Source organism: Pseudomonas sp. 910_21 (assembly GCF_052850735.1).
Genome location: NZ_VXCY01000002.1, coordinates 743,297 through 800,119, shown reverse-complemented (window position 1 = coordinate 800,119; position 56,823 = coordinate 743,297). Strand labels below are relative to the sequence as shown.

The window sequence follows — 56,823 nt, the reverse complement described above, 5'->3', positions numbered from 1 at the left end:
CCATCATCGGCACCATCATGGTGGGCAACGTGTTCCGCATCATCATGCCGGCCCAGCGCGCACTGGTGGCGGCGATCGCGGAAAACCGCACACCGGACCCAACCCTGCCGGCCAAGGGTCTGCTGCGTTCGCGTCACAACAACTACTTCACCCTGCCTGTGCTGTTCATCATGATCAGCAACCACTTCCCGAGCACCTACGGCAGCCAGTACAACTGGTTGATCCTGGCCGGGATCGCGGTCCTGGCGGTGTTGGTCCGTCACTACTTCAACACCCGGCATGACAGCCACAAGTTCGCCTGGACCCTGCCCGTTGCTGCATTGGGCATGATCTGCCTGGCCTACGTGACCGGCCCGACGCCAGCCCCCAGTGCCCCTGAAGTAGCCAAGGCCGCCGGCCAGATCGAGTACCAGCCTCTGCCGGAAACCGCCCTGGGCGGTGGCGCCAAACCTGCGGCGCCAGCCAGCGCAGAAGCCCCGGCGGCTCCAGCGGCTCCAGCGGCAAGTCCGGCACAAGCATCCAGCGCCGGTCCGGCCTTTGACAAGGTGCACAGTGTGATCCAGGAGCGCTGCGCGGTTTGCCATTCGGCCAAGCCCACCAGCCCCCTGTTCAGTGCCGCACCAGCCGGGGTGATGTTCGATACCCCTGAACAGATCCGCCTGCAAGCCGCACGTATCCAGGCCCAGGCAGTCACCAGTCAGATCATGCCTTTGGGCAACATCACGCAGATGACCCAACAGGAACGTGAACTGATCGGTGCCTGGATTGCCCAGGGGGCCCAGACCAACTGATCAGCGCCTGTCGCCAGGCCGATTCGCGAGCAAGCTCGCCCCTACAGAACCGGACTCATCTGTAGAGGCGGGCTTGCTTGCCATCAGCCGATCAAGATTTGCCTGCTACAGACACGTTGCGCACCAAGATGCAGCGGTTAAATCACAAGAATAAAAAAGACCCGAGGTATTGCATGTCCGATTCATCCGAACAGTGCGTCCCCGATGCGCCCGCCATTGCGCGCTTGCCTTTCCTGCAACTGATCCTGGTAGGACTGCAACACGTTCTGCTGATGTATGGCGGTGCAATTGCGGTACCGCTGATCATCGGACAGGCCGCGGGCCTGAGTCGTGAAGAAATCGCCTTCCTGATCAACGCCGACCTGCTGGTAGCGGGGATCGCCACCATCGTCCAGTCCTTCGGTATCGGCCCCATGGGCATTCGCATGCCAGTGATGATGGGGGCCAGCTTCGCCGCCGTGGGCAGCATGGTGGCCATGGCCGAGATGCCTGGCATCGGCCTGCAGGGGATCTTCGGCGCCACCATTGCCGCAGGGTTCTTCGGCATGCTGATTGCGCCCTTCATGTCCAAGGTGGTGCGCTTCTTCCCGCCTCTGGTCACTGGGACGGTCATCACCTCGATCGGTCTGTCACTGTTTCCAGTGGCGGTGAACTGGGCCGGCGGCGGCAGCGCTGCCGCGCAATTCGGGTCCCCCATCTATCTGGCTATCGCCGCGCTGGTGCTGGGCACTATCTTGCTGATCCATCGCTTCATGCGGGGCTTCTGGGTCAATATTTCCGTGCTGATCGGCATGGGGCTGGGCTACGTACTCTGCGGTCTGATCGGCATGGTGGACCTCAGCGGCATGGCCCAGGCACCCTGGCTGCAGATCGTCACCCCGCTGCACTTCGGCATGCCCGAGTTCCATCTTGCCCCCATCCTGTCCATGTGCCTGGTGGTGGTGATCATCTTCGTCGAGTCCACCGGGATGTTCCTGGCCCTGGGCAAGATCACCGGCCAGGACGTCACTCCGCGCATGCTGCGTCGCGGTCTGCTCTGTGATGCCGGTGCGTCCTTCTTCGCCGGCTTCCTCAATACCTTTACCCACTCCTCCTTCGCCCAGAACATCGGCCTGGTGCAAATGACCGGAGTTCGCTGCCGTTCCGTGACCATCGTGGCCGGAGGCCTGCTGATCGTCCTCAGCCTGCTGCCCAAGGCGGCCTTCCTGGTGGCTTCGATTCCTCCGGCGGTGCTGGGCGGCGCAGCGATTGCGATGTTCGGCATGGTGGCGGCTACCGGAATCAAGATTCTCCAGGAGGCCGATATCGCCGACCGGCGCAATCAGTTGCTGGTGGCCGTGAGCATCGGCATGGGCCTGATCCCCGTGGTGCGTCCCGAATTCTTTGCCCACCTGCCCCTTTGGATGAGCCCCATCACCCACAGTGGCATCGCCATGGCGACCTTGAGCGCCTTGCTGTTGAACCTGCTGTTCAACATCCTCGGTGGCACCGAACGGGCCGCCGGCAATGCCCGGGAAGCGCATCAGCACTGAGTGGCAACCGGGGCGTCAAATTGGCGCCCCGAGCCTGGTTTTACCGTTCATGCTTGACTGCAGCGACTGCCCGGACCATGGCCGCCCCTGCCCAAAACACGCTGCGCCTTGAAAATAAAAACAAACAGGGAGCAACCATCATGCAGCCTGCACAGGCTAACCCCACCCTGACCGCTGGACGGTCATTGGCGCCCCGAAATGCCTCGAGTTGCCGGCGGCCTTCGCTCTGCTATTGCCTGCCGTCGCCGAGGCCTTGCTGAAATGATCGGCAAGCCTGCCCCAAAGTGGCTGCAAGTGCTCTGTTGCGGAGCACTTGAGCCCTGCCGTGGGAGCCAGTATTCTCCGCGGCCACGCAAATTCGGTCTAAAAAAAAGCCCGGATGAAAAACCTGACCTGAAGGCCAACTTATCCCGGTCCAGACAGGTAACAAGGCGCACGAAATCAATGTTGGAAATACTCTCGGACGACTGTATCTATACAGCCGGACGGGAGTTTTTTGCTTTTTTTCGGCCTTGGCTCAGCTCTTGCTAACAGCAACAAAGCTGACCGATCGGATGGTTTTTTACAGCAAAGAAAAAAGGCGCCAAACCAGAGCGCCGAGCCAAAAAAAACGTGGAACTACCTACTTTGGGAGCAACCGAATGAAACCGATGTGCACACGCCTGATGCTGGCTGCCGGCCTGCTGGCCGGGGGGCAGGCCATGGCTGGCGACCTGCTGCAATGGCAGAACAACAGCCTGACTTACTTGTACGGCAAGAACTTCGAGGTCAACCCGCAGATTCAACAGACGGTGACGTTCGAGCACGCCGACGCCTGGAAGTACGGGGACAACTTCTTTTTCCTCGACCGGATCTTCTACAACGGCAAGAAAGACGGCAACGTCGGCCCGGACACTTATTACGGCGAGTTCAGCCCACGCCTGTCGTTCGGCAAGATCTTTGACCAGAAGTTTGAGTTCGGTCCGATCAAGGATGTGCTGCTGGCCTTCACTTACGAATTCGGCGAAGGCGATAACGAGTCCTACCTGATAGGTCCGGGTTTCGATCTGGCAGTGCCGGGCTTCGACTACTTCCAGCTGAACTTCTACCAGCGCCACACCGAGGGCAGCCGCCCGGGTGACAACGTCTGGCAGATCACCCCAGTGTGGTCCTACACCATTCCCGTGGGCCGCTCGGACATCCTGATCGACGGTTTCATGGACTGGGTGGTGGACAACGACCAGAACGCCAAGGGCACCTACCACGCCAACCTACACTTCAACCCACAGGTCAAATACGACCTGGGCAAGGCACTGAACTGGGGCGCCAAGCAACTGTACGTCGGTTTCGAGTACGACTACTGGAAGAACAAGTACGGCATCGAGGATTCGCGCAACTTCGAGACCAACCAGGACACCGCCAGCCTGTTGGTCAAGTACCACTTCTGATACTCCGTGAGACGGCCGGCCCTCATGTTTCGATGAGCGCCGGCCACTCAGGCTGATGGGACAGCGCGATGCTACCTATCAGGCAAGACGTGATCCGGAGTCCCGCCAGAATGCCGGATCGGCACTCTTGAGCCGTTCCACCGCATTGTGGATATGGCTCAGCGCTGCCTGCCGCGCCCCTTCGACATCACGAGCGGCAATGGCCCCATAGACCGCGAAATGCTCATCGCGCACCGAATGCGCCAGATCCCGGCGCCGCTCCTCGTTGGAACGGGTAATGCGGATCGCCTCCTTGATGAACTGGGCAATGAACTCATGCAATGAGGGATACAGCGGATTGCCGGTGGCCTGGGAAATCGACAAGTGAAAGGCCAGGTCCTGCTCCACGCCGTCCTGGCCGGCCTGCTCGGCCACATCGATGGCCAGCAGCGCCTGGTGGATCGCCTGCAGTTGCTCGGGGGTGTGCCGCTGCGCCGCCAGCGCCGCCGCCTCGCCCTCGATACCACGTCGCAACTCAGTGACTCGGAGCACGGCCTCAATCGACCCGCGTACATCCAGATCGATAGTGAAGGCCTTGATATGCGCGCCCTCACTGACCACGGTGCCGCTACCTTGGCGCACCTCCACCAGCCCGGCCGACTTCAAGCGCGAAATCGCCTCGCGGATGACTGTGCGACTGACACCGAAGCGCTCGCACATGACCGGCTCGGTGGGCAGCCGCGAACCGGGCAGGGCCTCGCCACTGGCGATATGTGACTTGAGTGCCGCGGTCACTTGATCCGCCAGGGTGCCCTTGGCCGCATCCTTGAGCGTCGCCATGGAATCGACGGCGAGGGAAGAGTTGTCAGGCTTGGACATGGGTATCTCTGTATTCAAAGTGACTAACGGTACTGCATTTCATGCACGCCGTCCCGCTCGGTGTCGGGCTATTGAATTCGTATGATGTATTATGATATCTAAGACAGCTCAGCAAGTCCGATAAAAACAAAATCACCCAAATACAAGAAACAAGGATGGGTAAAGACATGACTGAATCACTGTCGCAAACTGCCGCCCGCTCCCCCACCGCCTCGTTTGAAGACCTGGCCTATCGCAAAGTCGCCTGGCGCATCCTGCCGTTGCTGTTGCTGTGCTACCTGGTGGCCTATCTGGATCGGGTCAACGTCGGCTTCGCCAAGTTGCAGATGTCCGAAGACCTGCAATTTTCCGAAGCGGTCTACGGCCTGGGCGCGGGGATCTTCTTCATCGCCTACTTTCTGGTGGAAATTCCCAGCAACCTGATCCTGCATCGGGTCGGTGCGCGCCTGTGGATCGCTCGCATCATGATCAGCTGGGGCATCATTTCCTCGTGCATGGCGTTCGTCAGCACCCCCACCTCCTTCTATGTCATGCGCTTTCTGCTGGGCATCGCCGAAGCCGGGTTCTATCCCGGTGTCATCCTGTATCTGTCCTATTGGTTCCCCTCCAACCGCCGCGGCAAGATGTACGCACTGTTCGCCACCGCAGTACCACTTTCGGGCTTGATTGGTGCACCTCTATCCGGTTGGATCATGAGCGCCCTCAATGGCCACCAGGGCTTCGCGGGGTGGCAATGGATGTTCTTCCTCGAAGGCCTGCCTTCGATTCTGGTGGGCGGCCTGGTGATCTATTGCCTCAGCGACCGTATCGCCGACGCCGGCTGGCTGACCCGCGAAGAAAAAAGCCTGCTGCAGACCCGGATCGAGGCCGAGACCGACGGCCACCAGGTTCACAGCGTCAGGCAAGTGTTCGGGCAACCCCGGATCTGGCTGCTGACCGCCATCTACTTCTGCATGATCGCCGGCTTCTACACCGTTGGTTTCTGGCTGCCCTCGCTGATTCGCCAGGCCGGGGTCAGCGACGTGTTCGAGGTCGGCATGCTCACGGCGATCCCCTATGCCGCTGCAGCGCTGACCATGGTGCTGATCTCCCGCAGCGCCGACCGCTTGCGCGAACGCCGCTGGCATTTGGCGCTGACCGCCGTACTTGGCGGTATCGGCTTGATGATTTCCGCCACCTGGAGCGACAACTTCACGGTATCGATGATCGGCCTGACCCTGGGTGCCATGGGCGCTTTCAGCACCCTGCCGCTGTTCTGGAGCCTGCCCACGGCCTTTCTCGGCGGCACGGCGGCCGCCGCCGGCATTGCCCTGATCAACTCCTGGGGCAACCTCGCCGGTTTCGTCTCGCCCTACCTGATGGGTTTTCTCAAGGACCTGACCCAAAGCACCACCATCGGCATGTACGTCATGGCCAGCGCGTTGTTCATCGGCGCCCTGCTGGTCTTCAAGATCCCCGGAAAACTCGTCAATCGCTGAACAGTTGGAGCCACTCATGAATATTCTTGTTACCGGCGCGGCCGGCTTTCTCGGACGGCGGCTGATCGAAGCCTTGCTGCAACGGGGCACACTCACCGACCGTCACGGCCAATTGCAACCCATCAAGCGCATTACCGCATTCGACCGGGAACCCCTGCAGGGCCTCGATGACCCACGGGTGCAGGTCAAAGGCGGAGACATTACCGATGAACAGGTGCTGGCCAAACTGATCGACGCCGACACCGATAGCATCTTTCATCTGGCCGCCGTGGTCTCCAGCCAGGCGGAAGGCGATTTCGAACTGGGCATGCGGGTCAACTTCAGCGCCACCCAAGGTCTGCTGGAACGGGCGCGCCAGCTGGGCTCCTGCCCAAAGTGGGTGATGACCAGTTCTGTGGCCGTCTTCGGTGGGCAACTGCCGGATAACGTAGACGATGATCAGGTCTGGGCTCCGCAAAGCTCCTATGGAACCCAGAAAGCCATGAATGACCTGCTGCTCGCCGATTACAGCCGACGCGGCTTCGTCGATGGCCGCAGCCTGCGCATGCCAACCATCGTGGTGCGGCCAGGCAAACCGAACCTGGCGGCGTCCAGCTTCGCCAGCGGTATCATCCGAGAACCCCTCAGCGGCCAGGCCAGCGTCTGCCCGGTGCCCCTGGATACCCGACTCTGGTTGATGTCTCCCGCCCAGGCCATTGCCAACATGATCCATGGCCATGAACTGGCCGCGCAGCACTTGAGTCAGGGCCGAGTGATCAACATGCCCGGCCTGTCGCTGACCGTGGCGCAGATGATCGACGCGCTGCGGGAAGTGGCGGGCGACGAGGTTGCCCAGCGTATTCAGCTACGCCCGGATGCCAACATCGAACGCATCGTCGGCTCCTGGCCGGGAGCGTTCAGTGCCGGATATGCCCGCGAACTGGGCTTCACCGCGGACGAGGATTTTGTCGGTGTGATCCGCCAGTTCATCCAGGATTACCTGCCTGACTGACCTCAAGCTGCGAAGGCCCCGGGCTCATCGGCTGGGTCCGGGCCTCAACCCTTCAGGCCCAGAAACCGCGCCAACTCCTCGCCCTTGGCCAGGGCGTCGCTGCGCCCCAGTTCGATCAGCTCGCTGCAATACGCCGCCTCGAACAGCAAATAGCTCAGGACCCCGGCACCACTGGTCCGAGTGGCCCCCGGCCCCCGCAGGAACAAGCGCAATGCTGCTGGCAACTCCTGCCGATGCCTTGCCGCGATCTCGTCGATCGGCTGACTCGGGGCGATCACCAGCACTTCCACCGGAGCAATACCCAAGCCACGATCCGCCGAACTTCCGGGTAACAGCCGACTGAAATGATTGAGCCGTTCCAGCAGTTCGATATCGCTTTCCAGGCTGTCAATGAAGGTGCTGTTGAGCATATGGCCACCGATCTGCGCCAGAGTCGGCTGCTGCCCGGTATAAGCACGCTGCAGGGTGGCGTCCGGATCGTTGCCCCGCGGGTTGCCACTGACCCCCACTACCAGCACGCGGCTGGCGCCCAGATGCAACGCCGGGCTGATGGGCGCCGACTGGCGCACAGCACCGTCGCCGAAATACTCCTGGTCGAGCTTCACTGGCGCGAACAGCAAGGGGATCGCCGCACTGGCCAGCAGGTGGTCCACCGTCAGATGCGTGGGAACGCCGATGCGCCGATGACGCAGCCAGGGATCGATCACCCCGCCACCTTGATAAAAAGTCACCGCCTGTCCGGATTCGTAGCCGAAGGCCGTCACCGCTACCGCATGTAACTGCCCTTGGGAAATGGCCTGATTGATGCCCGAAAGATGCATGTGCTGATTAAGCAGCTCGCGCAGCGGCGAGTTGTTGATCAGCGCCACTGGCACCTGTGCACCAAGCCCCAACAGACTGTGGCCGACAAAACGACTGGCCTGGCGAATCACTCCCGGCCAATCGCTGCGCATCACCTGATCGCTGCGGAAGCTGCGCCAGAATGCCGTGAGACGCTCGATGGCGGCGGGAAAGTCCGTGGCCCCACTGGCCAGACTGACCGCATTGATGGCCCCGGCAGAAGTGCCGACGATCACCGGGAACGGATTGCGCGCGCCGGGCCCCAGCAGCTCGGCAATCGCCGCCAGCACGCCCACCTGATAGGCGGCACGGGCACCGCCGCCGGAAAGAATCAAACCTGTGATCGGTTGCGCAACACTCATCAACTCACTCCATCCGTGGCGCACAAGATCCGGCAATCAATGCCAGGCGGTCAACCGCGCTTCTTGTAGAGCTTGGGCTCGCCCGGCGGCCGACTCTTGAAGCGTCGATGGGCCCAGAGGTACTGCTCGGGACAGGCGCGCAACGCACTTTCCACCCACTGGTTGATCCGCAGGCAATCCTCTTCTTCAGTGGCACCGGGAAAATCTGTCAGGGGTGCATGAATCACCAGGCGATAGCCACTGCCATCGGCCAGGCGCTCCTGGGTGAAAGGCACGACCAGTGCCTTGCCCAGGCGGGCGAACTTGCTGGTGGCGGTCACGGTAGCCGCCTGGATGCCGAACAGCGGCACGAACAGGCTCTGCTTGGCGCCGTAGTCCTGGTCCGGTGCATACCAGATGGCCCGACCGGAGCGCAGCAGCTTGAGCATGCCGCGCACGTCCTCTCGCTCCACGGCCAGGGAATCCAGGTTGTGCCGCTCGCGGCCACGACGCTGAATGAAATCGAACAGCGGGTTCTTGTGTTCGCGGTACATGCCGTCGATGGTGTGCAGCTGACCCAGCAGCGCCGCGCCAATTTCCAGGGTGGTGAAGTGCAGGGCCATGAGAATCACCCCATGACCTTCGCGTTGGGCCTGTTTGAGGTGCTCCAGCCCTTCGACATGGGCCAGGCGCGCCAGGCGCTGCCTGGACCACCACCAACTCATGGCCATTTCGAAGAAGGCGATCCCGGTGGAGGCGAAGTTCTCCTTGAGCAGGCGCTTGCGCTCCGCGGCGGATTTTTCCGGGAAACACAGCTCCAGATTGCGTCGGGCGATAGACCGTCGATCGCCGGCCACTCGATACATCAGCGCCCCCAGGGCACGGCCGATTTGCAGGAGCGCAGGATAGGGCAGCTGGACGATCAGCCATAACACGCCAAGCCCCAGCCACAGCGGCCAGAAACGTGGAGACAAGAATGCAGCTCGAAAACGCGGGCGATCCATTACAGATTCCGGGACAGACAACAAGGTCGCGCATTCTACATCGGTTCGACCTGGCTTGCGGGGCGCGGGCGATCTCGTTATAAGTCTCGGCACTTTTAGTGACAAGCCGCCTTCTGCAGACCATGAGCCAAACCGAATCGCTAGACCAAGATCCTGTGTTCCAGTTAAAGGGCAGCATGCTCGCCATCACGGTGCTGGAACTGGCCCGCAACGACCTTGAAGGCCTCGATCGCCAACTGGCCGCGAAGGTCGCCCAGGCGCCGAACTTCTTCAGCAACGCTCCACTGGTACTGGCGCTGGACAAGCTGCCTGCTGCCGAGGGTTCGGTGGATCTGCCAGGGCTGATGCGTGTCTGCCGCCAGCACGGTCTGCGCACCCTGGCGATTCGCGCCAGTCGGATTGAAGACATTGCAGCGGCCATTGCCGTCGATCTGCCAGTGCTGCCACCTTCCGGTGCCCGGGAGCGCCCTCTCGACCCACCGGAAAGCGAGGTCAAGAAAGTACCGGAAAAGCCGCCTGAACCGACCGTCAAGCCGACCCGCATCATCACTTCGCCAGTACGCGGCGGACAGCAGATTTATGCCCAGGGTGGCGATCTGGTAGTGGTGTCCTCGGTCAGCCCCGGCGCGGAACTTCTCGCCGATGGCAATATCCATGTATACGGCCCAATGCGTGGTCGGGCCCTGGCTGGCGTCAAAGGTGACACCAAGGCTCGGATTTTCTGTCAGCAATTGAGCGCTGAACTGATCTCCATCGCTGGTCAGTACAAGGTTTCCGAAGACCTGCGGCGCGACCCCTTGTGGGGCTCTGGAGTCCAGGTCAGCCTGTCGGGTGACGTGTTGAACATCACACGTCTTTAACGGATACTGCCGCATTTTCCAAACATCTCTAAAACGTAGCGATTACGGCTCAAACGAAGTAGGAAATTGGCAATCAGCAGTGTTTATCGACGATAAATGCTGCCGCTGACCGAGCTCCAGCCAAGGCTGTCCGACTGCAGTAGTTTTCAAGAGATGTTTTTCAGGGGCTAAAAGTCCTTTTTCCTTAGGGGTGAAACACCTTGGCCAAGATTCTCGTGGTTACATCCGGCAAGGGTGGTGTGGGTAAAACCACCACCAGCGCCGCTATCGGTACCGGCCTCGCTCTGCGCGGTCACAAAACAGTCATCGTCGACTTCGACGTCGGCCTGCGTAACCTCGACCTGATCATGGGTTGCGAGCGTCGCGTGGTGTATGACTTCGTCAACGTGGTGAATGGCGAAGCCAACCTGCAGCAAGCCCTGATCAAAGACAAGCGCCTGGAAAACCTCTACGTGCTGGCCGCCAGCCAGACCCGCGACAAAGACGCACTGACCCTGGAAGGCGTAGAAAAAGTCCTGATGGAACTCAAGGAAACCTTCGAGTTCGTGGTCTGCGACTCCCCTGCCGGTATCGAGAAAGGCGCGCACCTGGCGATGTACTTCGCTGATGAAGCGATTGTCGTGACCAACCCTGAAGTGTCTTCGGTCCGTGACTCCGACCGTATGCTCGGCCTGCTGGCCAGCAAGTCCCGTCGCGCCGAAAAGGGCGAAGACGCGATCAAGGAACACCTGCTGCTGACCCGTTACAACCCGGAGCGCGTCAGCAACGGCGAAATGCTCGGTGTTGAAGACGTCAAAGAAATTCTCGCAGTGACCCTGCTGGGCGTGATTCCGGAATCCCAGGCCGTGCTCAAGGCTTCCAACCAGGGCGTGCCGGTGATTCTCGACGACCAGAGCGATGCGGGCCAGGCCTACAGCGACGCAGTCGACCGTTTGCTGGGCAAAACCGTGGAACACCGGTTCCTTGATGTCGAGAAGAAGGGATTCTTCGAGCGCCTGTTTGGAGGTAGATAATGAATCTTTTTGACTTCTTTCGTGCCAGCAAAAAGGTCAGCACCGCGTCGGTAGCGAAAGAGCGTCTACAGATCATCGTGGCGCATGAACGCGGCCAGCGCAGCACCCCTGATTACTTGCCCGCCTTGCAGAAGGAACTGGTGGAAGTGATCCGCAAGTACGTCAATATCGGGTCCGACGACGTGCACGTCGCTCTGGAAAACCAGGGCAGTTGCTCGATCCTGGAACTCAATATCACCCTGCCTGATCGCTGATTGATCCGACGGGAGCCACGGCGGCTCGCTGGCCTCATGCATTGCATGGAGGTTGGCGAGCCGCCGTTGGCGTTTGTTACGAGGCTGTTTTAATGCCGTTGTCGAATATCCACATCCTGCATCAGGACCCCGCGGTTCTGGTGGTGAACAAACCCACCCTGCTGCTTTCAGTCCCCGGTCGCGCCGACGACAACAAGGACTGCCTGATCACTCGCCTGCAGGAAAACGGCTACCCCGAAGCCCGTATCGTCCACCGGCTGGATTGGGAAACCTCGGGCATCATTCTCCTGGCCCGGGACGCTGATACCCATCGCGAACTGTCGCGACAGTTTCATGACCGCGAAACCGAAAAAGCCTACACCGCCCTGTGCTGGGGCCAGCCGGAACTGGACAGCGGCAGCATCGATCTGCCCTTGCGTTATGACCCGCCAACCAAACCCCGGCATGTGGTGGACCACGAATTCGGCAAGCACGCCCTGACCTTCTGGCGAGTGCTGGAGCGCTGCGGCGACTGGTGCCGGGTCGAGTTGACCCCCATCACCGGCCGCTCTCATCAGTTGCGGGTACACATGCTGTCCATCGGCCATCCGCTGCTGGGTGACGGCCTTTATGCCCACCCACAGGCACTGGCGGCCTGGCCCCGCCTATGTCTGCACGCCAGCATGCTCAGCTTCACTCACCCGCAGACTGGCGAGCGCCTGCGCTTCGAGTGCCCCGCGCCGTTCTGACACTCCCCACTGTAGGAGCCGGCTTGCCGGTGATGTCGCCCCGGCGCCTGTTCTTCGCCGGCAAGCCGGCTCCTACAAGGCCCGCCTATACGTTAAACTCGCGCCACTGCTGTCTGGAGCTACTTATGCGCGAAGAGTTGAACCAAGGCCTGATCGACTTCCTCAAGGCCTCCCCTACCCCTTTCCATGCCACTGCCAGCCTTGTTCAACGCCTGGAAGCGGCGGGTTACCAGCGCCTAGACGAGCGCGAGCCGTGGACCACCGAAGCCAACGGCCGCTATTACGTCACCCGCAATGACTCCTCCATCGTCGCCTTCAAGCTGGGCCGGCATTCGCCACTGCAAGGTGGCATCCGCCTGGTGGGCGCCCACACCGACAGTCCCTGCCTGAGGGTCAAGCCCCAGCCTGAACTGCAGCGCCAGGGTTTCTGGCAGCTGGGTGTGGAAGTCTATGGCGGCGCACTGCTGGCCCCCTGGTTCGACCGTGACCTGTCGCTGGCCGGCCGCGTGACCTTCCGCCGCGATGGCAAGGTGGAAAGCCAACTGATCGACTTCAAGGCGCCGATCGCGATCATTCCCAACCTGGCCATCCACCTCAACCGTGAAGCCAATCAGGGCTGGGCGATCAACGCGCAGAACGAACTGCCGCCGATCCTGGCCCAGTTCGCCGGCGATGAGCGGGTGGATTTCCGCGCGGTCCTGACCGACCAACTGGCCCGCGAACACGGCCTGAACGCCGATGTGGTGCTGGACTACGAGCTGAGTTTCTACGACACCCAGAGCGCCGCGGTGATCGGCCTGCACGGTGACTTCATTGCCGGTGCTCGCCTGGACAACCTGCTGTCCTGCTACGCCGGGCTGCAGGCCCTGTTGACGGCCGACAGCGAAGAAACCTGCGTACTGGTGTGCAACGACCATGAAGAAGTCGGCTCCTGCTCGGCTTGCGGCGCTGATGGTCCGATGCTCGAACAGACCCTGCGCCGCCTGCTGCCCGAAGGCGACGAGTTCGTCCGCACCATCCAGAAGTCGCTGCTGATTTCCGCAGACAATGCCCACGGCGTACACCCCAACTACGCCGACAAGCACGACGCCAATCACGGCCCGAAACTCAATGCCGGCCCGGTGATCAAGGTCAACAGCAACCAACGCTACGCCACCAACAGCGAAACTGCCGGTTTCTTCCGCCATCTGTGCATGGCCGAGGAAGTCCCGGTGCAGAGTTTCGTGGTGCGCAGCGACATGGGTTGCGGCTCGACCATCGGCCCGATCACCGCCAGCCACCTGGGAGTGCGCACCGTGGACATCGGCCTGCCTACCTTCGCCATGCACTCCATCCGTGAACTCTGTGGCAGCCACGATCTGGCCCACCTGGTAAAGGTTCTGAGCGCCTTCTACGCCAGCCACGAACTGCCCTGAGTTGTAACCGCGGGCCCCTCAGGGGGCCCCGCCGGTTTCTGATACACATCAACCCGGGTCGCGACAAAGCGACCTAGACTTATGAGTACTCTTCCTGACAAGGCCGTCGCCATGATCTCGATGTCTTCGTTCCACTCCATGCTCATCCCGATTCTCACGGGCATGATTCTCCTGGCCATCGGCTTCAACTTCCGGGACAAGAACCTCGGCGTGTTCAGCATGTGGATCGGCATGCTGCTGATTCTCGGCACCGTGGTTTACAAAATCCTCGCCAAACTGGCGGAATAAATGCAGCGCTCGCCCTCGCATTGAATTTGGCGGCCTCGTACACTCGGTCGATCCGACTTTCTCCGAGGTTGACCGCCCAGTGTTCGCTCGTCTTTTCGCCCTGCCCTGCTATGTGCTTGTCTGCCTGCTGACCTTCCTGCCCCTGAGCAGTGCGCAGGCGGTTGGCCTGCCGGGCCTGCTGGGCAACCAGAGCAAACCGCAACCACAAGCAGAAGAGCCGCTGGGGCAGTCTTTGGACGAGGTGATCAAGTCCCTGGAGAACGACCAGCAACGAGCCAAGCTGCTGGCTGATCTGAAAAAGCTCCGGGATGCCACGAAAAAAGCCCAGCCCGCCACTGAAGAAGGCGTGCTCGGCCTGATTGGCGGCACCCTGTCGAGCCTGGAGAAACAGTTCTCCGGCGCTGATAGCCCCTTGACCCGCTGGACCGACGAGTTCGATCAAGCCCAGGAAGAACTGTCGGCACTGATGCTGCCAGCCAGCCAATGGTTGCCGATCATCTTTGCCTTTGCCCTGATCCTCATGGTCTGGAGCCTGCTGGCCGCCGCGCTGATCTGGCTCAGCCATCGGGTACGCCTGCGTTTCGGTCTCACCGATGAACTGCCCCAGCACCCCAAGACCTGGGACTTGCTGCGTTTCGCCCTGCGCAAGCTCGGCCCCTGGCTGATCGCTCTGCTGATCACCGTCTACATGACCTACTCCCTGCCCTCGTCATTGGGCAAGGACCTGGCCATGGTTCTCGCCTACGCCCTGGTGGTGGGCACCTGTTTTTCGGCGATCTGCGTGGTGGCGTTTTCCGTGCTCGATGGTCCGCACCGTCATCGTGCCCTGTATATCCTGCGCCGCCAGGCGTTCCGGCCGCTGTGGTGGATCGGCAGCTTCGCCGCGTTCGGCGAGGCCCTGAGCGACCCACGGATGGTGGCCAGCCTTGGCCAGCACCTGGCCCACACAGCAGCGACTTTCGCCAATGTCATGGCGGCGCTGTCCACCGGGGTGTTCATCCTGCGCTTCCGCCGGCCGATCGCGCACCTGATCCGCAATCAGCCGCTGTCCCGACGCCTGACCCGCCGCGCCTTGAGCGACACCATCGAAATCATCGGCACTTTCTGGTATCTCCCCGCGCTGGTGCTGGTGGGCATTTCGCTGTTCGCCACCTTCGTTTCCGCCGGCGACACCAGCACGGCCCTTCGCCAGTCACTGTTGTGCACGGTGCTGCTGGTGCTGTGCATGGTGATCAACGGCCTGGTTCGGCGCCACGCCCTCAAGCCCCAGCGTGGGCACAAACGCCATGCGCTGTATTCCGAACGGCTGAAAAGCTTCTTCTATACCCTGGCCCACCTGGCGGTTTGGCTGGCATTCATCGAGCTGGGCCTGCGGGTCTGGGGCATGTCGCTGATCCGCTTCACCGAAGGCGACGGCCATGAAGTCAGCGTCAAGCTGTTCAGCCTCGGCGGCACCCTGATCTTTGCCTGGCTGATCTGGATTCTCAGCGACACCGCGGTGCATCACGCACTGACCCGCTCGCGCAAGGGCCTGGCCAACGCCCGCGCACAGACCATGATGCCGCTGATCCGCAACGTGCTGTTCGTGACGATTTTCATCATCGCCACCATCGTCGCCCTGGCCAACATGGGCATGAACGTCACGCCGCTGCTGGCCGGTGCCGGTGTCATCGGTCTGGCCATCGGCTTTGGCGCCCAGTCCCTGGTGGCAGACTTGATTACCGGTCTGTTCATCATCATCGAGGACTCCCTGGCCATCGATGACTACGTGGATGTCGGCGGTCACCTGGGCACCGTCGAGGGCCTGACCATACGCACCGTGCGCCTGCGGGACATCGACGGCATCGTGCACACCATCCCGTTCAGCGAAATCAAGAGCATCAAGAACTACTCCCGAGAGTTCGGCTACGCGATCTTTCGCGTGGCGATTCCCTACAACATGGAGATCGACGACGCGATCAAGCTGATGCGCGATGTTGGCCAGAAGATGCGTACCGATCCCTTGCAACGACGCAACATCTGGTCGCCGCTGGAGATCCAGGGAGTAGAGAGTTTCGAGTCCGGCAGCGCCATTCTCCGAGCCCGCTTCAAGACGGCTCCGATCAAGCAATGGGAAGTGTCACGGGCGTTCAACCTGTCCCTCAAGCGTCACCTGGACGAAGCCGGACTGGACCTGGCCACCCCGCGCATGAGCATCCAGGTGATTACCCCCGGAGGCACGCCGGAAACACAATGATTTGTGTAGGAGCCGGCTTGCCGGCGAACGGCACTGGCGTCTAAAGAACGTCAACGCCAACATGAATCGCGTCATGCCGCCAGAACTCCAGATCGCAATCGATCAGCCGCTCATGCTGGTCATAGTTGACCCGGGCGATGCGCAGCCCGGGGCTGCCCACCGAGACCTTCAAGGCCGCCGCCGCTTCCGGCTGCAATGACGTGGGCACGATCTCGAAGCGCACCCGTCCGTAATGCAGGTCGTAATGCCGGGCATAGAGCTCGGTGATCGACTGGTTCAGGTCCAGCTCAAGAATCTTCGGAAAGTACTTGGGGTTCAGGTAGTGCTCGACATACAGCACCAGGCGCTCATCGATGCGCCGCGCCCGGCAGATCTGGATCACGCTGGACAGCGCCGGTAATTGCAGCCAGGCACAGACTGCCGCCGAAGCCGGTTGCAGGCGCGCCGAGATCACCTCAGTGGAAGGCACTCGTCCCTGGGCACTGACCATGGCGTGGAAATGACTACGCTGCATCAGGTTGTAGGCCAGGCGCGGCGGCGAAACAAACCAGCCACGGCGCTCCTCACGGTAGATCTGCCCCTGGGCCTCCAGTTGCAGCAAGGCCTCGCGCACAGTGATGCGGGTAGTGGCGAACAACTCGCTGAGCTTGCGCTCGGCCGGCAGCTTGCTACCGGGTGCCAACAGACCATGGGCGATCTGCTCCTGCAGGACCTGGCCGATGGCTGTCACCGCTTTGGTTGCATCAATACGCATCAACGTTACCTATCTGGACTAGACCAGCACTGTTTCAGGGCAGCGCAGGGGCCGGGGCAGTGCTCTGCATCCGTGTCGAAAGCCTAGGCAATGCATATGACTGATAGATGACAAAGCCACTGAGCAGGTCTCTGACAAACTTGCAAATTACCCGCCAGAACCTTGCAGAACGGGTGTTTTGGCATGGTCTACGCTTATTTCGCAGCCCCGGACCTGCACACGAATCCAGGTGCCGACCGCAGGCACCGACATCAAAGTGTCATCCAACACGCCTAAATTGGCTCAGGTATTGCTGACCTAGACCAACCCATCGCAAGACTGTCGATAACAACGCAGCGTTGAACACACCCAAAGGAGCTTCGGATGAAACAGCTTTTCCTGGCATCACTGTTAGGCTCGACCATTGCCCTGTGCACCGCCGCCATGGCCGCTGATAACGACCTGAAAACCCTTGAAGCCGCTGCCAAAGCGGAAGGCGCCGTGAACAGCGTCGGCATGCCCGACGACTGGGCCAACTGGAAAGGCACCTGGGAGGACCTGGCGAAAACCTACGGCCTCAAGCACATCGACACCGACATGAGTTCGGCCCAGGAAATCGCCAAGTTCGCCGCGGAGAAAGACAACGCCAGCGCCGACATCGGCGACGTTGGCGCCGCCTTCGGCCCGATCGCAGTCAAACAGGGCGTAGCCCAACCTTACAAGCCGAGCACCTGGGCTCAGGTCCCGGATTGGGCCAAGGACAAGGACGGCAACTGGGCGCTGGCCTACACCGGCACCATCGCCTTCATCGTCAATAAAAAGCTGCTGCACGGCTCTGATGCACCGAAGAGCTGGGCCGACCTGGAAAAAGGCAAGTACAAGGTTTCCATCGGTGACGTGAGCACCGCCGCACAAGCCGCCAACGGCGTGCTGGCTGCCGCCATTGCCAAGGGCGGTGACGAGAAGAACATCCAGCCAGCGCTGCTGATGTTCGCCGAAATTGCCAAGCAAGGCCGCCTGTCCCTGGCCAACCCGACCATCGCCACCATGGAGAAAGGTGAGGTGGAAGTGGGCGTGGTCTGGGACTTCAACGGCCTCAGCTACCGCAACAAGATGGTCAACAAGGATGACTACGAAGTGCTGATCCCATCCGATGGCTCGGTCATCTCCGGCTACACCACCATCATCAACAAATACGCCAAGCATCCCAATGCCGCCAAACTGGCTCGCGAGTACATCTTCAGCGATGCCGGTCAGACCAACCTGGCACGCGGCAATGCGCGCCCGATCCGTGCCGAGCACCTGACCCTGCCGGCGGACGTCCAGGCCAACCTGCTGCCCAACGAACAGTACAAGCACGTGACCCCGATCAAGGACGCCGACGCCTGGGAGAAAACCTCCAAGTCCCTGCCGCAGAAGTGGCAGGAAGAAGTGATCATCAACATGCCGTAATGCTGCATCAGTCGTAGGAGCCGGCTTGCCGGCGAAGGCCTGTACGAGCGTGCAGATGCCTTCGCCGGCAAGCGCAACGCCGCCCGGCCACTCCTACAGGTTCCATGCGTTGCCTGATCCCGGAGTTCTCCCGCTCATGAAGCACAACGTCATCCTTGTGGTGCTCGACGGCCTCAACCACGAAGTTGCCCGACACGCCATGGGCCACCTGCAAGCCTACGTCGGCGCAGGCCGCGCCGCCCTGTACAAGCTGCAATGCGAATTACCGGCCCTGTCCCGCCCCCTGTACGAATGTATCCTCACCGGTGTCACGCCGATCGACAGCGGTATCGTCCACAACCAGGTCTCGCGCCTGTCCAACCAGCGCAGCATTTTCCACTATGCTCGCGACGCCGGCCGCTCCACTGCCGCCGCGGCCTATCACTGGGTCAGCGAGCTGTACAACCGCAGCCCGTTCAATGCACCACAGGACCGGCACACCGCCAACCCCGATCTGCCGATCCAGTACGGCCACTTCTACTGGAGCGATCACTACCCCGACGCCCACCTGTTCGCCGATGCGGAGAGCCTGCGCCTGCGGTACCAACCGGACTTTCTCCTGGTACACCCGATGAACATCGACGACGCCGGGCACAAGCACGGCCTCGACAGCACCCAGTACCGCAACAGCGCGCGTTCGGCTGACATCATTCTCGCCGACTACCTGCAAGGCTGGCTCGATGCCGGCTACCAGGTTTTGGTGACTGCCGACCACGGCATGAACAACGACCGCTCCCACAACGGCCTGCTGGCCGAGGAGCGGGAAGTCCCGCTGTTCGTTCTCGGCAATGCCTTCAGTCTCGATGCCAACGCCACGCCGAAACAGACCGAACTGTGCGGCACGATCTGCCAGTTGCTCGGCGTGCCCCATGACAAACCCTTCTGCCGGGAGCTGTTGCAGTGAATTCAGTCACCCGTGGCAAATGGCTGGCGGCCCTCTGTCTAGTGCCCTTTGCCCTGTTTTTCATCGTGTTCCAGATCGCCCCGCTGGTGTGGGTACTGATCAACAGCCTGCAGTCGGAAGAGTTCGGCTGGGGCCTGGCCAACTTCAGCAAGATCTTCAGCTCGAAGTTCTACCTGCAGGCGATCCAGTACAGCCTGGAGATCAGTTTCTGGTCCAGCGTGTTCGGCATCATCATCGCGGTACTGGGCAGCTACTCGCTGCGCCGGGTCGACTCCAGACTGCGCAACTTCGTCAACGCCTTCGCCAACATGACCAGCAACTTCGCCGGTGTGCCCCTGGCCTTCGCCTTCATCATCCTCCTGGGGTTCAACGGCACCATCACCATCATGCTCAAGCAGTCGGGGATCATTCAGGACTTCAACCTGTACTCCAAGACCGGGCTGATCATTCTCTACACCTACTTTCAGATTCCCCTGGGTGTGCTGCTGCTGTACCCGGCCTTCGACGCCCTGCGCGAAGACTGGCGTGAATCCGCCGCGTTGCTGGGGGCCAACGGCTGGCAGTTCTGGCGCCACATCGGTCTGCCCGTGCTGACCCCGGCATTGCTGGGCACCTTCGTGATCCTGCTGGCCAACGCCCTGGGCGCCTATGCCACGGTCTACGCCCTGACCACCGGCAACTTCAACGTGCTGCCGATCCGCATTGCCGCCATGGTTTCCGGGGATATCTCCCTGGACCCGAACATGGCCAGCGCCCTGGCGGTGGTGCTGGTGGCCCTGATGACCCTGGTAACCATCGTCCATCAGTTGCTGTTGAAGAGGAGCTACCATGTCTCGCGCTGAACCCGGCTCCGCCGCTCTGTACCACCGGGTGGTGGTCTACCTGCTGTTCGCCATCCTGTTGCTGCCACTGCTGGGGACCTTTGTCTACTCCATCGCCAGCAGTTGGTCAGCCACCATCCTGCCCAGCGGCTTGACCTTCAAGTGGTACCTGCAACTGTGGAGCGACCCGCGCTTCCTCAATGCCTTCGGCCAGTCGCTGCTGGTTTGCGTTGGGGCGCTGGTGCTTTCAGTGGTGCTGATCCTGCCGCTGCTGTTTGTGGTGCACTACCACTTTCCCAAGCTCGACGCGCTGATGAACATCCTGATCCTGCTGCCCTTCGCGGTGCCGCCCGTGGTGTCTTCAGTGGGCCTGCTGCAACTCTATGGCTCAGGCCCCTTCGCCATGGTTGGCACGCCTTGGATTCTCATCGGCTGTTATTTCACTGTCGCCCTGCCATTCATGTACCGGGCCATCACCAACAACCTGCAAGCGATCAACCTGCGGGACCTGATGGACGCCGCCCAACTGCTGGGCGCCAGTACCTGGCAGGCGGCCTTTCTGGTGGTGCTGCCAAACCTGCGCAAAGGTCTGATGGTGGCGCTGCTGCTGTCCTTCTCCTTCCTGTTCGGCGAATTCGTGTTTGCCAACATCCTGGTGGGCACCCGCTATGAAACCCTGCAGGTCTACCTGAACAACATGCGCAACAGCAGCGGCCACTTCACCAGCGCCCTGGTGATCTCCTACTTCTTCTTTGTGCTGGTTCTGACCTGGGCCGCCAACATCTTGAACAAGGACAAAAGCCAATGAGCTTCGTCAGCGTCCAACACCTGCAAAAGAACTACGCAGGCACCACGGTGTTCAGCGATATCAATTGCGAGATCCAGAAAGGTGAGTTCGTCACCCTGCTGGGCCCGTCCGGCTGCGGCAAGTCCACCCTGCTGCGCTGCATCGCCGGGCTGACCCCGGTGGACGGCGGCAAGATCTTTCTCGATGGCCAGGACATAGTGCCCTTGAGCCCGCAGAAACGCGGGATCGGCATGGTGTTTCAGAGCTACGCGCTGTTCCCCAACATGACCGTGGAACAGAACGTCGCCTTCGGCCTGCGCATGCAGAAGGTCAACGCCGATGACAGTCGCAAGCGGGTCCTTGAAGCCTTGCAACTGGTGGAGCTCAACGACTTCGCCAATCGTTATCCACATCAACTGTCCGGTGGCCAGTGCCAGCGGGTGGCCCTGGCCCGCTCACTGGTGACCCGGCCGCGCTTGCTGTTGCTGGACGAACCGCTGTCAGCCCTGGATGCGCGTATTCGCAAGCACCTGCGTGAACAGATCCGCAACATCCAGCGGGAACTGGGGCTGACCACGATTTTTGTCACCCATGATCAAGAGGAGGCCCTGACCATGTCCGATCGGATCTTCCTGATGAACCAGGGCAGGATTGTCCAGAGCGGCGATGCCGAGACGCTCTACACAGCGCCCGTGGATGTATTCGCAGCAGGTTTTATTGGCAACTACAACCTGCTGGACGCCGAAAGTGCCAGCAAGCTGCTGCAGCGCCCGGTCAGCGGGCGTATCGCCATTCGCCCGGAAGCCATCGAACTTGGCAGGGAGGGCCAGCTCGATGCACTGGTTCGCAGCCACAGCCTGCTGGGCAATGTGATTCGCTACCGGGTCGAGGCTCGCGGCGTGGAGCTGGTGGTGGATGTTCTCAACCGTTCGGCCGATGACCTGCACGCTGACGGCCAACGTCTGGCACTGACCATCGATCCTGCCGCCCTGTGTGAGGTAGCCTGACGGCTTTCACGCAATTGATCCTGAAGAGAGAGCTGCACTGATGGCCTTGGCAATTTTTGATCTGGACGAAACCCTGATTCACGGCGACTGCGCCACCCTCTGGAGCGCACAGATGGGCCGCCTTGGCTGGGTCGACAGCGAGTCGTTCATGCGTCGCAACAACGAACTGATGGACGCCTACAGTCATGGCAAGTTGGCCATGGAGGAGTTCATGAGCTTCAGCCTGGAACCCATGGCGGGACGCACCCCGGAAGAGGTAGCGCACCTGGTGGAGCCTTGGGTGGAAGAGGTGATCGAGCCGATCATTTTCAGTGAGGCGTGCACCACCATTGCGGCCCACCGCAAGGCCGGCGACCGGATTCTGGTGATTTCCGCCTCGGGCACCCATCTGGTGAAGCCGATTGCCGCTCGCCTGGGCATCGACGAAGTGCTGGGGATTGAGCTGGAAGTGCTGCACGGCGTGTACAGCGGTCACACCCTTGGCACCCTGACCTACCGCGAAGGCAAGATCACCCGCTTGCTGGAATGGCTGGACGCCGAAGAAGAAAACCTGGAAGGCGCAACGTTCTACTCCGATTCGCGCAATGACCTGCCGCTGCTGCTGCGGGTCGACCATCCCCAGGTAGTGAACCCCGACCCGGTACTACGCGAGCACGCACAAAAGGCCGGCTGGCCGATCCATCACTGGAAATAATCCCCCTCCCGAAATTCGTTGGCTGCCAGCTTGTGTAGGAGCTGGCTTGCCAGCGAACAGCCCCAAAAGCCTGGAGCAAGGTTCGCCAGCAAGCCGGCCCCTACCACAGCAATCACCTCAGGCTGGAGTCGATCACCAGCACCAGCTTGCCCGAGACCTGATTGGTCGCCAGCTCGGCAAAAGCCGCTTCCGCATCCTGAATCGGGAAGGTCTTGGCCAATTGCGGGCTCAGACGCCCTTCGCTGAACAGCGGCCAGACATTCTGCCCAAGGTCGCTCAACAGGTCGGCCTTGAACTGTTCATTGCGGCTGCGCAGGGTCGAACCCAGTAACTGGATACGCTTGGCCAGCACTTGAGCCAGGTCCAGTTGCGCTTCACGCCCCCCCATCAGGCCGATCAATACCCAGCGTCCATCCAGGGCCAGCAGTTTGAGATTGTTGGCTGCATAATTGGCACCCACCGGGTCGAGAATCACATCGAAAGGCGCAAAATCCCGCAGCGCCTCAAGGCCATCGGTACGCACCACACCGCCTTGGGCGCCCAAGCTCTCGCAGTAGGCCAGGCGATCCGCGGAACCAACGCTGACCCAGCACGGATTGCCGAATGCCTTGCACAGCTGGATGGCGGCCGAACCGACGCCGCTGGCCCCCGCGTGCAACAGCACCTTCTCGCCAGGCTTGAGCGCCGCCAGTTGGAACAGATTGAGCCAGGCCGTGCTGTAGACCTCGGGCAACGCCGCGGCCTCGGCCAGGGACAGCCCCTCGGGCACCGGCAGTACATGGCGTGCATCAACCACCACTTCCTCGGCCATGCCGCCACCGGCCAGCAGCGCACACACCCGATCACCGATCTGCCAGGAAGAACCCGGCCCCACTTCGCTGATAATCCCGGAGCACTCCAGGCCCAGGATCGGGCTGGCTCCCGGAGGGGGCGGATAGAGACCTGCACGCTGCAACAGGTCGGCCCGATTGAGCCCCGCAGCCGCCACCCGAATGCGAACTTGCCCTACATCACAGGCAGGACTTGGCTCTTCAACCCACTCCACATGACCTTCAACGCCTTGCAATGCTTTCACAGTGCCTCCATAGTGAGTCTGGACTGAGCCCGGAGCGGTAGCACCGGGCTTTTTGCATTATGCGACCGGTCCTTATGGAACCGGCGACTTCAAAGACGGCCTAATATGCGTTATCAATTGCCCCCGCGTCGAATCAGCATGAAGCATTTGTTCCCCAGCACCGCCCTCGCCCTATTCATTGGTTTCGGCCTTCTGCCGATGTCGACCAATACGTTCGCAGCCAATAGCTGGGATCAACTTCAGCCCGATCGCGATGAGGTAATTGCCAGCCTCAATGTTGTAGAACTGCTCAAACGCCACCATTACAGCAAACCGCCGCTGGATGATGCGCGCTCAGTGATCATCTACGACAGCTACCTGAAGCTGCTGGACCCATCGCGCAGCTACTTCATGGCCAGCGATATCGCGGAGTTCGACAAATGGAAAACCCAGTTTGACGACTTCCTCAAGAGCGGCGACCTGAATGCCGGTTTCACCATCTACAAGCGTTATCTGGACCGGGTCAAAGCGCGTCTGGACTTCGCCTTGGCGGAACTCAACAAAGGCGTCGACAAAATTGACTTCAACGCCAAGGAAACCTTGCTGATCGACCGCAAGGACGCCCCTTGGCTCAAGACCACCGCAGAGCTCGACGACCTGTGGCGCAAACGCGTCAAGGACGAAGTGCTGCGGATGAAAATCGCTGGCAAGGAGCCCAAGCAGATTCAGGAGACGCTGACCAAGCGTTACAAGAATCAGCTGGCGCGCCTGGACCAGACCCGGGCCGAAGACATCTTCCAGGCCTACATCAATACCTTCGCCATGTCTTACGACCCGCATACCAACTATCTTTCGCCGGATAACGCGGAAAACTTCGACATCAACATGAGCCTGTCGCTGGAAGGCATCGGCGCCGTGCTGCAGAGCGACAACGACCAGGTCAAGGTCGTGCGCCTGGTGCCAGCAGGCCCGGCGGACAAAACCAAGCAGGTAGCTCCCGCAGACAAGATCATCGGTGTCGCCCAGGGCGACAAGGAAATGGTCGACGTAGTGGGCTGGCGCCTGGACGAAGTGGTCAAACTGATCCGTGGCCCGAAAGGCACCCTGGTACGCCTGGAAGTGATTCCGGCCAGCAATGCGCCAAACGACCAGACCAGCAAGATCGTGCCTATCACCCGCGAAGCGGTGAAGCTCGAAGACCAGGCGGTGAAGAAGTCGATCCTCAACCTCAAGCAGGATGGGAAGGACTACAAGCTCGGGGTGATCGAGATCCCGGCCTTCTACCTGGACTTCAAGGCCTTCCGTGCTGGCGATCCGGACTACAAGAGCACCACCCGTGACGTGAAGAAACTGCTGACCGAGTTGCAGAAAGACAAGGTTGACGGTGTAGTCATCGACCTGCGCAACAACGGCGGCGGCTCTCTTCAGGAAGCCACCGAACTGACCAGCCTGTTCATCGACAAGGGCCCGACCGTGCTGGTACGCAACGCCGATGGCCGTGTGGATGTGCTCGAAGACGAAAACCCCGGCGCCTTCTACAAAGGCCCGATGGCACTGCTGGTCAACCGTCTCTCGGCCTCGGCCTCGGAGATCTTCGCCGGCGCCATGCAGGACTACCACCGGGCGCTGATCATCGGTGGCCAGACCTTCGGTAAAGGTACAGTGCAAACCATTCAGCCACTGAACCATGGCGAGCTGAAACTGACCCTGGCCAAGTTCTATCGGGTTTCCGGCCAGAGCACCCAGCATCAGGGCGTTCTTCCGGATATCGGTTACCCGTCGATCATCGACACCAAGGAAATCGGCGAGAGCGCACTGCCTGAAGCCATGCCATGGGACACCATTCGCCCGGCCATCAAACCGGCAGTGGATCCGTTCAAGCCGTTCCTGGCCCAGCTCAAGGCCGAACATGAAAATCGTTCGGCGAAGGATCCGGAGTTTGTGTTCATCCGCGACAAGCTGGCCCTGGCACAGAAGCTGATGGCGGAAAAAACCGTCAGCCTCAACGAAGCGGATCGTCGGGCACAGCATGCCGACATCGAAGCCAAGCAACTGGCTCTGGAAAATGCTCGTCGCAAAGCCAAGGGTGAAGAGCCGCTCAAAGAGCTGAAAAAAGAAGACGAGGATGCACTGGCTGCTGCCGAGCCGGACAAAACCAAGCCGGAAGACGATGCCTACCTGAGTGAGACCGGGCGCATTCTGCTGGACTATCTGAAGCTCAACACCTCGGTGGCCAAGCACTGAAGATGATGGCAATTTAATTCGATCGCTCCTCGGATCGTCATTAAACAGTCATCATTCTGTCGTGAAATGAAGGACCGGGCGCCGCTCTTGAATCAGGAGCGGTGCCCGGTCCTTTTTTTATCGATAGAGATCGCCATGACCACGACCGAACAGCTGAGTGCATTGAGTTCAATCCTGGCTCAAAGCGGTTTGCACAGCCTGTTCCAACCGATCATTTCTCTCTCGCAGCGACGCATCCTCGGATACGAAGCCTTGAGCCGCGGCCCCTCCAACAGCCCCCTGCACTCACCGGTCGCCTTGTTTGCCGTGGCCCGCCAGGCCGGGCGCCTGAGCGAACTGGAGATCGCTTGCCGCCACAGCGCCTGCAAACGCTTCAGCGAGCAGCAGTTACCCGGCAAGCTGTTCCTTAACGTATCTCCGGAGTCTCTGCTGGAGGCGGCCCACCAACCCGGCCGTACCCTGCAACTGCTGCAAGACTTTGGCATTCCTCCGAGCCAGGTGGTGATCGAACTCACCGAACAGACCCCCATCGACGACTTTCAGCTATTGCACAATGCCCTGCATCACTACCGGGACATGGGATTTTCCATCGCCCTGGATGACCTCGGCGCCGGTTACTCCAGCCTGCGCCTGTGGTCCGAGCTGCGGCCAGACTATGTAAAGATCGACCGGCACTTTATCGATGGCATCCATCAGGACGCGCTAAAACGCGAATTCGTCGGCTCGATCCTGCAGATTGCCAAGGCATCCCGCGCCCAGGTGATCGCCGAAGGGATTGAGATGCACGAGGAGCTGGCGGTGCTCAGTGAAATGGGTGTCGATCTGGTCCAGGGCTACTTGCTGTGCCGACCGCAGGAACAACCGCCCCGGGATGCCCGGGCGATGATGCCCAAGCATGACCACACCAGCGTGGCACTCAACGATGAAGGCAGTGACCTCAGCGCGCTGCTCAACGAACAGCCCGCCGTGGCCCGCAACACCCCGACAGCCAACGTGCTGGAAGCCTTTCGCCGGCAAGCCAACCTCAACTCTCTGGCGGTCCTCGACGAACAGGGCCAACCCTGCGGGATCGTCCACCGGCATTCGCTTTCGGATGCCCTGCTCAAGCCATTCGCCACCGATCTTTTTGCCCGCAAACCCATCAGCCGCCTGATGAATGACGACTTCCTCGCCGTCGAACTCAGCCAGTCCCTGCAACAGGTGAGCCGCCTGATCACCAGTCGCGCTCGGCAACGCATCGAGGAGGACTTCATCATTACCCTGAACGGGCACTACCTGGGGCTGGGACGGGTAATCGATGTGCTCAAACTGATCACCGAATTGAAAATCCAGCAGGCGCGCTATGCCAATCCCCTAACCCTGTTACCGGGCAATGTGCCCATCCAGCAATGCCTGACCCGCCTGCTGCAGCAAGGGCGCGAGTCAGTGATCTGTTACGTGGACATCGACAGCTTCAAGCCCTTCAACGATATCTACGGTTATGGCCGTGGCGATGAAGTGCTGCTGTGCCTGGCCCAATGCCTGAATGATCGGGTCGATCCGAGTCGTGACTTCGTCGGGCATATTGGCGGGGATGATTTCTTGCTGGTGCTCGGACCTGAAGACTGGCAAAGGCGCCTGAACCAGCTGCTGGACGACTTTCACAGTCAGTGCCGGCGCTTCTACCGCAGCGAACACCTGGAGGCTGGCTGTTTTGTCGCCCCCAACCGTCAAGGAGTGCGTCAGGAGTTCCCCCTGCTGTCACTGTCCATCGGCGTCGTGCACTTGTATCCACAGGCCTGTGGACAACTGGACTCCAGCCAATTGGCAGAGCTGGCGTCCCAGGCCAAGCATCATGCCAAGAATGTTCAGGGTTACAGCATCCACGTGATCGACAGCCTGGAAGCTGCAGCCCGCATGGGAAGCGAGGCGCTCAAGGAACCGATGCGGGATCAGGATGCGAAGACTGATTCAGCTGCGTCAGCTTGAGCTCCGCCAGGGGATGCCCGGCCTTGGCCGAGAGCGTCCACCAACGGCTCGCCTCGGCAGCATCAGGAGCCTTGCTGGCGGAGCCGGCGAGGCTGATCACCCCCAGTTGATAGGCGGCCTTACCGTCACCGGCCAACGCCGCCAGGCGCAGCAGACGAATGCCCTCCTCCCGCGCCCCAAGCCCCTGTCCACGAAAGGTCAGGATGTGTCCGTAGAAACTTTGCGCGTCGACATCCCCCAGATTGGCCATGCGCGCGAATTGCCCCTCCATCCAGCGCCAACTGCGGGGTTCACGGATAAACCACGGCCAATGAAACAACCGGCGCGCCAGCCAATAGCTGAGTCGTGCCTTGAGTCGCCAGAACATTCAAGCCTCCGCTGATTCGGGGTATTCGTACTCGAACACGCGCACCACTTCCGAAGCGTGCCATGAAGCAGCGGCCACGCCATCGGACGGCCCGGAAAAACGTCCCAAACGCTCCACACACTCAAAGAATCCGGTACGAGGCAAACGGCTGGCCCCTTGGCTGATCACCAATGAGCTGCGCAATGGCTGTTCGGCCCGGGCATCCAGGGCCGCCAGATGCTCCAGCGCGGCCGTCAGGGTTTGCATGGCCGGGCTAGGCAGCTGCAATCGCTCCAGCAATGCCCGGTAGGTTAAAAGATGGCGTTGACGACGGGCTTGATCCAGCTCACCCAACAGCCCATCCCAGTGCTGACGACTGATCCTTACACTCACGATTGCTCCCTCCACCCCGGCACCGTCAACTCCCAGGCCAGGCTGCGGCGAATCGCAGCGTCGGGTTGACGCTCGCCACTTTCAATGAGGGCCAGGTAAGACGGACTGATACCTACTTTGCGGGCCAGCGCCTCAATGGCGATGCCCTTCCCTTCGCGCAGATTGCGTAATTGATCCAGGCCCGGAAGACTCTGGGCTGGTGGCGCCGCCTGAGAGGTTGCAGCGGCGTACGGTAGTTGTTCGGTGAGACCTGCGGCTGTCAATAAAGCTTGATACTGAGCCCACGGCAGAACCGCATATTCGGGCTCGCCATCGCGTTCAATAATCTGAATATCCATTACTACCCCGTAGGACAACGACTCTTACCGAGTCGGACTTTTCCCTTGAAGTGTAATCCTAACAGCGGCGGCGGTCGCGGGGAGCATGATTGTTGAGGGAGCGAGTGAATCGCCTCAGTTTTTCCGTGGCCCTTCCAGTTGCAGCTGTTCCGGTGTATCCGGCAGGCGCTCGACCACAGCCAGCTTTTCCGGCATCTGGCGATTACGCCAGGCCCGGAAGGCGCCAAGCTCGTCGTCCAGGGTCTTCATCAACCACGCCAGCACGGCGATGTCGTCAAGCATGCCCAATACCGGGATGAAATCGGGGATCGCGTCCACCGGGCTGAGGAAATACATCAACCCCGCCACCACCGATAGCAAAGCCTTGGCGCTGACGGCGCGATACTCCCCTCGCCAGTAAGCCAGGCACAGCGCCTGGAGCAGGCGCAGGTCCTCCTTGACCTTGCCCAGGCGACCACCTTGGCTAGCCCCCTTGCTGGCCACGGCGAACAACAGCGTCGGTAAACGGCCACGGCTTAGCAACCGACCAGCCAAAGGCAGGAAGCGGGCAAAACTCCAGGGTGCTTTCATCATCACTCCACTGAAATGTTATCCACACAAATTGTGGATAACCTTGTGAACAGAGCTATTTTTCACGGCTGAAAGCCCCGTTTCATAAGGGCTTAGCTCAGATCGGGCGTTTTTTACTCACATAAAAAAACCCATAATTTCATTGACTTGGCAGCCCTCACAGACTACCCACCGCAGATACCCAGTTCTGACCGCCTACGATCGCGCCGGTTCGGACTATTTACCAGCAACGTCCCGCAGAAACGACAACGCCCCGTAAGAACGGGGCGTTGCTTCAGGCGCTGAGACAGGTTACTTGGCGGCGTCCTGCTTGGCTGGATCCTTGATACCCAGCAGCTCCAGTTCAAATACCAGAACCGAGTTGGCCGGGATCGACGGGCTTGGGCTTTGCGCGCCGTAGGCCAGGTCGCTAGGGATGTACAGCTTGTACTTCTCACCCACGTGCATCAATTGCAGGCCTTCAACCCAGCCTGGGATAACGCCGCTGACCGGCAGATCGATCGGGCTGCCACGCTCTACCGAGCTGTCGAATACAGTGCCGTTGGTCAAAGTACCGGTGTAGTGAACAGTGACCACGTCAGTCGGCTTGGGCTGAGGACCGTCAGCCTTCTTCAGCACTTCGTACTGCAGGCCGGAAGCGGTGGTAGTCACGCCGGTTTTCTTGCCGTTTTCCTCGAGGAATTTCTTGCCGGCAGCAGCCGACTCTTCGCTCATCTTGGCCATGCGCTCTTCAGCACGCTTTTGCAGCGCGGCGAAGGCTTCAACCAGTTCGTCATCCTTCAGCTTCTGTTCTTTCTTGCCGACGGCATCTTCAATGCCCTGGGCTACCGCTTTGGAATCCAGATCATCCATGCCTTCCTGGGCGAGACTCTTGCCCATGTTCAGGCCGATACCGTAGGAAGCTTTTTGCGCCGGGGTTTTCAGCTCTACGCTGGTCTGCGAATCACAACCCGCAAGTACCAGGCTAACCAGGGCCACCGCCGCCGCCAACCGATGCTGTTTCATGCTATTTCCTTGTTCATGCGCCTAAAGGGCAATCGAATAAAGCCGCGAGCTTATCAGGCGACCACGACCAATGGCTACCGGCGTAAGAGTAGTAAATGTCCGATAAGTTCACGTCTTTAAACACGTTTTGTACGTTGGGGAACACCCTGCCCATGCGGCTCCGTGAGGCACCGGAACGAGCGCGAATAACCATAGCGCAAGTAATGGCTACTTGCCGCGTCAGAGACGCTCAGGCATAAGGAAAGCAAATTCGACAAGGACGTACATCTTGCGCCTCATCTACCGTGTATTGCTGTTGATTGCCGTGTTGATCGGCATAATCCTGGCCGTAGTCCTGTACTACATCGCCAACCCCAGGCTTCCCGACTACGTGCCCGTCGAGCAGGTGCACTATCTGGAGCAGTGGGATGCCGCCGACCGCCAGACCTACTATTTCACTCCCCAAGGCACTCAGGTCAAAGGCCTGCGCTATGAATGGTTCACCGCCCTGGAGCTGCCCTTCTCCAAGCAGTTCTTCGCGGCGCCGGAGTACCTGGCGCGCTTCGGCTTCCTGGTGGAGCCTGGACAGAAAGCCACGACGCAGAATCCCGGCAACCTGCCAGTAGGGTTCGCCCGGCACCAGAACCCAGGCAGCCCGGAACAGTACCTGGACATCACCTGCGCCGCCTGCCACACCGGGGAACTGCGCTTCAACCATCAGGCACTGCGGATCGATGGTGGCTCGGCGCAACACGTCCTGCCCTCCAGCGTGCCAACCCTGCGTGGCGGCAGTTTCGGCCAAGCGCTGGTAGCCAGCCTGGCCACAACCTATTACAACCCATGGAAATTCGAACGTTTCGCCCGCAAAGTGCTGGGCGCAGACTATGACGCGCAACATGAACAACTGCGCAAGGACTTCAAGGCCTCGTTGGACACCTTCCTCCGAGTAGCCTGGAACGATACCCATCGAGGCCTCTATCCCACCGAGGAAGGCCCGGGTCGCACCGATGCCTTCGGCCGCATAGCCAACGCCAGTTTCGGCGACGCCATTTCTGCGCAGAACTATCGGGTCGCCAACGCCCCGGTGGATTACCCACAACTGTGGGACATCTGGACCTTCGATTGGGTGCAGTGGAACGGTTCGGCGCAGCAACCCATGGCCCGCAACATCGGCGAAGCCCTAGGGGTCGGCGCCACCCTCAATCTGTTCGACAGCGACGGCCAGCCACTCACCGGCGATGCCCGCTACCCGTCCAGTGTGCGGGTTCGCGACCTCAACCATATAGAAGAAACCTTGCAGCGTCTGAAGCCTCCCACTTGGCCGGAGGCACTGCTGGGCACTGTCGATAAACCCTTGGCTGCCAAGGGCCGCAGTCTGTTCGCCAGCCACTGTGCCGGTTGTCACCTACCAACCGTGAGCGAGAGCAATGGCCGACCAGTGCAGCAACTGAAGATGCTCCCGGTCTCGGTGATTGGCACCGATCCGAACTCCGCCAGCAATATCGCCGACCTGCGCTATGACCTGAGCGCCCTGCAATGGGATACCGCCGAACTGGCCAAGTCCAACGTCGAACTGCACCCGACACCCACTGAACCACTGGACCTGCGCCAACTCTCAGCCGCAAAGGGCCTGGCCTACATCACCGCCTTCGTCGAGGAACGTGCCTACCGCGATGCCAAGGTCTCCCCCGAGGAACGACCACGGCTGGATGGCTATGGCCTGCCGATCGGCGTGCGGGAGCTGCGTGCCTACAAGGCCCGGCCACTGGCTGGGGTCTGGGCAACACCGCCTTATCTGCACAACGGCTCGGTGCCCAACCTGTATCAACTGCTTTCGCCGCAATCTGAACGCTCCACCACCTTCTATCGAGGCACCTTCGAATACGATCCCAAGCACTTGGGCTATCGCCCGGAAGCCTTCAAGAACGGCTTTGAATTCGATACCCGCATCAGCGGCAACCACAACAGCGGCCACGAATTCCGTGCCGGGCAGCGTGGCAACGGCGTCATCGGCCCTCTGCTGCAACCTGAAGAACGCTGGGCACTACTGGAATACTTGAAAGTGCTGGGCGGACCGCTGGAGTCACAACTGCCATGAAACTCGATCTCGCAAGAAAACGACCGTCCCTGCTGGGCAGGCTCTGGCTACGCCTCGGCGCATTACTGGGCAAGACTCTGTTATTGCTGGCCGGTATCGGCCTGTTGGGCTGGGCCCTGGGCAGCGCCTGGTTTGCCTGGCAGCACCGTGGCCCGGTGGCGGTACAGGAGCAGATTCCCGCCGATGAAGCCGCACGCACCCAGGACATCATCCAGACCGCCGTACGCATCGTCGATCAGCATCGTGAAGGCACTCGCTACCTGCGCGATGCCCATGCCAAGGCTCATGGCTGCGTGAAAGCCGAGGTCCAGGTGCTCAAGGAGCTGAATTCGGAACTGCGCCAGGGCGTGTTCACCACCCCCGGCCAGACCTGGCAAGCGACTGTGCGTTTGTCCAACGGCAATGCCTATCCGCAGTTCGACAGCATTCGCGACGCCCGCGGCATGGCGATCAAACTGCTGGATGTTCCTGGGCAACAGCTGATCCCTGCGGAATCAGCGCGACGCGAGCAGGACTTCGTGATGTTCAATCATCCGAACTTCTTCGTCAGCGATGTAGCGGAATATCAACAGAACATTGCCGCCCAGGCGGATGGCAAGAAAGTCGGCGCCTTCTTCCCAGCCTGGGATCCTCGCAGTTGGCAGATCCGCCATCTGTTCATCGCCCTAGACACGCTGTCGCCAGCACCGACCAGCCCGACCCAGACCACCTACTTTTCGGTCTCGCCCTACAAGTTCGGTAACGCCAACGCCAAGTTTCGGGTCATGCCAGACCCGGACAGTTGCCCGGCCTACAGCCTGCCAGCGCAGAACCAGGACCTGCCCAACTTCCTGCGCAGCGCACTGATCCAGCAGCTCTCCAGCGATCGGATGCCCGCCTGCTTCGTGTTGCAGATCCAGCGCCAGGACCCGAGCCGGTTCATGCCGATCGAAGACACCAGCATCGAGTGGAAGGAAAGCGAAGCACCGTTTGAAACCGTGGCCCGATTGACGATCCCCGCCCAGGACTTCGACACTCCGGCGCAAAACCTGGCCTGCGACAATCAATCCTTCAATCCATGGTTCGGTATTGAGGCCCATCGCCCTATCGGTGGTATCAACCGCTTGCGCAAAGCGGTGTACGAAGCTGTCAGTGACTACCGGCACAGCCGTAACGCCGAGCAGTAAGCCCAGAAACAAGAAAAGCGGCCTGCGGGCCGCTTTTTTGGGTGCCGGATTTGCCCATCGCCAAACCCCAGACAGCAAAAAGCCCGCGTTAGCGGGCTTTCTGTGGTGACCTGGCGTTCAGTGTTCCAGGTTACCGAATATGGCGCAGCGGACGGGACTCGAACCCGCGACCCCCGGCGTGACAGGCCGGTATTCTAACCGACTGAACTACCGCTGCGCGTAGCGTTGAAAGTAAGTGGTGGGTGATGACGGGATCGAACCGCCGACATTCTGCTTGTAAGGCAGACGCTCTCCCAGCTGAGCTAATCACCCTTTACCTTCGTTGCGGGGCGCATTATGCCACAGAAATTCTTAAAGTGTTGATTTAATTGATAATTTTATCAAAAAAATCTGAATTCCCATGAAATGCCGCATTACCCACAAACTCTTTACAGCAAAAAGCCCGCGCTAGCGGGCTTTCTGTGGTGACCTGGCGTTCAGTGTTCCAGGTTACCGAATATGGCGCAGCGGACGGGACTCGAACCCGCGACCCCCGGCGTGACAGGCCGGTATTCTAACCGACTGAACTACCGCTGCGCGTAACACTGAATGCGAATGGTGGGTGATGACGGGATCGAACCGCCGACATTCTGCTTGTAAGGCAGACGCTCTCCCAGCTGAGCTAATCACCCTTCACGTTCGGTGTGGCGCGCATTCTACGGAGCAGACCCCACTCTGGCAAGCACTTTTTATAATAATTTTTTCAGGCCTTCCAAAGGCTTAGCGAAGGGTTGGCCTGAGCAGCAGCGAAGAGAATAATGCCCTCCTTTGTATAAAGGAGAGATTCACCCCATGTGGTTCAAAAACCTGCTGATCTATCGCCTGACCCAAGATCTGCCTTTTGATGCTGAGGCGCTGGAAACTGCACTGGCGACCAAACTGGCGCGCCCCTGTGCAAGCCAGGAGTTGACCACTTACGGTTTCGTCGCCCCTTTCGGCAAAGGTGAAGACGCCCCGCTGGTGCACGTCAGCCAGGACTTCATGCTGGTAGCAGCGCGCAAGGAAGAACGCATCCTGCCTGGCAGCGTGGTGCGCGACGCGGTAAAGGAAAAGGTCGAAGAGATCGAAGCCGAACAGATGCGCAAGGTCTATAAGAAGGAGCGCGACCAGATCAAGGATGAAATCATCCAAGCGTTCCTGCCCCGTGCCTTTATCCGCCGCTCCTCGACCTTCGCCGCCATCGCCCCGAAACAGGGGCTGATTCTGGTCAACTCCGCCAGCCCCAAACGTGCCGAAGACCTACTCTCCACGCTGCGTGAAGTCCTCGGCACCCTGCCGGTACGTCCACTGACCGTGAAGATTGCTCCGAGCGCGATCATGACCGACTGGGTCAAGACCCAGAAAGCCGCCGACGATTTCTTCGTCCTCGACGAGTGCGAGCTGCGCGACACCCACGAAGACGGCGGCATCGTGCGCTGCAAGCGCCAGGACCTGACCGGCGAGGAAATCCAGCTGCACTTGAGCACCGGCAAGGTGGTCACCCAACTGTCCCTGGCCTGGCAGGACAAACTGTCCTTCATGCTCGACGACAAGATGGTGGTCAAGCGCCTGAAGTTCGAAGACCTGCTGCAGGATCAGGCGGAACAGGACGGCGGCGATGAAGCCCTCGGCCAGCAGGACGCCAGCTTCACCCTGATGATGCTGACTTTCGGCGATTTCCTGCCGGCGTTGTTCGAAGCCCTGGGTGGCGAGGAAATTCCGCAAGGCATCTGACGCCTTGCCCGGATAACCGCTGCGCACTAGACGCCACCGCCTTCGGTGGCGTTTTCACATAATAAGGAACAGGTCATGCGCGCACTGGCTGCACTGAGCCGCTTTGTCGGCAACACCTTCGCTTACTGGGTACTGATCTTTGCCGTGTTGGCATTCCTCCAGCCGACCTGGTTCATCGACCTCAAAGGCGCGATTGTGCCCCTGCTGGGCCTGGTGATGTTTGGCATGGGACTGACCCTGAAGCTCGAAGACTTCGCCGAAGTGGCCCGTCATCCGTGGCGCGTCGCCCTGGGAGTAGTCGCGCACTTCGTAATCATGCCCGGGGTGGCCTGGCTACTCTGCCAGGCCTTCCATCTGCCGCCGGAAATCGCCGTCGGCGTGATTCTCGTGGGCTGCTGCCCCAGTGGCACCTCGTCCAACGTCATGACCTGGCTGGCCCGGGGCGACCTCGCCCTGTCGGTGGCCATCGCCGCAGTCACCACCCTGCTCGCGCCACTCTTGACCCCTGCGCTGATCTGGTTGCTGGCTTCGGCCTGGCTGCCGGTGTCCTTCATGGAGCTGTTCTGGTCGATTCTGCAAGTGGTGCTGCTGCCTATCGTGCTGGGCGTGCTTGCCCAGCGCCTACTGGGCCATCGGGTACAGCATGCGGTGGAAGTGCTGCCGCTGGTTTCGGTGGTCAGCATCGTCATTATCGTCACTGCCGTGGTGGCGGCCAGCCAGGCAAAAATCGCCGAATCCGGGCTGCTGATCATGGCGGTGGTGATGCTGCACAACAGCTTCGGCTACCTGCTGGGCTATTTCACCGGTCGACTCTTCAAGCTGCCACTGGCACAACGCAAATCCCTGGCACTGGAAGTCGGCATGCAGAACTCCGGCCTGGGTGCCGCCCTGGCAAGCGCCCACTTCTCTCCCCTGGCGGCAGTGCCCAGTGCCCTGTTCAGTGTCTGGCATAACATTTCCGGGGCCTTGCTCTCGACCTACTTCCGCCGCATGAGTGACAAGAGCGAGCAAAAACTGGAAACACAACGGGTCGGCGACTGAGCCGAAAATTGATCGACCGATCAGTACTGAGCAGTATACTGCGCAGCGCGAGGACGACCTCGCACTCAATCGAGTGACTTATTTGTGGGGACGACCCCATCAACCGATGAGGTCAGCATGTCCTGGATCATTTTGTTGTTTGCCGGTTTGTTTGAAGTGGGCTGGGCTGTGGGCCTGAAATACACGGACGGCTTCAGCCGTCCGTTACCCACCGCCTTGACCATCCTCGCCATGGCCATCAGCCTGGGTCTGCTGGGTCTGGCCATGAAGGAACTGCCTCTGGGCACGGCCTACGCTATTTGGACCGGGGTCGGTGCCATTGGCACGGTGATCGCCGGGATCATTCTGTTCGGCGAGTCCATGGCCCTGGTGCGCCTGGCCAGCGTAGCGCTGATCATTGCCGGTCTGGTGGGCTTGAAAGTCAGCGCCAGCTGATAGTCAGGTCGCAGAAATAAAAACGCCCGCAGCATTGCGGGCGTTTTTGTGTCCGTCAGAGCATTAACGACGGCTGCCGCGCAGTTGCCCCACCATGGCCTGTAGCTGCGCCGGTTCGGCGGCTTCCACGGCCACGCTCGACCCGGCCACCAGGGTCACTCGTGACCAGAAACGATGGAAGAAACCCTTGCTCGGGTCGCGGCTGAAGAAGCTGCCCCACAGCCCCTGCAAGGCCAGGGGAATCACCGGCACCGGGGTTTCTTCGAGAATCCGTGTCAGGCCGCCCTTGAACTCGTTGATCTCACCATCGGCAGTCAGCTTGCCCTCGGGGAAAATGCACACCAATTCGCCATCGCGAAGATACTGGGCAATCCGCTTGAAGGCTTTTTCATAGATTTCCAGGTCTTCATGCCGGCCGGCAATGGGGATGGTCCCGGCGGTACGGAAGATGAAGTTCAATACCGGCAGGTTGTAGATCTTGTAGTACATCACGAAGCGAATCGGCCGACGTACAGCGCCGCCAATCAACAAGGCGTCAACAAAGGACACGTGATTGCACACCAACAAGGCAGCCCCCTCATCGGGGATCTGCTCCAGATTGCGATGCTCGACGCGGTACATGGAATGGCTGAGCAGCCAGATCAAGAAACGCATGCTGAACTCGGGCACCACTTTGAAGATATAGACGTTGACCGCAACGTTCAGCAGCGACACCACCAGGAACAGGTGAGGAATGGTCAGCTTGACCATGCTCAGCATGACGATGGAAACAATCGCCGATACCACCATGAACAGCGCATTGAGAATATTGTTGGCGGCAATTACCCGGGCCCGCTCATTCTCCGGAGTGCGTGACTGGATCAGCGCGTACAGCGGCACTATATAGAAGCCGCCGAAAACCCCCAGTCCCAGCACGTCGAACAACACCCACCAGGCATGCCCAAAACCCAACAATTCAAGCCAGCCATGACCATTGACACTTTCCGGGATTCCACCGGAATGCCACCACAACAGCAGGCCGAACACCGTCAGGCCAAAGGAGCCGAACGGCACCAGGCCGATCTCTACCTTGCGCCCCGAAAGCTTCTCGCACAGCATCGAGCCCACCGCGATACCCACCGAGAATACGGTGAGAATCAGGGTCACCACCGTCTCGTCACCGTGCATCCATTCCTTGGCATAGGCAGGAATCTGAGTCAGGTAGATCGCCCCGACAAACCAGAACCAGGAGTTGCCGACAATCGACCGCGACACCGCCGGTGTCTGCCCCAAGCCCAGACGCAAGGTGGCCCAGGACTGACTGAAGATGTTCCAGTTCAGGCGCATATCCGGGGTTGCGGCAGCAGCCCGTGGAATGGCCCGACTCGCCAGGTACCCCAACACCGCGACGCCAATGATGGCGAACGAGACGATGGGGGCGTAATGAGCCGAGGACATCATGATCCCGGCGCCGATGGTCCCTGCCAGGATCGCCAGGAAAGTCCCCATTTCCACCAGGCCATTGCCACCCACCAGCTCCTCTTCACGCAAAGCCTGGGGCAGGATTGAATATTTCACCGGGCCAAACAGCGCCGAATGGGTGCCCATGGCAAATAGCGCCACCAGCATCAGCCAGAGATGGTCGAAGACGAACCCCACAGCCCCCACGGTCATGATCGCGATCTCCCCCAGCTTGATCAGGCGAATCAGCGCATCCTTGGCAAACTTCTCACCGAACTGCCCGGCCAGGGCCGAGAACAGAAAGAACGGCAGGATGAACAGCAAGGCACAGAGGTTGACCCAGATCGAGCGATCACCTTCGATGCTCAGCTTGTAGAGAATGGCCAGGATCAACGACTGCTTGAAGATGTTGTCGTTGAAGGCGCCAAGGGATTGCGTGATGAAGAACGGCAGGAACCGCCGCTTGCGGAGCAAGGTGAACTGCGAAGGGTGACTCATCTTCCATGTCCCTGAGTGGCGTGGATACTGTTATTGGAATGTCGAATATCGATCCAGGCCACAACCTTACCTATCTTTGGCGATTATTTCCGTAAGCCCGCAATGCATGGCGAAACAAACAGCTCGCCTTTATAGGCCCCCTGGACCGTGCGCCTGGCCACGATCAGCCACATCAACGCCAGGGCCGCTACCAATACCGCGCCGAATACGTTGAAGAATCCCAGGTGCAAAGTGCTACCCAACTTCAAGGTGGCCAGCGAATACACCCCCAGCGGGAAGGTGAACCCCCACCAGCCGAGGTTGAAGGGGATGCCTTCACGCAGGTAGCGTCGGGTGATCAACACCGCCATCAACATCCACCACAAACCAAACCCCCACAGCGTCAGCCCCGCCACCAGCCCCAGGCCGGCAGCAATCTCACCGACGCCGGGCAGGCCATTGGCGGCAAAGATCGCCGGTGCATCGCCCCCCAGCACCAGCATGCCCAGTGCACCGGTGCCGATCGGGCCCAGGGCCAACCAGCTCGAGGCTGCCATGCTTTCATGGGGCAGTTTATGCAGGGCCATGCGCAACAGCAGGATGGTCAGGATGCTGAACGCCACCGGCAGTGAAAAGGCCCACAACACGTAGCTGGTACTGAGCATCACCAACTGCGCGTGAGCATCCTGCAGATACGGCGCCAGCAGGCCACCGCTGGCCGCAGCCACTTCGGCCGCCACCACAGGCAACAGCCAGACAGCGGTCATCTGATCGATGCTGTGCTCCTGACGAGTGAACATCATGTAGGGGATCAACACTCCACAGGCCAGGGACATGGCCACGTCCAGCCACCACAACACCTGCGCCAGGTGCACCACCGCCTCACCCCAGCGGGGAACACCGAACAACAGCAAGCCGTTGATGATGGTTGCCAACCCCATGGGAATGGTGCCGAAGAACATCGAGACCGTTGAGTGACCAAAGATTCGCCGTGCCTCATCGAAGAACAGCACCCAACGGGCGGCATACATCACCGTGAAGAGCACGAACAGGGCAATGGTCAGCCACCAGAATCCTTCGGCCACCTGATGCAGGCCTGGAACCTGGGCCGGCCACTGGGCCAGCGCCAGGGCCAGAACCCCGGTGCCCATGGTGGCGGCGAACCAGTTGGGGGTGAATTGGCGAATGGCTTCGCGGGGGTGTTGCAGATGACTCAAGGGCCGGCGGCCGGCTTTGACGCTGTGGGTGCATGGCATGACGTGTCTCCTGTCCTCTGATGAGGTGGAGCCCATGGTAGAACCTAATCGAATATCTATATAACGGGTAATTTCTCTATCTGTTATCTACTGAATAGATATTAAGTCCGAGGCGCTGCCTTCAAACTCGATCATCAGTACCCAGGATGTTCTTTCAGTGGATGGGCCACAGGCTCAATTCCCAGGTGCCGTGCAACAAGGCGGCACCGGGCGACGCAGCAGTACCAGAAGAGCGCCGAGGGACAGCAGGATCAGCACGGCCCCATAGCCATCGGTAGTCGCAATCAGGCCGAAGCTGCGGGTCAGGTTGCCTGCCAGCAATGCCGGCAGACAGAACGCCAGATAACTCAGCACATAAAACGCCGACATCAGGCCCGCGCGCTCATGGGGCAAGGCCAGGGGCACCACGCTGCGCAGCGCGCCAAGAAATCCGGCGCCAAAACCGCTGCCCAGCACCAGGGTGCCAAGGAAGAACAGCATCAGGCTGGCACTGTGCACTGCGCCGAGGATCAGCATCATCCCCACCGCCAACAACCCGGCCCCCAGGCGCAGGACCTTGTCCGCCGGTCGCTGGCGCAGAGAAAAGATCATCACTGCACCACTGAGGGTCAGCACCGCCACCAGAGCGCCGCCGATCAGGTTCGAGGTAGACCCGGTAGCGGCGCGCACCAGGGATGGGGCCAAGGACAGATAAAAGCCGCCCACAGCCCATACCGCCACATCCACCGGCAATGCCAGCCATAACGCGCGCCGCGCTTGCGGCGGTACATGCAATGTGGGCCGTAATGAGGCCCAGGCACCAGATTGCGGACTGACACTTTCCGGCAAGCGCCAGACATACAGGGCCTGGACCACGAACACCCCCAACAGCAACCAGTAACTGAGCTGCAGCGGCAACGGCGCGAACTCCACCAGCAAGCTGGCGCCCATGGCGCCGCACGCCATGCCCAGAAGGGGCGCAACACTATTGACCAATGGGCCTTGCTGGCGATCGGTATCCAGCAACGCGGCGCCGAGCACGCTGGTGGCCATGCCAGTGGCAAAGCCCTGCATCACCCTTGCAGCAATCAGCCACTGCACCCCGCTTTCATTGATAAACAGCAGCATCGCCAGGACATTGAGGAGCAAGGCGGCAAAGATCACTGGCCGCCGCCCCAGGTAGTCCGACACAGACCCCACCGTCAGCAGGGCGGCCAGCAGACTCAGGGCATAGACCCCGAACACCAGGGTCAGCATCGCCGGAGAAAAATGCAGGGTTTCCTGGTAAAGGTGATAGAGCGGTGTCGGCACGCTGGAGGCCGCCAGAAAACTGAGCAAGGTAATGGCCAGAAACACCAAACTGCGACGGCTGGACACACAGGTGTCGATAGCACCGGACATAAGCACGCTCCACTAAAGCTAATATTTTGCTTTTGTGCAGTGTGCTACCGCCCCGAGCTTAAAGCAAATTCTTTGTGTTAAGGTTCGTTCCCATGACTATTAAAGAAGCTTTACGCCCAGGCGGCCGTAGCGCCAGGGTTCAGGAATCCATCCATACGGCAGTCCGCCAGCTCCTTGAGGAGCAGGACCGCTCGTCCTTGACCGTGCCGCAGATCGCCACTCGCGCCGGCGTCACCCCCTCGACCATCTACCGACGCTGGGGCGACCTGTCGACCCTGCTGGCCGATGTTGCACTGGCACGCATGCGTCCGGACAGCGAACCGGCCAACACCGGCAGCCTGCGGGGCGACCTGCGGGCCTGGGCCGAGCAGTATCTGGATGAAATGAGTTCGGAGCCCGGACGCAACATGATGCGCGATGTGCAATGCAGCGCGACTCCAGGCTATTGCGTGACTATCCTCAGCGCTCAATTGCAGACTCTCCTCGAACGCTATCAGGACAGTGAAGAACGCCTGCCGGACATCGATCGCCTGCTGAACCTGATCGTGGCGCCGACCGTGTTTCGCATCCTGTTCTCCGCCACGCCACTACCGGTGTCGGAACTCCATGAAATGATCGAGCTCGCCCTGCAACCCTAGCCCGCCCGAACGACCGTCCGGCCCTGCGACATCAGACCGCGCTGATACCTTGGTCGACACTGACGTCAACTCAACATCGTGCCAGACTGTCTGGCCGGGCTGACGTGCCCGGTGTCCTTGCTTCGGAGTTTCCATGTCGTTGTCCAGCGGGCTGATTGCCGCCGTTGCCCTGGCCTATATGGCCATCATGTTCGCCATCGCCTTCTACGGCGACCGTCGCAGCGCGCCCCTTCCGCCGCGAGTGCGGGCCTGGGTGTACAGCCTGTCGCTGGCCGTCTATTGCACCAGCTGGACCTTCTTTGGCGCCGTGGGCCAGGCCGCCGAACAGCTCTGGGCCTTCTTGCCGATTTATCTGGGGCCCATCTTGCTGCTGGTATTCGCCCCCTGGGTCCTGCAGAAGATGGTGATGATCAGCAAGCAGGAGAACATCACCTCCATTGCCGACTTCATTGCCGCCCGATACGGCAAGTCCCAGTCCCTGGCAGTGGTCGTAGCCCTGATCTGTCTGGTGGGGGTGCTGCCCTACATCGCCCTGCAACTCAAGGGCATCGTGCTCGGAGTCAACCTGCTGATCGGTGCCGGAGCCGACGCCATGGGCACTCGCGCCCAGGACACGGCGCTGATCGTGTCGCTGATCCTGGCGTTGTTCACCATTGTCTTCGGCACCCGCAACCTCGACGCCACCGAACACCACCGGGGCATGGTGCTGGCGATTGCCTTTGAATCCCTGGTCAAGCTGTTCGCCTTTCTCGCCGTCGGCGCCTTCGTGACCTTCGGCCTGTATGACGGCTTCGACGACCTGTTCAACCAGGCCATGCTGGCGCCGCGCCTGGAGCAGTACTGGAAGGAAACCATCAATTGGCCATCGATGGTGGTACAAACCGGGGTGGCGATGATGGCAATCATCTGCCTGCCACGACAGTTCCACGTCACCGTGGTGGAAAACATCGAGCCTCAGGACCTGCGCCTGGCCAAATGGGTATTTCCAGCCTACCTGGCCCTGGCCGCACTGTTTGTGGTGCCCATCGCCCTGGCCGGACAGATGCTCCTGCCCAGCAGCGTACTGCCGGACTCCTTCGTTATCAGCCTGCCTCTGGCCCAAGCTCATCCCGCCCTGGCCTTGCTGGCGTTCATCGGTGGCGCCTCGGCCGCCACCGGCATGGTGATCGTGGCCAGCGTGGCGCTGTCGACCATGGTCTCCAACGACATGTTGCTGCCCTGGTTGCTGCGACATAAAAACGCCGAGCGCCCCTTTGAAGTGTTCCGTCACTGGATGCTTTCGGTGCGCCGAGTCAGCATCGTGGTCATCCTGTTGTTGGCCTATGTCAGCTATCGCCTGCTGGGCTCCACCGCCAGTCTGGCCACCATCGGCCAGATTGCGTTCGCCGCCGTGACTCAACTGGCGCCGGCCATGCTCGGCGCGCTGTACTGGAAACAGGCCAACCGTCGAGGGGTGTTTGCCGGACTCGCCGCCGGCACCTTTATCTGGTTTTACACCCTGGTTCTGCCCATCGCTGCCCACAGCCTGGGTTGGTCCCTGAGCAGCTTCCCTGGCCTGGCCTGGCTGCATGGCAATCCGCTGTCCCTGCCGATCACACCGCTGACCCAGGGCGTGGTGCTGTCCCTGGCCGGCAACTTCACCCTGTTCGCCTGGGTCTCGGTGCTGTCACGCACCCGGGTTTCCGAACACTGGCAGGCCGGGCGCTTTATCGGCCAGGAAATCAGCGGTCGCCTCAGCTCACGTTCGATGCTGTCAGTGCAGATCGACGACCTGCTGAAACTGGCCGCGCGCTTTGTCGGTGAAGAGCGCGCCCGCCAAAGCTTCATCCGCTTCGCCTATCGTCAGGGCAAAGGCTTCAACCCGAACCAGAACGCCGACGGCGAATGGATCGCCCACACCGAACGCCTGCTGGCCGGTGTCCTCGGCGCCTCCTCGACCCGAGCCGTGGTCAAGGCCGCCATCGAAGGTCGGGAGATGCAACTCGAAGACGTGGTACGCATCGCTGACGAAGCTTCCGAAGTGCTGCAGTTCAACCGCGCGCTGTTGCAGGGCGCAATCGAAAACATCACCCAGGGCATCAGTGTGGTGGACCAGTCGTTGAAGCTGGTGGCCTGGAACCGTCGTTATCTGGAGCTGTTCAATTACCCCGAAGGCCTGATCAGCGTCGGCCGGCCGATTGCCGACATCATCCGCCACAATGCCGAGCGCGGCCTGTGCGGCCCCGGCGAAGCGGAGGTCCATGTCGCCCGACGCCTGCACTGGATGCGTCAGGGACGGGCCCATACCTCCGAGCGGTTGTTCCCCAATGGCCGGGTCATCGAGTTGATTGGCAACCCGATGCCCGGCGGCGGCTTCGTCATGAGTTTCACCGACATCACCCCGTTCCGCGAGGCCGAGCAGGCCCTGACAGAGGCCAACGAAGGCCTGGAACAACGGGTAGCCGAACGTACCCATGAACTGTCGCAACTCAACGCTGCGCTGACCGAAGCCAAGGGCACGGCGGAAGCGGCCAACCAGTCCAAGACGCGCTTTCTGGCGGCCGTCAGTCACGACCTGATGCAACCCTTGAACGCCGCGCGGCTGTTCTCCGCCGCCCTTTCTCACCAGGACGACGGACTCTCTGTCGAAGCCCAGCAGCTAGTACAGCACCTGGACAGCTCACTGCGCTCTGCCGAAGATCTGATCAGCGACCTGCTGGATATCTCGCGCCTGGAAAACGGCAAGATCACCCCCGATCGCAAACCCTTTGCCCTCAACGAGCTGTTCGACACCCTGGGGGCGGAATTCAAAGCACTGGCCCAGGAACAGGGCCTGCAATTCCGGGTGCGTGGCAGTCATCTACGGATCGACAGTGACATCAAGTTACTGCGGCGGGTCCTGCAGAATTTCCTGACCAACGCCTTCCGTTATGCCAAGGGCCCGGTCCTGCTGGGAGTGCGTCGCCAGGGCGACTCATTGAGCCTGGAAGTCTGGGATCGAGGACCGGGTATTCCTCAGGACAAGCAGCAGGTGATCTTCGAAGAGTTCAAGCGCCTGGACAGCCACCAGACACGCGCCGAAAAAGGCCTGGGACTGGGCCTGGCAATCGCCGACGGCCTGTGCCGGGTCCTCGGCCATCCGTTGCAGGTACGCTCCTGGCCCGGCAAGGGCAGTGTATTCAGTGTCAACGTACCCCTGGCCCGCAGTAGCGTCGTCGTGCCGGGCAAGGCGGTCGAACTCAATGGGCAGTCCCTCAACGGCGGGCAGGTGCTCTGTGTGGACAACGAAGACAGCATCCTGATCGGCATGAACAGCCTGCTTACGCGCTGGGGCTGCCAGGTCTGGACCGCCCGCAACCGCGAGGAGTGCGCAGCGCTGCTCAAAGAAGGCATCCGCCCGCAATTGGCGCTAGTGGACTATCACCTGGACGATGGCGAAACCGGCACCCAGGTCATGGCCTGGCTACGCACCCAGTTGGGTGAGCCGGTGCCGGGAGTGGTGATCAGTGCCGACGGACGCCCGGAAATGGTCGCCCAAGTGCACGCGGCAGGATTGGACTATCTGGCCAAGCCCGTGAAACCGGCAGCCTTGCGTGCCCTGTTGAGTCGTCACCTACCTCTGGGCTGAGCCAATGCCGGGCTACTCCGGCAACTCCAACTCTCGCCCTTCGGCATCGGTCATGGCCCGTTCCAGCAAATCTGCCGGCAAGCTTTTGCTGGCCCTGGCCCCCAGCAACTTGAGCTGCTCACTGCGACTGACCAGATTGCCCCGACCTTCGGTGAGCTTGTTGCGCGCGGCGGAATAAGCCTTGTCCAGTTGCTGCAGACGGTTGCCGACTTCATCCAGATCCTGGATGAACAGCACGAACTTGTCATAGAGCCAGCCCGCGCGCTCGGCGATTTCCCGGGCATTCTGACTCTGACGTTCCTGCTTCCACAGGCTGTCGATCACCCGCAAAGTAGCGAGCAAGGTAGTCGGGCTGACAATGACGATGTGTCGGTCAAACGCTTCCTGAAACAGGTTGGGCTCGGCTTGCAGGGCTGCCGAGAATGCCGCTTCGATGGGTACGAACAGCAACACGAAGTCGAGGCTGTGCAAGCCTTCCAGGCGCTTGTAATCCTTGCCGGCCAAGCCTTTGACGTGGTTGCGCAAGGACAGCACATGCTGCTTCAGGGCCGCCTGGGCAATCTGCGGATCGTCGCTACCGACATACTGCTGGTAGGCCGTAAGGCTGACCTTGGAATCCACCACCACCTGCTTGTCACCCGGCAGCATGATCAGCACATCGGGCTGGAAGCGCTCGCCGTCCGGCCCTTTGAGGCTGACCTGGGTCTGGTATTCGCGCCCCTTCTCCAGGCCGGCGTGCTCCAGTACCCGCTCAAGAATCAGCTCACCCCAATTGCCCTGGGTCTTCTGCCCCTTGAGGGCACGGGTCAGGTTGGTGGCCTCATCACTCAAGCGCAGATTCAGTTGCTGCAAACGCTCCAGCTCCTTGGCCAGGGAAAAGCGCTCGCGGGCCTCGGCCTGATAACTCTCCTCGACCCGTTTTTCGAACGACTGGATGCGCTCCTTGAGCGGGTCCAGCAACTGCCCAAGCCGCTGCTGGCTGGTCTCGGCGAAACGCTGTTCGCGCTCATCGAAAATCTTGCCCGCCAGCTCGGCGAACTGGGCCCGAAGTTCGTCCCTGGAACCTTGCAGATCGGTAAGGCGCTGCTGGTGGCTCTCCTGCTGCTCCCGAAGTTCGGCCTGTAACGAAGCAGCCTGGGCGTCCAGACGCCGCAATTCGTTCTCTTTGGCGGCACGCTCCAGGTTCCAGGCGTGAGCAGCATCGCGGGCGTTGTCTCGCTCAATCTGCAGCAACTCGACCTCTCGACGCAGGGCCGCCAGGTCCGCTTGCTTCAGTGCATTGGCCTGGCTCAGGTCGCTGACTTCATCGCGGCTGGCATCCAGCTGCGCCATGAGCCCTTCCTGGGCCATCTGGGCCGTGGCCAGGCGCTCTTCCAGCAGGGATAGCTCGGACTGGCTGGAACTGGCGCGACGCTGCAGTTGCCAGGCCAGCACCAGTAACGGCAACGCCGCTCCCGCCAGGCCAAGCAGCAGGCTGGTCAAGTCCATAGCCATAGCAATTCCTGTCAACGAAATAAGGAATGAAGGTTAACCAAGCCACCGAGCGTTGGACAGCTCAGTCTTCGATACGGCCCAGTTCCAGTTGAGCACGACGGTCACCGGCGCGGGCTGCCTGGCGTAACAGGTCGTGACCGATACGCCGATCCCGAGCGTTGCCACACTCGCGGCACATCAACTGACCCAGGCGACTTTGCGCCGCGACCACGCCTTCCCGGGCCGGCTGCTTGAGCAAACGTCCGGCAAAATGCTTGACGTTGGGGTTGTGCCCCAGGCGCGGGCTGTCCAGCAACCACAGAGCAACACGCAAGGAGAAGCGCTTGGGTTCGGTAACACTGTCAGGAGGGGCGGTAACAGAAGGTGATACTGAGCGAAACTTCATAAAGCACTGTGGGGCAGATCGGAAGGCGCGCCACTCTACTCCTTTTTTCGCTCGGGTAAAGTCCAAAAGAGCCAGCACGCCCGTCCTAGAGCAAGCGCTTGGGACAATCCACAGAAGCTGTGGATAAGTCAGTGGACAACCCCTCCACAACCCTCCCAAAGCCCCATGAGACGGGCCCTGCAGTCAAACTGACGATTTTTTCACCAGTAAAAAAAGACGATGTTTATCATTGACTTAAATTCTCGAGACAGGCTATAGGGCAAGCCTTGGGGAAGGTGACAACAGGGTGACACGCTGCGCGACAAGTGTGCACAACCGGGCGAAAATTAACGCCAGTAACGCACCGTTTTCGTACACGCCACAAAGACAACGGTTACACAGTAGTCATGGAGCAGTTTCGCCGCTCACCAAACATTTTTCCTAGCACACTTGCATTCCTCGCTTCAACTCAATAGAATCCTCGCCGTTAGTACCAAGCTGAAAGTCAATTCTGGTCGAACAAGTCCCGCCGACACCCTCTCCAATTGAGAGAACATTGTCGAATACCAAGGACCGACCACCTCGCTGGTTTCCAGGTAAAACTCATACTGACATCGCCCTTGAAACGAAATCAAAGGCAATGCCCGAGCCATTTACTCTGACCGAACCAACCTGCAAATTGATCAGGATCTCCACCCTGGGCCCAGAACCTTTGCCCCTGCTGTGTTGCCTGCCCTCCTAAGTACCTACCTGCCAGCCCTAGCGCAACCTTATTAAAGCGCTGCAACTGGCTGCTTTGTTCCAGTCAGGTTCTTCGTTTGACCAATGGTGGTCGACGTTACTGGAACGTTTTAACGTTGCACGGTTCTTAACCGTGTCATTTGTAGGAACACCTAATAATTATGTCTACTCAAATCCAGACTCAGGATGCCATTCGCACCCTCACCCACGCTTTTGCACCCTTGAACTGCCTGATCATGGCCGCTCGCAAAGGCTGCTTCAGTTTCACCCTGGTCAACGAACACGGCATCGCACGTCACAGCGAACGTCTGTACCCCGATCAGTATTCCAGCGCTGAACCGCTGCAGGCAGTGATCGAACGTACTCGTCAGGCCCTGGTGGCCTGATACACCAGAGCGCTAAAACCTCAAAAGCCTCGCTTGATAGCGGGGCTTTTTATTGCCTGTTATTTGCCCATTTGCCACTTCATCCAAAGTACCAATGGATATAAGGCTTATAACAAGAGAACGGAAATATTTTAAAAACAGTCCTTTACAGCATAGATATGACACTACACTTCAACTCAGGCGGCCTGAGCCGCTTCCGGCAAACCTGATCCTTTTATCGCTGCCAAGCTCCTTCAGGTTTAGCCGGTCACTTTCACTCTTCGAGGGCATTATGGGTATCGCCGCCAGCGAGTTGTGCCGCTATGTCATACGCCCGACCCTGATGTATCTGGGCAGTCATAGCAAAACCGCTGAAACCTTGTTGCTGGGCATTGCTGCCAGCCAGTCGGCGCTGGGCTCGGCCCTGCACGATCGCCGCGGCCACGGCCTGTATCGCATCACCGAACTGCGCCACCAGGACCTCTGGGATCACTACCTGGCGCTGGACCCGGAGCGGGCCAGCCTGGTTCGCGGACTGGCCAGCCAGCACGCTTTCCTCAGTGGCCCGCACCTCGAATTGACCGTCAACCTGCGTTACGCCACCGCAATCGCCTGGTTGCTGGTGGAGCAACAACACACCCCGCTCCCCGCTGCCGACGATCTGCTCGGCATGGCTCGTATATGGAGGAAGACCTTTCAACCACAAGGACGTTTGAGAGATTTCGCCTGCGCTTGGCAAACCTGTGTTTCACCGCTGAGCCAGGTCGCCTGCTGACAACGACCATTACAAAGTCGGAGAAAAACCCAAATTTTGGTCGGATTGTCCTACAAAACCGCTCTAAATCAACTGTTACAGCCTATAGCGCCCAGGCCAAAATGTTGGTAATTTTCGCCTCGGTGATCACCAGGAGTTCTAATAATGAAAAAAGTAATGCTCAAATCCACCATAAGTCTCGCGGTTGCACTTGCCTCAACCCAACTCTTCGCCAGCGGCTTTGCTCTTAACGAACAAAGCATCAGCGGCATGGGGACCGGTTTCGCGGGTCGTTCTTCTTCTGCCGAAGATGCAAGCACTGTTTATGGCAACCCTGCCGGTATGTCCCTGCTGAAACGCGATCAAGTTACTGTCGGCGCAGCGGCAATCGATGCCAAGACCAACCTGAAAAACGTCAAGGGCGGCCCACCCGGCGGCACCAGCGACGGCGACATGGTTCCGTTCACCAGCGTTCCCATGGGGTTCTTCGTCAAACAACTGGGTAACGGCTGGGCATTGGGTCTGGGGGCCTATGCACCTTTCGGCCTCGTTACCAACTATGAGTCCAGCTCTGCCAGCCGTTATTACGGTGACAAGAGCGTAGTCAAGGTCGTGACTCTGCAACCGACCGTCAGCTACGCCTTCAATGACATGGTGTCGATTGGCTTTGGCCCGACCATCAACCGCCTGAGCGGTGAACTGACTTCTGCTACGCCATTTCCAAACCCTGCACTCTTCGGCCGCAATGACGGAAGCGTGAAGATCAAGGGAGACGATACCGCCATCGGTTACAACGTCGGCATTATCGTTCAGCCTACCGACACCACTCGTCTGGGTCTGACTTACCACTCGAAGGTCAAGTACAAGCTCGAAGGCCACACCAACATTGCCGGCCCAGGCTTCGGTCCTTTCAATGGCGGCCGTTACGATGCCTCGCTGGATATCACCACCCCGGAAGTCGTCGACTTCTCGGTCACCCAGAAACTGGATGACCAGTGGACTGTCTATGCAGGTAGCACCTGGACTCGCTGGAGCCGCCTGAAAGACATCACCGTGAACAACGAAGGTGTTCCTGCCCTGCTCGGCGGCTCTAGGGGCCCGATCGGCACCATCACCGAACCACAGAACTGGCACGACACCTGGGCCTCGGCTGTAGGTGTTTCCTACAAGGTCAACAAAGAGTGGGTCCTGCGCAGCGGCCTCTCGGTTGACCAGGCGCCAACCAACAACACGGATCGCTCCGTACGTATCCCTACCGGTGACCGTAAGGCGATCAGCTTTGGTGCTGGCTACAGCCCGACTGAAGACCTGACTCTCGACCTGGCGGTTTCGTACCTGAAGGAAGAGGACGTCAACGTCAACAGAACTGGCAAAGGCAATGCCTACAGCGCGACCTACCAGAACAGCGCATGGGGCTACGGCCTGGGCGCTACCTACAAGTTCTAACGAACTCTGGGCCACGCAGTTTCAAGCCAATAAAAAACCCGCCTCTGCGGGTTTTTTATTGGCCGATGAATGCGGGATCAGGACTTCGACGCCAAGGCCTTCTCCACCGCCTCGATGAATTCCGGGTTATCCGGCTTGGTCAGACTGGAAAAGCTGGCAATCACATTGCCCTGGCGATCCACCACGTACTTGTAGAAATTCCACTTCGGCGCATTGCTCTGCTGCGCCAGTACCTTGAACAGATGCACTGCATCCGGCCCTCGAACCTTCTGCGGCTCGGTCATGGTGAACGTCACGCCGTAGTTGACGTAACAGACCTTGGCGGTTTCAGCGCCATCCTTGGACTCCTGCTTGAAATCATTGGACGGCACGCCCACCACTTCCAACCCCTGATCCTTGTAACGCTGATACAGCGCCTCAAGGCCTTTGAACTGAGGGGCGAACCCGCAGAAACTCGCGGTATTGACCACCACTAGCGGCTTGCCGGCAAAGCGCTGGCACAGATCGATGGATTCCTTGGCGTGCAACTTGGGGACAGAGCCCTGCAACAACGCCGGGCAGTCTGCAGCCCAAGCAGAGCCTGCGAAGGTTGCGAGTAATGCCGGAACAACAAACCAGCCCTTAGCCATGTCCAGTGTCCTTAAATAGTGGTCAGGCAACGACGTTACTCGCCCCCTCGCCCGCCTAGCAAGCACCCATGCCCAACTGCATCAGCGCCAGCCCGCCGCGATGCCAGCCCCACCAGGCCAGCAGCAACAACAGGATGCCAACTCCCAGGCCGGCCGCCCAACCCAGCCATGAGCTCATGCCGCACTTGCCTGCAAGCGCGCCACCGGACGCTCACGCACCGGCCAGTTGAGCGCCGCAGCCAGCAAACTGAGAAGAATCGCCACCTGCCAGATCAAGTCGTAACTCCCGGTACGGTCATACACCACTCCTCCCAGCCAACCGCCGAGGAAGGACCCCAACTGGTGGAACAGGAACACAATACCGCCGAGCATGGACAAGTTCCTGACCCCGAACAAGGTAGCCACTGTGCCATTGGTCAAAGGCACGGTGGACAACCAGAGAAAGCCCATGGCCATGCCGAACAGGTAGGCGCTGGCCTGCGTCACGGGCAACCACAGGAACAGACCAATCACCACCGCCCTCAACAAATACAGGCCGGTAAGCAGGCGTGGCTTGGACATCCGCCCTCCCAGCCAGCCGGCGGTATAGGTACCGAAGATATTGAACAGGCCGATCAGGGCCAGAACCGTTGTGCCGACAGTGGCCGGCAGGTGTTGATCCACCAGATAGGCCGGCAGATGCACACCAATGAACACCACCTGGAAGCCACAGACGAAAAAGCCGAACGCCAGCAGCCAGAACCCCGAATGAGAACAGGCCTCACGCAATGCCTCGGACAGGCTCTGCTCATGCCCCAGCACCGGTAGGGGCTTGTCCTTGAGCATGCTCACCAGCGGCACAATCAGTGCTACCAGCAATCCCAGTACCAGCAGCGCCATCGACCAACCCAGCCAGCCAATCAGGCCCAGGGTCCCCGGCAGCATGGCGAACTGACCGAAAGAGCCAGCGGCACTGGCGATCCCCATGCCCATGCTGCGCTTCTCCGGCGGTACTGCCCGGCCGACAACACCGAGAATCACCGAGAAGGAGGTGCCCGACAATCCAATGCCAATCAGCAACCCCGCACTCAAGGACAGCGTCAGGGCCGAATCAGACAGCCCCATGAACACCAGTCCCACGGCATACAGCACGCCACCGATCAGCACCACCCTGGCGGCGCCAAAACGGTCGGCCAGGGCTCCGGTAAAGGGCTGCGCCAGGCCCCAGATCAGGTTCTGCAAGGCAATGGCAAAGGCGAATACTTCACGCCCCCAGCCGAACTGTGCACTCATGGGCGGCAGAAACAGGCCGAAACCATGCCGAACCCCCAGCGACAGCGCCAGGATCAATGCGCTGCCGAGAAGTACCCAGCCGCTGGTGCGCCACATCGATGACATTTTTATTCTCCAAGTGCGGGTATATACCCGCTTATATTCGAACGAAGCACCGTCAGGCGAGTTCGTTCAGCAAGGCCAACAAGGTTTCACGCTTCTCCACCCCAAGCCGATCGATCAGCCGCTGCTGGGCTGCCTCCCAGGCCGGCAAGGCCGCCACCAAGCGCTCATGTCCGGCATCGGTCAGTTGCACCAGACGGTTGCGCTGGTCGTCACCTTCCATCAACCGGACCAGACCCGCAGCCTCCAGCACCCGCACATTACGCCCCAGCGTACTGCGGTCCAGGCCCATGGCATCCGCCAGGCTGGAAATGCTCGGCTGATCGAGGCGCAGCAGGTTGTTCAGCAAAGAATACTGGGCAACATTGATCCCGAAGCCGTCGAGGGCGCCGTCGTAATACCTGCTGACGCCACGAGCGGCACGACGCAGGTTGGTGCACAAACACTGAGAGGGAAGCATGATGCGTGTATATACCCGCGATTAATCCAAGGCAAGAAATTTCAGAAAAAAACAGCCACTGCAGGCCTTGCTCAAAGAACCACCAGCGCCAGCAGTACAGCCGTTTCCAGCAACTCCAACAGAGCCCCCGCTGTATCGCCGGTAGTGCCGCCCAGGCGCCGGATCATCAACTGACGCGACCAGAAGAACAGCACCACCGCCAGCAGCACGGCCCAAAGCCCGCTGTAGCCACCCAGCAGCAAACAGACCAGTACACTCAAGCCCAGCACCTGCCGCCCTGCCAGTGGCGGCAGATGATCGGCCAGGGCCTGCCCCAGGCCACCCGCACGCACATATGGCGTGGAGAGGAACAACCCCAGCAATGAGGCACGCCCAATCAGTGGCGCCAGCAACAAGGCAAAGCCCTGCTGCTGCTCGATCAACGCTACCAGCGCGGCGAACTTGAGCAACAGCACGAGCAACAGCGTCACCACCGCGATGGGCCCGCTTCGGGGGTCCTTCATGATGCTCAGGGTGCGCTCTCGATCACCGAAGCCCCCCAGCCAGGCATCGGCACTGTCTGCCAGTCCATCCAGGTGCAATCCCCCACTGAGCAAGACCCAAGCGCTCAGCAGCAACGCCGCGTGTACCAGCAAAGGGGTGCCAGCGAGCACGGCGTCCAGCAGCCACAACAGCACACCGAACAACAGACCCACCAAGGGATAGAACAGCAATGAGCGTCCCATTTCTTCAGGCTGGGGCATACCCGGCAGGCGAATGGGCAGGCTGCTGAGAAACTGCAGGGCAATCCAGAACGGCAGCATCTCAGCCCTCCTCGCTCAATTGCCCCGTGGAGGCAACTTTCAAGCTGAACAACGCACCGTGACCGACTTCCACATTCAGCAACTGCTCTCGGGGCAGCCCACGTGCCCGGGCCAGCAACAGGCGCATCACCCCGCCATGGCTGATCAACAGCACCCGCTGCCCGGCACAATCGCGCTGCAAGCCCTCGATCGCACCCAGCACCCGTCGGGAAAAGTCCACCACGGGTTCCCCCTGGGGCGGAGTAAAGCTATAGGGGTCGGACCAAAATCGGCCCAGATCATCGGCATTGGTTTCCATCAGCGCCGCTGCGCTCTGCCCCTCCCAAGCGCCAAAATGCAGCTCCTGTACATCAGGCTGCAGAAGCAGGGGCAACTGCAACTGCGCAGCCAGTTGCTCGGCAAAACGCGAGCACCGCTGCAAGGGTGAACTGACGATCAGATCCCAACCCCCGCGCCCCTGAACCCCATCACGCATCTGTTGCCAGCCCCGCGCTGTCAGGGCGTCGTCCAGACTGCCACGCAAACCACCGCCCAGCTCGGTTTCACCGTGGCGCAACAGGTCCAGATGCAGGGTCATGCCGGCCGGTCCGCCACGGCCGCCTCGGCGAAGGTCGCCATCTGCCCGTGCAGATCACAGGCCAGGCGCAGTAACGGCACCGCCAGCGCAGCACCGCTGCCCTCCCCCAGGCGCAAGCCCAGGTCCAGCAACGGGTCGGCTTGCAGAGCACTCAGCACATGCCGGTGTCCCGGCTCGGCTCCTTGATGCGCAAACAGCAGCCATGGACGGCACGCCGGATTCAGGCGCACCGCCACCAGCGCCGCGACACTGCAGATAAACCCATCAACCAGCACTGCGATTCCTTCCTGAGCGCAGGCCAGATAGGCCCCTACCAACGCAGCCACTTCAAAACCACCGAGATTGAACAGCGTCTGCAAGGCATCGTCGCGGGACCCCGCATGCAGGGCTAAGGCCCGCTCGATGACCTGAGCCTTGTGGTTGACCCCTTCGGCATTCAAACCCGTCCCCGGTCCGGCCAACTGCGCCACCGGAATGTCCAGCAACGCACAGGCAATGGCACTGGCGGCAGTGGTGTTGCCAATGCCCATTTCACCGCCGATAAACAGTTGGGCACCCTCGGCACGGGCGCGCAACGCACTGTCACGGCCCGCTTGCAGGGCCAGCTCACCCTGAGCCGGGGTCATGGCCGGCCCCTGGACAAAGTTCTGCGTACCGGCACCGAGATTAAGGTGGCGCACACCCGGCAGGCTCAATCCGAAGGCCACTGTCCCCAGGTCCACCACCTCCAGTTGCGCACCCAGTTGCCGTGCCAGCACGCTGATCGCTGCACCGCCGCTGACAAAGTTCAGCAGCATCTGCCCTGTCACTTCCTGTGGGTAGGCGGATACGCCCTCGGCGACCACCCCGTGATCCCCGGCGAAAATCGAAATCCACAACCGCTCAAGGCATGGCTTGAGCTGTCCTTGCAAACCGGCCAGACGCACCGCCAAGGGCTCCAGTTGACCAAGGGACCCGGCCGGCTTGGTCAATTGCTGCTGACGCTCCAGGGCTTGCTCGACCATCCGGGCATCGACCGCCTTACACGGGTTCAGCCACCAGGAGTTACTCATAACGCAGTTCCTTTCAAAGTCAGGGGCAGACCGGCCACCGTCAGCACCACACGCTGACAACGTTCGGCCAGGGCTTGATGCAGCCAACCGGCTTCATCCACGTAGCGGCGAGTCAATTCGCCCAGGGGCACGACACCCATTCCAGTTTCGTTGCTGACAAAAATGATCTCCCCCGGCAGTGTCGCCACACACTGCAACAAGGCCTCACGTTCGATGGCCAAGCGCTGCTCGTCCTCGAGCATCAGCAGATTGGTCAACCACAGGGTAAGGCAATCCACCAGCAGGCAACGCCCGGTGCCAGCGGCCTGCAGCAGCACCCGGGCCAGCTCCAGCGGCTCTTCGATCAATCCCCATTGGGACGGGCGGCGCTCACGATGATGGGCAATACGTTGATTCATCTCGCCATCCAGGGGCTGGCTGGTGGCGATGTAGATCACCTCAAGGGCGCTGTCAGTGGCCAGTTTTTCCGCCAGGCGACTCTTGCCGGAGCGGGCACCGCCGAGAATCAGTTGCAGCATGCTTGAGCACCTTTGAAAAGTAAGTCCACCGTGGCGCTACAGGCCACAGAGTTTGAGCAGTGCGGCGGTATCCAGATGATGCTCCACCAGGTCCGCCAGACGCTCGATATCGCGTTCGCGCAAGGCGTGGTAATCCACCTCCTGCACATCCTGCAGACCCGCCCAACGCAACAGTGCACCACAGGCTGTCGGAGCCTCGAACAGACCATGCAGATAGGTGCCGAGGATCTGCCCATCGACGCTGCAAGCGCCATCACTGCGACCGTCCTCCAACTGCACCGCAGGCTGCTCCAGGGCCGGGCCGCGAGTGACGCCGGCGTGAATTTCATAGCCACTGACCGGCGCAGTCTCCAGGGTCAAGCAGCCGCTGACGTTACGCAGCTGCTTCTCTGCTTCGAGCACGGTCTCAAAATCCAGCAAGCCCAGGCCCGGGCTGGAGCCCGCCGCGCCCTCCAAACCCAGTGGGTCGTGCAACTGCTTGCCAAGCATCTGCAGTCCACCGCAGATCCCCAGCAGCTTGCCGCCATAACGCAGGTGCCGGGCGATGGCCCGGTCCCAGCCGTTGG

54 protein-coding genes and 4 tRNA genes (2 of these 58 only partly in view) are annotated in these 56,823 nt (G+C 60.5%); 30 read left to right on the top strand and 28 right to left on the bottom strand.

The window, feature by feature from the left end; translation table 11 throughout:
• The 3 genes from FW796_RS08835 to FW796_RS08825 form a co-directional block, all read left to right on the top strand.
• Positions 1-791, top strand: partial view of a urate hydroxylase PuuD gene (locus tag FW796_RS08835; RefSeq protein WP_346632242.1) — the 3' portion only. The gene continues 532 nt to the left of window position 1, outside the view; the window shows 791 of its 1,323 coding nt (coding positions 533-1,323); its start codon lies off the left edge, out of view; its stop codon occupies positions 789-791.
• Between the two features lie 173 nt (positions 792-964).
• Positions 965-2,323, top strand: coding sequence for a nucleobase:cation symporter-2 family protein (locus FW796_RS08830; protein WP_346632243.1), 1,359 nt, complete (start codon positions 965-967; stop codon positions 2,321-2,323).
• Positions 2,324-2,964: 641 nt separating this feature from the next.
• On the top strand, positions 2,965-3,750 hold the full coding sequence (locus FW796_RS08825; protein ID WP_346632244.1) for an outer membrane protein OmpK: 786 nt from the start codon (positions 2,965-2,967) through the stop codon (positions 3,748-3,750).
• 78 nt (positions 3,751-3,828) lie between these two features.
• Here FW796_RS08825 and FW796_RS08820 read toward each other — a convergent pair whose 3' ends face one another.
• Positions 3,829-4,608, bottom strand: coding sequence for a FadR/GntR family transcriptional regulator (locus FW796_RS08820; RefSeq protein WP_446439251.1), 780 nt, complete (start codon positions 4,606-4,608; stop codon positions 3,829-3,831).
• Between the two features lie 167 nt (positions 4,609-4,775).
• Between FW796_RS08820 and FW796_RS08815 the strand changes: the two genes are divergently transcribed.
• Both FW796_RS08815 and denD read left to right on the top strand, forming a co-directional pair.
• Positions 4,776-6,086 (top strand): MFS transporter, encoded by a 1,311-nt coding sequence (locus tag FW796_RS08815; protein ID WP_346632245.1) that lies wholly within the window; start codon positions 4,776-4,778, stop codon positions 6,084-6,086.
• Positions 6,087-6,102: 16 nt separating this feature from the next.
• Positions 6,103-7,077 (top strand): D-erythronate dehydrogenase, encoded by a 975-nt coding sequence (gene denD, locus FW796_RS08810; protein ID WP_404937477.1) that lies wholly within the window; start codon positions 6,103-6,105, stop codon positions 7,075-7,077.
• Positions 7,078-7,121: 44 nt separating this feature from the next.
• Here denD and FW796_RS08805 read toward each other — a convergent pair whose 3' ends face one another.
• On the bottom strand, positions 7,122-8,279 hold the full coding sequence (locus FW796_RS08805) for a patatin-like phospholipase family protein (RefSeq protein ID WP_346632247.1): 1,158 nt from the start codon (positions 8,277-8,279) through the stop codon (positions 7,122-7,124).
• Positions 8,280-8,329: 50 nt separating this feature from the next.
• Positions 8,330-9,262 carry a lipid A biosynthesis lauroyl acyltransferase gene (locus tag FW796_RS08800; protein WP_346632248.1) on the bottom strand — a complete coding sequence of 311 codons (933 nt, stop codon included), beginning with the start codon at positions 9,260-9,262 and terminating at the stop codon, positions 8,330-8,332.
• Positions 9,263-9,384: 122 nt separating this feature from the next.
• On the opposite strand from FW796_RS08800, the gene minC reads away from it, so the two are divergent.
• From minC to FW796_RS08765, 7 genes are all read left to right on the top strand, one after another.
• Entirely contained in the window at positions 9,385-10,122 is a 738-nt protein-coding gene (gene minC, locus FW796_RS08795; RefSeq protein WP_102860793.1) for a septum site-determining protein MinC, read from the top strand.
• A gap of 200 nt (positions 10,123-10,322) precedes the next feature.
• Positions 10,323-11,135, top strand: a complete 813-nt coding sequence (gene minD / locus FW796_RS08790; RefSeq protein WP_011062650.1) for a septum site-determining protein MinD — start codon at positions 10,323-10,325, stop codon at positions 11,133-11,135.
• Positions 11,135-11,389, top strand: coding sequence for a cell division topological specificity factor MinE (gene minE, locus FW796_RS08785; RefSeq protein WP_007898843.1), 255 nt, complete (start codon positions 11,135-11,137; stop codon positions 11,387-11,389). Before minD ends, minE begins: the two co-directional genes overlap by 1 nt.
• A gap of 92 nt (positions 11,390-11,481) precedes the next feature.
• Complete coding sequence (locus tag FW796_RS08780) at positions 11,482-12,117, top strand: RluA family pseudouridine synthase (RefSeq protein ID WP_015636609.1); 636 nt, start codon at positions 11,482-11,484, stop codon at positions 12,115-12,117.
• A gap of 125 nt (positions 12,118-12,242) precedes the next feature.
• A complete protein-coding gene (locus FW796_RS08775) occupies positions 12,243-13,532 on the top strand; it encodes a M18 family aminopeptidase (RefSeq protein WP_077934615.1) in 1,290 nt (429 codons plus the stop codon).
• A gap of 81 nt (positions 13,533-13,613) precedes the next feature.
• On the top strand, positions 13,614-13,820 hold the full coding sequence (locus tag FW796_RS08770) for a hypothetical protein (protein WP_346632574.1): 207 nt from the start codon (positions 13,614-13,616) through the stop codon (positions 13,818-13,820).
• A gap of 79 nt (positions 13,821-13,899) precedes the next feature.
• The gene (locus FW796_RS08765) at positions 13,900-16,056 is read left to right on the top strand and encodes a mechanosensitive ion channel family protein (protein ID WP_346632249.1); all 2,157 of its coding nucleotides are present in this window, start codon (positions 13,900-13,902) and stop codon (positions 16,054-16,056) included.
• Positions 16,057-16,096: 40 nt separating this feature from the next.
• Here the strand turns inward: FW796_RS08765 and FW796_RS08760 are convergent, their stop codons facing one another.
• Positions 16,097-16,810, bottom strand: a complete 714-nt coding sequence (locus FW796_RS08760) for a UTRA domain-containing protein (RefSeq protein ID WP_346632250.1) — start codon at positions 16,808-16,810, stop codon at positions 16,097-16,099.
• A gap of 363 nt (positions 16,811-17,173) precedes the next feature.
• Here FW796_RS08760 and FW796_RS08755 point away from each other — a divergent pair, with 363 nt between their 5' ends.
• The 6 genes from FW796_RS08755 to FW796_RS08730 all read left to right on the top strand — a co-directional run bounded on the left by FW796_RS08755 (position 17,174) and on the right by FW796_RS08730 (position 22,493).
• On the top strand, positions 17,174-18,241 hold the full coding sequence (locus FW796_RS08755; protein WP_446439250.1) for an ABC transporter substrate-binding protein: 1,068 nt from the start codon (positions 17,174-17,176) through the stop codon (positions 18,239-18,241).
• A gap of 136 nt (positions 18,242-18,377) precedes the next feature.
• Positions 18,378-19,184 carry an alkaline phosphatase family protein gene (locus FW796_RS08750; RefSeq protein WP_346632252.1) on the top strand — a complete coding sequence of 269 codons (807 nt, stop codon included), beginning with the start codon at positions 18,378-18,380 and terminating at the stop codon, positions 19,182-19,184.
• Positions 19,181-20,026, top strand: a complete 846-nt coding sequence (locus tag FW796_RS08745) for an ABC transporter permease (protein WP_346632253.1) — start codon at positions 19,181-19,183, stop codon at positions 20,024-20,026. The genes FW796_RS08750 and FW796_RS08745 overlap by 4 nt, the downstream gene beginning before the upstream one ends.
• Positions 20,013-20,813, top strand: coding sequence for an ABC transporter permease (locus FW796_RS08740; protein WP_123726966.1), 801 nt, complete (start codon positions 20,013-20,015; stop codon positions 20,811-20,813). Before FW796_RS08745 ends, FW796_RS08740 begins: the two co-directional genes overlap by 14 nt.
• Positions 20,810-21,799 carry an ABC transporter ATP-binding protein gene (locus tag FW796_RS08735; RefSeq protein WP_346632254.1) on the top strand — a complete coding sequence of 330 codons (990 nt, stop codon included), beginning with the start codon at positions 20,810-20,812 and terminating at the stop codon, positions 21,797-21,799. Before FW796_RS08740 ends, FW796_RS08735 begins: the two co-directional genes overlap by 4 nt.
• A 40-nt stretch (positions 21,800-21,839) precedes the next feature.
• A complete protein-coding gene (locus FW796_RS08730; protein WP_123726964.1) occupies positions 21,840-22,493 on the top strand; it encodes an HAD family hydrolase in 654 nt (217 codons plus the stop codon).
• A 112-nt stretch (positions 22,494-22,605) separates the two neighbouring features.
• On the opposite strand, the gene FW796_RS08725 is transcribed toward FW796_RS08730, so the two are convergent.
• On the bottom strand, positions 22,606-23,568 hold the full coding sequence (locus FW796_RS08725) for an NAD(P)H-quinone oxidoreductase (RefSeq protein ID WP_346632255.1): 963 nt from the start codon (positions 23,566-23,568) through the stop codon (positions 22,606-22,608).
• Positions 23,569-23,706: 138 nt separating this feature from the next.
• Between FW796_RS08725 and FW796_RS08720 the strand changes: the two genes are divergently transcribed.
• The gene (locus tag FW796_RS08720; protein WP_346632256.1) at positions 23,707-25,791 is read left to right on the top strand and encodes a carboxy terminal-processing peptidase; all 2,085 of its coding nucleotides are present in this window, start codon (positions 23,707-23,709) and stop codon (positions 25,789-25,791) included.
• 135 nt (positions 25,792-25,926) lie between these two features.
• Complete coding sequence (locus tag FW796_RS08715; RefSeq protein ID WP_346632257.1) at positions 25,927-27,759, top strand: bifunctional diguanylate cyclase/phosphodiesterase; 1,833 nt, start codon at positions 25,927-25,929, stop codon at positions 27,757-27,759.
• On the opposite strand, the gene FW796_RS08710 is transcribed toward FW796_RS08715, so the two are convergent.
• From FW796_RS08710 to FW796_RS08690, 5 genes are all read right to left on the bottom strand, one after another.
• Positions 27,704-28,126, bottom strand: coding sequence for a sel1 repeat family protein (locus tag FW796_RS08710; protein WP_346632258.1), 423 nt, complete (start codon positions 28,124-28,126; stop codon positions 27,704-27,706). The two genes, FW796_RS08715 and FW796_RS08710, sit on opposite strands and share 56 nt — an antisense overlap.
• Positions 28,127-28,498, bottom strand: coding sequence for a hypothetical protein (locus tag FW796_RS08705; RefSeq protein ID WP_003179080.1), 372 nt, complete (start codon positions 28,496-28,498; stop codon positions 28,127-28,129).
• Positions 28,495-28,836, bottom strand: a complete 342-nt coding sequence (locus tag FW796_RS08700) for a helix-turn-helix domain-containing protein (protein ID WP_346632259.1) — start codon at positions 28,834-28,836, stop codon at positions 28,495-28,497. Before FW796_RS08700 ends, FW796_RS08705 begins: the two co-directional genes overlap by 4 nt.
• Before the next feature lie 114 nt (positions 28,837-28,950).
• Positions 28,951-29,406, bottom strand: a complete 456-nt coding sequence (locus FW796_RS08695) for a YkvA family protein (RefSeq protein ID WP_346632260.1) — start codon at positions 29,404-29,406, stop codon at positions 28,951-28,953.
• Positions 29,407-29,697: 291 nt separating this feature from the next.
• Positions 29,698-30,411, bottom strand: a complete 714-nt coding sequence (locus FW796_RS08690) for an FKBP-type peptidyl-prolyl cis-trans isomerase (protein ID WP_346632261.1) — start codon at positions 30,409-30,411, stop codon at positions 29,698-29,700.
• A 268-nt stretch (positions 30,412-30,679) separates the two neighbouring features.
• Between FW796_RS08690 and FW796_RS08685 the strand changes: the two genes are divergently transcribed.
• Together FW796_RS08685 and FW796_RS08680 are read left to right on the top strand one after the other, a co-directional pair.
• A complete protein-coding gene (locus tag FW796_RS08685; RefSeq protein WP_446439249.1) occupies positions 30,680-32,488 on the top strand; it encodes a di-heme-cytochrome C peroxidase in 1,809 nt (602 codons plus the stop codon).
• Complete coding sequence (locus FW796_RS08680; RefSeq protein WP_404937479.1) at positions 32,485-33,654, top strand: catalase family protein; 1,170 nt, start codon at positions 32,485-32,487, stop codon at positions 33,652-33,654. The genes FW796_RS08685 and FW796_RS08680 overlap by 4 nt, the downstream gene beginning before the upstream one ends.
• Before the next feature lie 140 nt (positions 33,655-33,794).
• Here the strand turns inward: FW796_RS08680 and FW796_RS08675 are convergent.
• The 4 genes from FW796_RS08675 to FW796_RS08660 all read right to left on the bottom strand — a co-directional run bounded on the left by FW796_RS08675 (position 33,795) and on the right by FW796_RS08660 (position 34,325).
• A tRNA-Asp gene (locus FW796_RS08675) sits at positions 33,795-33,871 on the bottom strand.
• A 19-nt stretch (positions 33,872-33,890) separates the two neighbouring features.
• A tRNA-Val gene (locus tag FW796_RS08670) sits at positions 33,891-33,966 on the bottom strand.
• A gap of 187 nt (positions 33,967-34,153) precedes the next feature.
• Positions 34,154-34,230: transfer RNA gene (locus FW796_RS08665), tRNA-Asp, on the bottom strand.
• A 19-nt stretch (positions 34,231-34,249) separates the two neighbouring features.
• Positions 34,250-34,325: transfer RNA gene (locus tag FW796_RS08660), tRNA-Val, on the bottom strand.
• A gap of 160 nt (positions 34,326-34,485) precedes the next feature.
• Here FW796_RS08660 and rdgC point away from each other — a divergent pair.
• The 3 genes from rdgC to sugE all read left to right on the top strand — a co-directional run bounded on the left by rdgC (position 34,486) and on the right by sugE (position 36,882).
• On the top strand, positions 34,486-35,406 hold the full coding sequence (rdgC, locus tag FW796_RS08655; protein WP_016967448.1) for a recombination-associated protein RdgC: 921 nt from the start codon (positions 34,486-34,488) through the stop codon (positions 35,404-35,406).
• Between the two features lie 75 nt (positions 35,407-35,481).
• Entirely contained in the window at positions 35,482-36,447 is a 966-nt protein-coding gene (locus FW796_RS08650) for a bile acid:sodium symporter family protein (RefSeq protein ID WP_446439248.1), read from the top strand.
• A 117-nt stretch (positions 36,448-36,564) separates the two neighbouring features.
• Positions 36,565-36,882: a quaternary ammonium compound efflux SMR transporter SugE gene (sugE, locus tag FW796_RS08645; RefSeq protein WP_016967450.1), complete on the top strand. Its 318-nt coding sequence runs from the start codon at positions 36,565-36,567 to the stop codon at positions 36,880-36,882.
• Between the two features lie 63 nt (positions 36,883-36,945).
• Here sugE and FW796_RS08640 read toward each other — a convergent pair whose 3' ends face one another.
• The 3 genes from FW796_RS08640 to FW796_RS08630 form a co-directional block, all read right to left on the bottom strand.
• Positions 36,946-38,820 (bottom strand): MFS transporter, encoded by a 1,875-nt coding sequence (locus FW796_RS08640; RefSeq protein ID WP_446439247.1) that lies wholly within the window; start codon positions 38,818-38,820, stop codon positions 36,946-36,948.
• Between the two features lie 83 nt (positions 38,821-38,903).
• On the bottom strand, positions 38,904-40,055 hold the full coding sequence (locus FW796_RS08635) for a TDT family transporter (protein WP_446439246.1): 1,152 nt from the start codon (positions 40,053-40,055) through the stop codon (positions 38,904-38,906).
• 174 nt (positions 40,056-40,229) lie between these two features.
• Positions 40,230-41,435: an MFS transporter gene (locus tag FW796_RS08630; RefSeq protein ID WP_346632267.1), complete on the bottom strand. Its 1,206-nt coding sequence runs from the start codon at positions 41,433-41,435 to the stop codon at positions 40,230-40,232.
• A gap of 92 nt (positions 41,436-41,527) precedes the next feature.
• Between FW796_RS08630 and FW796_RS08625 the strand changes: the two genes are divergently transcribed.
• Both FW796_RS08625 and FW796_RS08620 read left to right on the top strand, forming a co-directional pair.
• Positions 41,528-42,073 carry a TetR/AcrR family transcriptional regulator gene (locus FW796_RS08625; RefSeq protein ID WP_446439245.1) on the top strand — a complete coding sequence of 182 codons (546 nt, stop codon included), beginning with the start codon at positions 41,528-41,530 and terminating at the stop codon, positions 42,071-42,073.
• A gap of 133 nt (positions 42,074-42,206) precedes the next feature.
• The gene (locus FW796_RS08620; protein ID WP_346632269.1) at positions 42,207-45,680 is read left to right on the top strand and encodes a hybrid sensor histidine kinase/response regulator; all 3,474 of its coding nucleotides are present in this window, start codon (positions 42,207-42,209) and stop codon (positions 45,678-45,680) included.
• A 12-nt stretch (positions 45,681-45,692) separates the two neighbouring features.
• Here the strand turns inward: FW796_RS08620 and rmuC are convergent, their stop codons facing one another.
• Together rmuC and FW796_RS08610 are read right to left on the bottom strand one after the other, a co-directional pair.
• A complete protein-coding gene (rmuC, locus tag FW796_RS08615) occupies positions 45,693-47,060 on the bottom strand; it encodes a DNA recombination protein RmuC (RefSeq protein ID WP_404940078.1) in 1,368 nt (455 codons plus the stop codon).
• 175 nt (positions 47,061-47,235) lie between these two features.
• Complete coding sequence (locus tag FW796_RS08610; RefSeq protein ID WP_317069559.1) at positions 47,236-47,559, bottom strand: sel1 repeat family protein; 324 nt, start codon at positions 47,557-47,559, stop codon at positions 47,236-47,238.
• Positions 47,560-48,440: 881 nt separating this feature from the next.
• On the opposite strand from FW796_RS08610, the gene FW796_RS08605 reads away from it, so the two are divergent.
• The 3 genes from FW796_RS08605 (at position 48,441) to FW796_RS08595 (ending at position 50,844) form a co-directional block, all read left to right on the top strand.
• The gene (locus FW796_RS08605; protein WP_123726946.1) at positions 48,441-48,665 is read left to right on the top strand and encodes a hypothetical protein; all 225 of its coding nucleotides are present in this window, start codon (positions 48,441-48,443) and stop codon (positions 48,663-48,665) included.
• A gap of 271 nt (positions 48,666-48,936) precedes the next feature.
• Positions 48,937-49,419, top strand: coding sequence for a hypothetical protein (locus FW796_RS08600; RefSeq protein WP_346632270.1), 483 nt, complete (start codon positions 48,937-48,939; stop codon positions 49,417-49,419).
• 144 nt (positions 49,420-49,563) lie between these two features.
• Positions 49,564-50,844, top strand: coding sequence for an OmpP1/FadL family transporter (locus FW796_RS08595; protein WP_346632271.1), 1,281 nt, complete (start codon positions 49,564-49,566; stop codon positions 50,842-50,844).
• Positions 50,845-50,921: 77 nt separating this feature from the next.
• On the opposite strand, the gene FW796_RS08590 is transcribed toward FW796_RS08595, so the two are convergent.
• The 9 genes from FW796_RS08590 to FW796_RS08550 form a co-directional block, all read right to left on the bottom strand.
• Complete coding sequence (locus FW796_RS08590) at positions 50,922-51,473, bottom strand: glutathione peroxidase (RefSeq protein ID WP_346632272.1); 552 nt, start codon at positions 51,471-51,473, stop codon at positions 50,922-50,924.
• Between the two features lie 55 nt (positions 51,474-51,528).
• Complete coding sequence (locus FW796_RS08585) at positions 51,529-51,651, bottom strand: hypothetical protein (RefSeq protein ID WP_346632273.1); 123 nt, start codon at positions 51,649-51,651, stop codon at positions 51,529-51,531.
• Complete coding sequence (locus tag FW796_RS08580; RefSeq protein ID WP_446439244.1) at positions 51,648-52,850, bottom strand: MFS transporter; 1,203 nt, start codon at positions 52,848-52,850, stop codon at positions 51,648-51,650. The genes FW796_RS08585 and FW796_RS08580 overlap by 4 nt, the downstream gene beginning before the upstream one ends.
• Positions 52,851-52,902: 52 nt before the next feature.
• On the bottom strand, positions 52,903-53,307 hold the full coding sequence (locus FW796_RS08575; protein ID WP_123726941.1) for a MarR family winged helix-turn-helix transcriptional regulator: 405 nt from the start codon (positions 53,305-53,307) through the stop codon (positions 52,903-52,905).
• 71 nt (positions 53,308-53,378) lie between these two features.
• Complete coding sequence (locus FW796_RS08570) at positions 53,379-54,110, bottom strand: adenosylcobinamide-GDP ribazoletransferase (protein ID WP_446439243.1); 732 nt, start codon at positions 54,108-54,110, stop codon at positions 53,379-53,381.
• A 1-nt stretch (position 54,111) separates the two neighbouring features.
• Entirely contained in the window at positions 54,112-54,687 is a 576-nt protein-coding gene (locus FW796_RS08565) for a histidine phosphatase family protein (protein ID WP_446439242.1), read from the bottom strand.
• Positions 54,684-55,739 (bottom strand): nicotinate-nucleotide--dimethylbenzimidazole phosphoribosyltransferase, encoded by a 1,056-nt coding sequence (gene cobT, locus FW796_RS08560; RefSeq protein WP_446439241.1) that lies wholly within the window; start codon positions 55,737-55,739, stop codon positions 54,684-54,686. Before cobT ends, FW796_RS08565 begins: the two co-directional genes overlap by 4 nt.
• A complete protein-coding gene (gene cobU / locus FW796_RS08555) occupies positions 55,736-56,257 on the bottom strand; it encodes a bifunctional adenosylcobinamide kinase/adenosylcobinamide-phosphate guanylyltransferase (protein ID WP_446439240.1) in 522 nt (173 codons plus the stop codon). Before cobU ends, cobT begins: the two co-directional genes overlap by 4 nt.
• Before the next feature lie 36 nt (positions 56,258-56,293).
• Positions 56,294-56,823, bottom strand: partial view of a cobyric acid synthase gene (locus FW796_RS08550; RefSeq protein ID WP_446439239.1) — the end only. 922 nt of this gene lie beyond the right edge of the window; only the last 530 of its 1,452 coding nucleotides appear in the window; its start codon lies beyond the right edge, outside the window; it ends in the stop codon at positions 56,294-56,296.

Excerpts from the sequence above, each read along its gene's own strand:
- FW796_RS08830 (WP_346632243.1), top strand. The coding sequence starts at position 965 with ATGTCCGATTCATCCGAACAGTGCGTCCCCGATGCGCCCGCCATTGCG.
- FW796_RS08825 (WP_346632244.1), top strand. The coding sequence starts at position 2,965 with ATGAAACCGATGTGCACACGCCTGATGCTGGCTGCCGGCCTGCTGGCC.
- FW796_RS08820 (WP_446439251.1), bottom strand. The coding sequence starts at position 4,608 with ATGTCCAAGCCTGACAACTCTTCCCTCGCCGTCGATTCCATGGCGACG.
- FW796_RS08815 (WP_346632245.1), top strand. The coding sequence starts at position 4,776 with ATGACTGAATCACTGTCGCAAACTGCCGCCCGCTCCCCCACCGCCTCG.
- denD (WP_404937477.1), top strand. The coding sequence starts at position 6,103 with ATGAATATTCTTGTTACCGGCGCGGCCGGCTTTCTCGGACGGCGGCTG.
- FW796_RS08805 (WP_346632247.1), bottom strand. The coding sequence starts at position 8,279 with ATGAGTGTTGCGCAACCGATCACAGGTTTGATTCTTTCCGGCGGCGGT.
- FW796_RS08800 (WP_346632248.1), bottom strand. The coding sequence starts at position 9,262 with ATGGATCGCCCGCGTTTTCGAGCTGCATTCTTGTCTCCACGTTTCTGG.
- minC (WP_102860793.1), top strand. The coding sequence starts at position 9,385 with ATGAGCCAAACCGAATCGCTAGACCAAGATCCTGTGTTCCAGTTAAAG.
- minE (WP_007898843.1), top strand. The coding sequence starts at position 11,135 with ATGAATCTTTTTGACTTCTTTCGTGCCAGCAAAAAGGTCAGCACCGCG.
- FW796_RS08780 (WP_015636609.1), top strand. The coding sequence starts at position 11,482 with ATGCCGTTGTCGAATATCCACATCCTGCATCAGGACCCCGCGGTTCTG.
- FW796_RS08775 (WP_077934615.1), top strand. The coding sequence starts at position 12,243 with ATGCGCGAAGAGTTGAACCAAGGCCTGATCGACTTCCTCAAGGCCTCC.
- FW796_RS08770 (WP_346632574.1), top strand. The coding sequence starts at position 13,614 with ATGAGTACTCTTCCTGACAAGGCCGTCGCCATGATCTCGATGTCTTCG.
- FW796_RS08760 (WP_346632250.1), bottom strand. The coding sequence starts at position 16,810 with ATGCGTATTGATGCAACCAAAGCGGTGACAGCCATCGGCCAGGTCCTG.
- FW796_RS08755 (WP_446439250.1), top strand. The coding sequence starts at position 17,174 with ATGAAACAGCTTTTCCTGGCATCACTGTTAGGCTCGACCATTGCCCTG.
- FW796_RS08750 (WP_346632252.1), top strand. The coding sequence starts at position 18,378 with ATGAAGCACAACGTCATCCTTGTGGTGCTCGACGGCCTCAACCACGAA.
- FW796_RS08740 (WP_123726966.1), top strand. The coding sequence starts at position 20,013 with ATGTCTCGCGCTGAACCCGGCTCCGCCGCTCTGTACCACCGGGTGGTG.
- FW796_RS08735 (WP_346632254.1), top strand. The coding sequence starts at position 20,810 with ATGAGCTTCGTCAGCGTCCAACACCTGCAAAAGAACTACGCAGGCACC.
- FW796_RS08730 (WP_123726964.1), top strand. The coding sequence starts at position 21,840 with ATGGCCTTGGCAATTTTTGATCTGGACGAAACCCTGATTCACGGCGAC.
- FW796_RS08720 (WP_346632256.1), top strand. The coding sequence starts at position 23,707 with ATGAAGCATTTGTTCCCCAGCACCGCCCTCGCCCTATTCATTGGTTTC.
- FW796_RS08715 (WP_346632257.1), top strand. The coding sequence starts at position 25,927 with ATGACCACGACCGAACAGCTGAGTGCATTGAGTTCAATCCTGGCTCAA.
- FW796_RS08710 (WP_346632258.1), bottom strand. The coding sequence starts at position 28,126 with ATGTTCTGGCGACTCAAGGCACGACTCAGCTATTGGCTGGCGCGCCGG.
- FW796_RS08700 (WP_346632259.1), bottom strand. The coding sequence starts at position 28,836 with ATGGATATTCAGATTATTGAACGCGATGGCGAGCCCGAATATGCGGTT.
- FW796_RS08695 (WP_346632260.1), bottom strand. The coding sequence starts at position 29,406 with ATGAAAGCACCCTGGAGTTTTGCCCGCTTCCTGCCTTTGGCTGGTCGG.
- FW796_RS08690 (WP_346632261.1), bottom strand. The coding sequence starts at position 30,411 with ATGAAACAGCATCGGTTGGCGGCGGCGGTGGCCCTGGTTAGCCTGGTA.
- FW796_RS08680 (WP_404937479.1), top strand. The coding sequence starts at position 32,485 with ATGAAACTCGATCTCGCAAGAAAACGACCGTCCCTGCTGGGCAGGCTC.
- rdgC (WP_016967448.1), top strand. The coding sequence starts at position 34,486 with ATGTGGTTCAAAAACCTGCTGATCTATCGCCTGACCCAAGATCTGCCT.
- FW796_RS08650 (WP_446439248.1), top strand. The coding sequence starts at position 35,482 with ATGCGCGCACTGGCTGCACTGAGCCGCTTTGTCGGCAACACCTTCGCT.
- sugE (WP_016967450.1), top strand. The coding sequence starts at position 36,565 with ATGTCCTGGATCATTTTGTTGTTTGCCGGTTTGTTTGAAGTGGGCTGG.
- FW796_RS08640 (WP_446439247.1), bottom strand. The coding sequence starts at position 38,820 with ATGAGTCACCCTTCGCAGTTCACCTTGCTCCGCAAGCGGCGGTTCCTG.
- FW796_RS08635 (WP_446439246.1), bottom strand. The coding sequence starts at position 40,055 with ATGCCATGCACCCACAGCGTCAAAGCCGGCCGCCGGCCCTTGAGTCAT.
- FW796_RS08630 (WP_346632267.1), bottom strand. The coding sequence starts at position 41,435 with ATGTCCGGTGCTATCGACACCTGTGTGTCCAGCCGTCGCAGTTTGGTG.
- FW796_RS08625 (WP_446439245.1), top strand. The coding sequence starts at position 41,528 with ATGACTATTAAAGAAGCTTTACGCCCAGGCGGCCGTAGCGCCAGGGTT.
- FW796_RS08620 (WP_346632269.1), top strand. The coding sequence starts at position 42,207 with ATGTCGTTGTCCAGCGGGCTGATTGCCGCCGTTGCCCTGGCCTATATG.
- FW796_RS08610 (WP_317069559.1), bottom strand. The coding sequence starts at position 47,559 with ATGAAGTTTCGCTCAGTATCACCTTCTGTTACCGCCCCTCCTGACAGT.
- FW796_RS08605 (WP_123726946.1), top strand. The coding sequence starts at position 48,441 with ATGTCTACTCAAATCCAGACTCAGGATGCCATTCGCACCCTCACCCAC.
- FW796_RS08600 (WP_346632270.1), top strand. The coding sequence starts at position 48,937 with ATGGGTATCGCCGCCAGCGAGTTGTGCCGCTATGTCATACGCCCGACC.
- FW796_RS08595 (WP_346632271.1), top strand. The coding sequence starts at position 49,564 with ATGAAAAAAGTAATGCTCAAATCCACCATAAGTCTCGCGGTTGCACTT.
- FW796_RS08590 (WP_346632272.1), bottom strand. The coding sequence starts at position 51,473 with ATGGCTAAGGGCTGGTTTGTTGTTCCGGCATTACTCGCAACCTTCGCA.
- FW796_RS08585 (WP_346632273.1), bottom strand. The coding sequence starts at position 51,651 with ATGAGCTCATGGCTGGGTTGGGCGGCCGGCCTGGGAGTTGGCATCCTG.
- FW796_RS08580 (WP_446439244.1), bottom strand. The coding sequence starts at position 52,850 with ATGTCATCGATGTGGCGCACCAGCGGCTGGGTACTTCTCGGCAGCGCA.
- FW796_RS08575 (WP_123726941.1), bottom strand. The coding sequence starts at position 53,307 with ATGCTTCCCTCTCAGTGTTTGTGCACCAACCTGCGTCGTGCCGCTCGT.
- FW796_RS08570 (WP_446439243.1), bottom strand. The coding sequence starts at position 54,110 with ATGCTGCCGTTCTGGATTGCCCTGCAGTTTCTCAGCAGCCTGCCCATT.
- FW796_RS08565 (WP_446439242.1), bottom strand. The coding sequence starts at position 54,687 with ATGACCCTGCATCTGGACCTGTTGCGCCACGGTGAAACCGAGCTGGGC.
- cobT (WP_446439241.1), bottom strand. The coding sequence starts at position 55,739 with ATGAGTAACTCCTGGTGGCTGAACCCGTGTAAGGCGGTCGATGCCCGG.
- cobU (WP_446439240.1), bottom strand. The coding sequence starts at position 56,257 with ATGCTGCAACTGATTCTCGGCGGTGCCCGCTCCGGCAAGAGTCGCCTG.